At 42.9% G+C, this 57,671-nt stretch carries 47 protein-coding genes (1 of these 47 running past the window's edge); 27 read left to right on the top strand and 20 right to left on the bottom strand.

Going from position 1 to position 57,671, the window contains the following annotated elements; genetic code table 11:
• Nucleotides 1–1,056 carry the start of a PAS domain S-box protein gene (locus ND16A_RS20045; protein ID WP_052072777.1) on the bottom strand. Its footprint begins 4,092 nt before the window's first position, so only the first 1,056 of its 5,148 coding nucleotides appear in the window; its start codon is at nt 1,054–1,056; its stop codon lies off the left edge, out of view.
• A gap of 322 nt (nt 1,057–1,378) precedes the next feature.
• Entirely contained in the window at nt 1,379–3,028 is a 1,650-nt protein-coding gene (gene pgi / locus ND16A_RS18005) for a glucose-6-phosphate isomerase (RefSeq protein ID WP_033075807.1), read from the bottom strand.
• Nucleotides 3,029–3,474: 446 nt separating this feature from the next.
• Here pgi and mraZ point away from each other — a divergent pair, with 446 nt between their 5' ends.
• The 16 genes from mraZ to lpxC all read left to right on the top strand — a co-directional run bounded on the left by mraZ (nt 3,475) and on the right by lpxC (nt 21,809).
• A complete protein-coding gene (gene mraZ / locus ND16A_RS18010) occupies nt 3,475–3,933 on the top strand; it encodes a division/cell wall cluster transcriptional repressor MraZ (RefSeq protein WP_033075806.1) in 459 nt (152 codons plus the stop codon).
• 4 nt (nt 3,934–3,937) lie between these two features.
• Complete coding sequence (gene rsmH / locus ND16A_RS18015; protein WP_033075805.1) at nt 3,938–4,882, top strand: 16S rRNA (cytosine(1402)-N(4))-methyltransferase RsmH; 945 nt, start codon at nt 3,938–3,940, stop codon at nt 4,880–4,882.
• A 28-nt stretch (nt 4,883–4,910) separates the two neighbouring features.
• Nucleotides 4,911–5,225 (top strand): cell division protein FtsL, encoded by a 315-nt coding sequence (gene ftsL, locus ND16A_RS18020; RefSeq protein WP_235281922.1) that lies wholly within the window; start codon nt 4,911–4,913, stop codon nt 5,223–5,225.
• The gene (locus tag ND16A_RS18025) at nt 5,222–6,997 is read left to right on the top strand and encodes a peptidoglycan D,D-transpeptidase FtsI family protein (RefSeq protein ID WP_033075804.1); all 1,776 of its coding nucleotides are present in this window, start codon (nt 5,222–5,224) and stop codon (nt 6,995–6,997) included. The genes ftsL and ND16A_RS18025 overlap by 4 nt, the downstream gene beginning before the upstream one ends.
• Nucleotides 6,987–8,537, top strand: coding sequence for a UDP-N-acetylmuramoyl-L-alanyl-D-glutamate--2,6-diaminopimelate ligase (locus ND16A_RS18030; RefSeq protein WP_033075803.1), 1,551 nt, complete (start codon nt 6,987–6,989; stop codon nt 8,535–8,537). Before ND16A_RS18025 ends, ND16A_RS18030 begins: the two co-directional genes overlap by 11 nt.
• Nucleotides 8,534–9,964: a UDP-N-acetylmuramoyl-tripeptide--D-alanyl-D-alanine ligase gene (locus ND16A_RS18035; protein ID WP_052072775.1), complete on the top strand. Its 1,431-nt coding sequence runs from the start codon at nt 8,534–8,536 to the stop codon at nt 9,962–9,964. The genes ND16A_RS18030 and ND16A_RS18035 overlap by 4 nt, the downstream gene beginning before the upstream one ends.
• Nucleotides 9,958–11,037 carry a phospho-N-acetylmuramoyl-pentapeptide-transferase gene (gene mraY / locus ND16A_RS18040; protein WP_033075802.1) on the top strand — a complete coding sequence of 360 codons (1,080 nt, stop codon included), beginning with the start codon at nt 9,958–9,960 and terminating at the stop codon, nt 11,035–11,037. The genes ND16A_RS18035 and mraY overlap by 7 nt, the downstream gene beginning before the upstream one ends.
• Before the next feature lie 74 nt (nt 11,038–11,111).
• Nucleotides 11,112–12,446, top strand: coding sequence for a UDP-N-acetylmuramoyl-L-alanine--D-glutamate ligase (murD, locus tag ND16A_RS18045; RefSeq protein WP_052072774.1), 1,335 nt, complete (start codon nt 11,112–11,114; stop codon nt 12,444–12,446).
• Nucleotides 12,446–13,648 (top strand): cell division protein FtsW, encoded by a 1,203-nt coding sequence (gene ftsW, locus ND16A_RS18050; protein ID WP_052072773.1) that lies wholly within the window; start codon nt 12,446–12,448, stop codon nt 13,646–13,648. The genes murD and ftsW overlap by 1 nt, the downstream gene beginning before the upstream one ends.
• Entirely contained in the window at nt 13,648–14,724 is a 1,077-nt protein-coding gene (gene murG, locus ND16A_RS18055; protein ID WP_033075801.1) for an undecaprenyldiphospho-muramoylpentapeptide beta-N-acetylglucosaminyltransferase, read from the top strand. The genes ftsW and murG overlap by 1 nt, the downstream gene beginning before the upstream one ends.
• Nucleotides 14,724–16,178, top strand: coding sequence for a UDP-N-acetylmuramate--L-alanine ligase (gene murC / locus ND16A_RS18060; RefSeq protein WP_052072781.1), 1,455 nt, complete (start codon nt 14,724–14,726; stop codon nt 16,176–16,178). Before murG ends, murC begins: the two co-directional genes overlap by 1 nt.
• Nucleotides 16,171–17,127 carry a D-alanine--D-alanine ligase gene (locus tag ND16A_RS18065; RefSeq protein WP_052072772.1) on the top strand — a complete coding sequence of 319 codons (957 nt, stop codon included), beginning with the start codon at nt 16,171–16,173 and terminating at the stop codon, nt 17,125–17,127. Before murC ends, ND16A_RS18065 begins: the two co-directional genes overlap by 8 nt.
• Nucleotides 17,128–17,160: 33 nt before the next feature.
• Nucleotides 17,161–17,985, top strand: a complete 825-nt coding sequence (locus tag ND16A_RS18070) for a cell division protein FtsQ/DivIB (RefSeq protein ID WP_052072771.1) — start codon at nt 17,161–17,163, stop codon at nt 17,983–17,985.
• Complete coding sequence (gene ftsA / locus ND16A_RS18075; protein WP_033075800.1) at nt 17,978–19,213, top strand: cell division protein FtsA; 1,236 nt, start codon at nt 17,978–17,980, stop codon at nt 19,211–19,213. The genes ND16A_RS18070 and ftsA overlap by 8 nt, the downstream gene beginning before the upstream one ends.
• A gap of 183 nt (nt 19,214–19,396) precedes the next feature.
• A complete protein-coding gene (gene ftsZ / locus ND16A_RS18080; RefSeq protein ID WP_033075799.1) occupies nt 19,397–20,560 on the top strand; it encodes a cell division protein FtsZ in 1,164 nt (387 codons plus the stop codon).
• Between the two features lie 337 nt (nt 20,561–20,897).
• On the top strand, nt 20,898–21,809 hold the full coding sequence (lpxC, locus tag ND16A_RS18085) for a UDP-3-O-acyl-N-acetylglucosamine deacetylase (protein WP_033075798.1): 912 nt from the start codon (nt 20,898–20,900) through the stop codon (nt 21,807–21,809).
• Between the two features lie 207 nt (nt 21,810–22,016).
• Here lpxC and ND16A_RS18090 read toward each other — a convergent pair whose 3' ends face one another.
• The gene (locus tag ND16A_RS18090; RefSeq protein ID WP_033075797.1) at nt 22,017–22,478 is read right to left on the bottom strand and encodes a DUF721 domain-containing protein; all 462 of its coding nucleotides are present in this window, start codon (nt 22,476–22,478) and stop codon (nt 22,017–22,019) included.
• 54 nt (nt 22,479–22,532) lie between these two features.
• Here ND16A_RS18090 and ND16A_RS18095 point away from each other — a divergent pair, with 54 nt between their 5' ends.
• The 3 genes from ND16A_RS18095 (at nt 22,533) to mutT (ending at nt 27,009) form a co-directional block, all read left to right on the top strand.
• Nucleotides 22,533–23,423: a M23 family metallopeptidase gene (locus tag ND16A_RS18095; RefSeq protein ID WP_033075796.1), complete on the top strand. Its 891-nt coding sequence runs from the start codon at nt 22,533–22,535 to the stop codon at nt 23,421–23,423.
• 89 nt (nt 23,424–23,512) lie between these two features.
• Nucleotides 23,513–26,194, top strand: a complete 2,682-nt coding sequence (secA, locus tag ND16A_RS18100) for a preprotein translocase subunit SecA (protein ID WP_033075836.1) — start codon at nt 23,513–23,515, stop codon at nt 26,192–26,194.
• 419 nt (nt 26,195–26,613) lie between these two features.
• Complete coding sequence (mutT, locus tag ND16A_RS18105) at nt 26,614–27,009, top strand: 8-oxo-dGTP diphosphatase MutT (RefSeq protein WP_033075795.1); 396 nt, start codon at nt 26,614–26,616, stop codon at nt 27,007–27,009.
• Between the two features lie 303 nt (nt 27,010–27,312).
• On the opposite strand, the gene ND16A_RS18110 is transcribed toward mutT, so the two are convergent.
• Together ND16A_RS18110 and yacG are read right to left on the bottom strand one after the other, a co-directional pair.
• Complete coding sequence (locus tag ND16A_RS18110) at nt 27,313–27,849, bottom strand: DUF3465 domain-containing protein (RefSeq protein ID WP_033075794.1); 537 nt, start codon at nt 27,847–27,849, stop codon at nt 27,313–27,315.
• Between the two features lie 120 nt (nt 27,850–27,969).
• Nucleotides 27,970–28,200 (bottom strand): DNA gyrase inhibitor YacG, encoded by a 231-nt coding sequence (gene yacG / locus ND16A_RS18115; protein ID WP_033075835.1) that lies wholly within the window; start codon nt 28,198–28,200, stop codon nt 27,970–27,972.
• A gap of 142 nt (nt 28,201–28,342) precedes the next feature.
• Between yacG and ND16A_RS18120 the strand changes: the two genes are divergently transcribed.
• Nucleotides 28,343–30,304: an LTA synthase family protein gene (locus tag ND16A_RS18120; RefSeq protein WP_033075793.1), complete on the top strand. Its 1,962-nt coding sequence runs from the start codon at nt 28,343–28,345 to the stop codon at nt 30,302–30,304.
• 24 nt (nt 30,305–30,328) lie between these two features.
• On the opposite strand, the gene zapD is transcribed toward ND16A_RS18120, so the two are convergent.
• From zapD to ND16A_RS18165, 9 genes are all read right to left on the bottom strand, one after another.
• A complete protein-coding gene (gene zapD, locus ND16A_RS18125) occupies nt 30,329–31,075 on the bottom strand; it encodes a cell division protein ZapD (protein ID WP_033075834.1) in 747 nt (248 codons plus the stop codon).
• A gap of 129 nt (nt 31,076–31,204) precedes the next feature.
• Nucleotides 31,205–31,813, bottom strand: a complete 609-nt coding sequence (coaE, locus tag ND16A_RS18130; RefSeq protein WP_033075792.1) for a dephospho-CoA kinase — start codon at nt 31,811–31,813, stop codon at nt 31,205–31,207.
• A 140-nt stretch (nt 31,814–31,953) separates the two neighbouring features.
• Nucleotides 31,954–32,841, bottom strand: a complete 888-nt coding sequence (locus tag ND16A_RS18135; protein WP_033075791.1) for a prepilin peptidase — start codon at nt 32,839–32,841, stop codon at nt 31,954–31,956.
• A gap of 109 nt (nt 32,842–32,950) precedes the next feature.
• A complete protein-coding gene (locus tag ND16A_RS18140; protein ID WP_033075790.1) occupies nt 32,951–34,198 on the bottom strand; it encodes a type II secretion system F family protein in 1,248 nt (415 codons plus the stop codon).
• Nucleotides 34,199–34,243: 45 nt separating this feature from the next.
• Nucleotides 34,244–35,947 (bottom strand): type IV-A pilus assembly ATPase PilB, encoded by a 1,704-nt coding sequence (gene pilB, locus ND16A_RS18145; RefSeq protein WP_443080257.1) that lies wholly within the window; start codon nt 35,945–35,947, stop codon nt 34,244–34,246.
• A gap of 75 nt (nt 35,948–36,022) precedes the next feature.
• Nucleotides 36,023–36,436: a pilin gene (locus tag ND16A_RS18150; protein ID WP_033075788.1), complete on the bottom strand. Its 414-nt coding sequence runs from the start codon at nt 36,434–36,436 to the stop codon at nt 36,023–36,025.
• 55 nt (nt 36,437–36,491) lie between these two features.
• A complete protein-coding gene (locus tag ND16A_RS18155; protein ID WP_033075787.1) occupies nt 36,492–36,932 on the bottom strand; it encodes a pilin in 441 nt (146 codons plus the stop codon).
• Between the two features lie 349 nt (nt 36,933–37,281).
• A complete protein-coding gene (nadC, locus tag ND16A_RS18160) occupies nt 37,282–38,175 on the bottom strand; it encodes a carboxylating nicotinate-nucleotide diphosphorylase (protein ID WP_033075786.1) in 894 nt (297 codons plus the stop codon).
• A gap of 152 nt (nt 38,176–38,327) precedes the next feature.
• Entirely contained in the window at nt 38,328–38,849 is a 522-nt protein-coding gene (locus tag ND16A_RS18165) for a retropepsin-like aspartic protease family protein (RefSeq protein ID WP_033075785.1), read from the bottom strand.
• 51 nt (nt 38,850–38,900) lie between these two features.
• On the opposite strand from ND16A_RS18165, the gene ampD reads away from it, so the two are divergent.
• The 6 genes from ampD (at nt 38,901) to lpdA (ending at nt 47,882) form a co-directional block, all read left to right on the top strand.
• The gene (ampD, locus tag ND16A_RS18170) at nt 38,901–39,494 is read left to right on the top strand and encodes a 1,6-anhydro-N-acetylmuramyl-L-alanine amidase AmpD (protein ID WP_081945409.1); all 594 of its coding nucleotides are present in this window, start codon (nt 38,901–38,903) and stop codon (nt 39,492–39,494) included.
• Nucleotides 39,495–39,626: 132 nt separating this feature from the next.
• Nucleotides 39,627–40,472 (top strand): beta-lactamase regulator AmpE, encoded by an 846-nt coding sequence (ampE, locus tag ND16A_RS18175; protein ID WP_033075784.1) that lies wholly within the window; start codon nt 39,627–39,629, stop codon nt 40,470–40,472.
• Between the two features lie 344 nt (nt 40,473–40,816).
• Entirely contained in the window at nt 40,817–41,590 is a 774-nt protein-coding gene (gene pdhR, locus ND16A_RS18180) for a pyruvate dehydrogenase complex transcriptional repressor PdhR (protein ID WP_033075783.1), read from the top strand.
• 159 nt (nt 41,591–41,749) lie between these two features.
• Entirely contained in the window at nt 41,750–44,422 is a 2,673-nt protein-coding gene (aceE, locus tag ND16A_RS18185) for a pyruvate dehydrogenase (acetyl-transferring), homodimeric type (RefSeq protein ID WP_033075782.1), read from the top strand.
• 21 nt (nt 44,423–44,443) lie between these two features.
• Entirely contained in the window at nt 44,444–46,114 is a 1,671-nt protein-coding gene (gene aceF, locus ND16A_RS18190) for a dihydrolipoyllysine-residue acetyltransferase (RefSeq protein ID WP_033075781.1), read from the top strand.
• A gap of 334 nt (nt 46,115–46,448) precedes the next feature.
• Nucleotides 46,449–47,882, top strand: coding sequence for a dihydrolipoyl dehydrogenase (gene lpdA / locus ND16A_RS18195; RefSeq protein WP_033075780.1), 1,434 nt, complete (start codon nt 46,449–46,451; stop codon nt 47,880–47,882).
• A gap of 405 nt (nt 47,883–48,287) precedes the next feature.
• Here the strand turns inward: lpdA and ND16A_RS18200 are convergent, their stop codons facing one another.
• The 5 genes from ND16A_RS18200 to ND16A_RS18220 all read right to left on the bottom strand — a co-directional run bounded on the left by ND16A_RS18200 (nt 48,288) and on the right by ND16A_RS18220 (nt 53,646).
• The gene (locus ND16A_RS18200; RefSeq protein WP_033075779.1) at nt 48,288–49,112 is read right to left on the bottom strand and encodes a glycerophosphodiester phosphodiesterase family protein; all 825 of its coding nucleotides are present in this window, start codon (nt 49,110–49,112) and stop codon (nt 48,288–48,290) included.
• A gap of 529 nt (nt 49,113–49,641) precedes the next feature.
• Nucleotides 49,642–50,691, bottom strand: coding sequence for a DUF2955 domain-containing protein (locus tag ND16A_RS18205; protein WP_033075778.1), 1,050 nt, complete (start codon nt 50,689–50,691; stop codon nt 49,642–49,644).
• 3 nt (nt 50,692–50,694) lie between these two features.
• Nucleotides 50,695–51,822, bottom strand: coding sequence for an HlyD family secretion protein (locus ND16A_RS18210; RefSeq protein WP_033075777.1), 1,128 nt, complete (start codon nt 51,820–51,822; stop codon nt 50,695–50,697).
• Between the two features lie 17 nt (nt 51,823–51,839).
• Nucleotides 51,840–52,952, bottom strand: coding sequence for an AI-2E family transporter (locus tag ND16A_RS18215; RefSeq protein ID WP_033075776.1), 1,113 nt, complete (start codon nt 52,950–52,952; stop codon nt 51,840–51,842).
• Nucleotides 52,945–53,646, bottom strand: coding sequence for a potassium channel family protein (locus ND16A_RS18220; protein ID WP_235281926.1), 702 nt, complete (start codon nt 53,644–53,646; stop codon nt 52,945–52,947). Before ND16A_RS18220 ends, ND16A_RS18215 begins: the two co-directional genes overlap by 8 nt.
• Before the next feature lie 341 nt (nt 53,647–53,987).
• Here ND16A_RS18220 and acnB point away from each other — a divergent pair, with 341 nt between their 5' ends.
• Nucleotides 53,988–56,585: a bifunctional aconitate hydratase 2/2-methylisocitrate dehydratase gene (acnB, locus tag ND16A_RS18225; RefSeq protein WP_033075775.1), complete on the top strand. Its 2,598-nt coding sequence runs from the start codon at nt 53,988–53,990 to the stop codon at nt 56,583–56,585.
• A 47-nt stretch (nt 56,586–56,632) separates the two neighbouring features.
• On the opposite strand, the gene ND16A_RS18230 is transcribed toward acnB, so the two are convergent.
• Nucleotides 56,633–57,382, bottom strand: a complete 750-nt coding sequence (locus ND16A_RS18230; RefSeq protein WP_152593768.1) for a hypothetical protein — start codon at nt 57,380–57,382, stop codon at nt 56,633–56,635.
• Nucleotides 57,383–57,671: the final 289 nt, after the last annotated feature.

The raw sequence follows: 57,671 nt of genomic DNA, 5'->3' as shown, positions 1-57,671 counted from the left end.
GTCATTCCAGCGCCAGGCGCCAAGCACCTTTTGGCCGCGATAATCGCGATAGCCATCCATACTGGCACCATCTTGATTTTGGCTCAATTGTGCGGCACTTAATATCAGTGGCAATTCGCTACTGGATGCGACATATGGTTTTTTCGGAGTTAATAAATAGCCAGGATCACGCAGACTGATATTTAAAATACTCGACTGACCTCCAGTTAACAGACCCACAGCAGCAAGGTCTTTTTCAAAACGGCTGCTGGAGATTAATAAGCCATTTACGTCAGTGAAGTAAGTCTCGCCGCTCAAGCCAACACGACCGGCTTTGGCAATATTAAATAATTCCTTAAATGGGTCGATACGTATGGTGATGGCGGCAAAGATTTCGCCGTTACTGTTTTTCATCGGGGCGGCAATAAACATGGTGGTATTATGCGCACCTAAGCCTTTTTGTACTTGATACAGCGGGACGTCACTTCTGATTGGTGGTATCAGCACGGTTTCACCAGCAAACACCCGGTCTAATAACTTTGGCCGTTGCTGTTGAATGATATTTATCTGTCCCAAATTTGTATCGCGCCAAGACGCATAGTTGTATCTGTCTTTGGAGATAATGAAAAAACCAATATTGCGATATTCAGCGGGCAATTCGTTAAAATAATCACGCAGTCTGATCAGGTAAGGGTTGGCTTTTATCCGCTCCTTCGGCAGTTGTACCAATTGCTCGGCTTGCTTAATGTTTTCATCATCTTCTGACAACAAATGGATAGAGGCCACCCGCGCCTCATACCAGGTATTCAATGACGATTCTGCCGCTTCTACGACGGTAATTAAGGATTCTCTCGCCTGGGCGTTTATTTGTTGTTTTATCTGCGTTAAGCCATAGTAAATGATCACCGAAATGATGATCAAAAATAAGCCGATGGCGCCCACAGCAAGTCGTTTCGATTCTGAGTTTTGTAAGATGTCGGTTAGGCTTTTTTGCGTCTGAGTACGAATTTTATTAAGCACAACAGCCAATAAGGTAACAAGTAAAACAACGATGGCAATGACATATTCGTTATACATAATGTTTACTTTAGAAATCTTTAACTAATTTTCAATTAATTTAATCATAGCAGTAAGATAGATACCCGTGCCACCTCAAGGAGCATGAAATATGCAGCTTGAGATGACACGGGTATAAACCCGTCATCATTCAAAGTGCAGGGGATATTAAATCAAAGTCAAACGGATAATTTTTAAGCCGACTGCCGTTATGCTTAACGGTGTATTTTATGGGGCATTTTGTCGGGAGGGACGAGATTTGGAGCTAGGAGTTGTTGACTTTTCGAGTGCAAAATATGCCACGAAAAGTCAACCGTGAAAAATCAACCGTCGCTATGGTTGACTATTTTTTTGCTTTTATAGACTTGTAGTATTTAATCAACTCGGTGGTTGAGCTGTCATGAATTTGAGCGGACTCTTCGCCACTAAGCTCTTGTTGAATTTTATTGGCCAGGCCTTTGCCTAATTCCACCCCCCACTGATCAAACGAACAAATCTGCAGCAAAATGCCCTGACTGAAAATTTTATGTTCATATAAAGCAATTAAACTGCCCAAAGACTTCGGCGATATTTGATCGAGTAATATGGTATTGGTGGGGCGGTTGCCCTTGTGCACTTTATGTGGTGCGACTTTATCAATATATTCCGCGGTACGACCTTTCGCTTTTAAATCTTCTCGTACTTGCTGCTCATCAACCCCGCCCATTAACGCCTCGGTTTGGGCAAAAAAATTGGCCATTAAGGTGTCGTGATGGCCTTGCACTGGCGTAACCGATTGTACCGAACCAATAAAGTCGGCAGGTACCACATTGTTACTTTGGTGCAGATACTGATAAAACGCGTGTTGGCCATTAATGCCAATTTCACCCCAAATAGACGGCACTGTCGGATAATCCACGTCTTCACCTTGCCAGTTCACCGATTTGCCATTACTTTCCATTTCGGCTTGTTGTAAATAGGCGGTAAGTTTATGCAAAGGCTGGTCATAGGGCAGTATCGCTTGTGATTGTGAGCCTAAAAAGGTGCAGTTCCACAGACTCAATAACGCCATAATTACTGGCGCATTCTGTTCTAACGGGGCATTTTTGAAATGCTGATCCATTTCGTGTGCGCCTTCGAGTAGCTCAATGAATTTATCAAAGCCCAAATCAATTGCTATCGGTAAGCCAATGGCCGACCACAATGAAAAACGACCGCCGACCCAATCCCACATATCAAAAATGTTTTGCTGCTCGATGCCAAATGCACTGGCATTTTCTTTATTGGCCGACACGGCGACAAAATGCTTTGCCACCGCATTTTGATCAAAGGCAGAGGTGACTAACCACTTCATTGCGGTCTGCGCATTGGTCATGGTTTCGGTGGTGGTGAAGGTTTTACTGGAAATAATAAATAAGGTTTTTTCTGGATCGAGCGGGCGCAAGACATCAGCAATTTGAGTACCATCGACATTGGATACATAATGAACACTGACACTTTGGTCGCTATAGTGTTTTAACGCTTCGGTAACCATTTGCGGGCCAAGGTTTGAACCACCGACACCAATATTGACCACATCGGTGATGCGTTTACCCGAATATCCTTTCCATTGACCGGTGCGTACCTTGTCGGTAAATGATTTGATCTGAGTGAGTGCCTGATTCACTTTGTCGCTGAGGTTTTCACCATCGAGGGTAAACGCCTTAGTGGTGCGATCTCGCAACGCTACATGAAGTACACTTCTGTCTTCGGTGGTGTTGATTCGTTCTCCGGCAAACATTTTTTCGCGCCATTGTTCCAGTTCGCAATCGCGGGCTAAGCCAAATAACCCTTGCATGGTATCAGCGGTGATCAGGTTTTTTGAGTAATCAAATAAAAATGCCGGCAGTTTTAATGAAAATTCGTTAAAACGGTTATCATTGTCGCTAAACAGCGTTCTCATGTGCTGTTGCTTCATTTGTTTGGCGTGAGCTTGTAAATATTTCCAACTTGCCAGAGACGTTCTTGCCGACATTGTTCATATCCTTACGTGGTTGTTTCTAGGTTAGCTTAATTATTATGTGAATTTTACTGAGTTACAACATGAGTTTTCACTGAATTTAGAGTATATTCTTCTATATAAAATCAATTTATCATAGCGTCGATTGAGATTTGCACATTCAGCATAACCCATAAGTGCACATCCTAGCCACATGGTCATTAATTTTCACCAAATAAAAATAATTTTTGGGATGAAATAGGCTGCACACTCCACAAAGTTCCACATTATAAAGAACTTACAACGAAGCCTTATTTTTTAAGGGCGGATCGAGCGGTTTGATTGATTTTTCTTTACTTGACAACGGTTGACTATTATCACTAAACTGTACATAAGTGGGAAAAAGTGGAGAAATGTGGATCTTTTGACTGTCGTTTAAAAAATAAACAGTTAAAGTCGAGCCACAAAGAATAACAAAAACTATGTTTAGAGGCGCAAACAACCTTACCTTAGACAGCAAGAATCGGATCACGATACCAACCAGGTACCGTGAGACTTTGTTTGCCGATTTCGATGGTAAAATGGTTTGCACTTTGCACACGGAAAGTCGTTGTTTACTCTTGTACCCGTTACCCGAATGGGAAGAATTAGAACTAAAGTTGAGTCGTTTGTCTGACATGAACCCGAGCGAGCGGATAATCAAACGTATCTTGCTGGGGAATGCCACCGAATGTGAACTCGACAAAAATGGCCGTTTGTTATTAAACGGCGTTCTTCGTCAACACGCCAACCTGGATAAAAATATCATGCTGGTTGGATTATTTAATAAGTTTGAAATTTGGAACGAGGCCGATTGGCAGGCACAGATGCAACAAGGCATCAGTGCTAACCAAAATGGCAAAATTGAACCAACCGAACGTTTACTCGATTTATCACTGTAACCTTATGACGACAGAATTTTCACACATATCGGTACTTCTGCAAGAAGCCGTTGACGGACTAGAGATTAAGGCCGATGGCACATACATCGACTGTACTTTTGGTCGCGGTGGCCACTCGAACTTAATTTTGAATACTTTAGGCGACAACGGTCGCTTAATCGCCGTTGATCGGGACCCGACGGCAATCGAGTCTGCGCAAAGGTTCGCTGATGACCCTCGTTTTTCTATCGTCCACAATGGTTTTGCCAATCTCGCCGAAATCGCCAACGATCTGAATGTCACCGATAAGGTAGATGGCATCTTACTCGATCTTGGGGTGTCATCGCCGCAACTGGACGATGCCAGTCGTGGATTCAGCTTTATGAAAGATGGCCCGCTGGATATGCGCATGGATACCAGTAAAGGGCAAACGGCGGCCCAGTGGTTAATGGCTGCCGATGTAGAAGACATTACCTGGGTGTTGCGAACCTTCGGTGAAGAAAAGCACGCCTGGCGTATCGCCAATGCCATTGTTGATGCTCGCGCAGAAGAAGAGTTAACCAGCACAGGTCAGTTAGCAAAAATTATTAAAACTGCCGCACCGCAACGCGAAATTAAAAAGCATCCTGCTACGCGCAGTTTTCAAGCCATTCGCATGTACATTAATTCAGAGCTTGAACAGATTGAACAGGCATTGGTGGCGGCATTAGACGTATTAAAAGAAGATGGTCGTTTAGTCGTTATTAGTTTTCATTCATTAGAAGATAGATTAGTAAAACAGTTTATGAGAAAGCATAGCCAGGGTAAAAAAGTACCGCGTGGCATGCCAATTACAGAAGCCGAGATCCAAAAGGGCAAGAAGCTTGCTCTGGTAGGTAAAAAGCTAAAACCGAGTACAACAGAAGTAACAGAAAATGTACGTTCGCGTAGTTCAGTATTACGGGTAGCGCTGCGTTTAGCCAAGGATTAGCCATGTTAGTGTTTGACAGGAATTAACAGTGGCATTGGGTAAGTTTGTATTAACCCAAGAAATTTGGCAAGACATACGTCGATTTAGCGGTACCTATATATTAGTCATATTGGTGCTGCTTTCGGCGTTTTCGGTGATTTTTATGACTCACCTAAACCGGCAAACGACGATAGAAGTTGAACGCTTGTATAGCAAAAAAGATCGGTTAGATATTGAGTGGCGTAATTTACAGTTAGAACAAAACTCTTTAGCCGAACACAGTGAAATAGAAAACAAGGCCGATAAAATACTGCATATGCACAGGCCGAAACCAACAAAGGAAATAATAATAAAGATACCATGACGGTTAAAAAAGCTAAGCGCAATCAAGATAACTTCAAACCGGCCACCATCACCTGGCGGTTTTATGTTGTCTTGGGTTTGATTTGCTTGGTCTATTCCGGACTGGTTGCCCGCGCCGCATATATTCAGGTATTTGAGCCGGAATTGCTTATTAGCCGGGGTGAGAACCGCACCATTCGCAATACACTGAACGATTCCCATCGCGGTGCCATAGTCGACCGCAACGGCATTGAACTGGCCATTTCTGTACCCGTACATGCCATTTTTGCCGATCCCAGAATTGTTATCGAACGCAACGGTTTGCAGATGAAGCGTCACTGGCAAGCCCTGGCACAAGTGTTGGGCAAAGATGCTGAAAAATTAAAAGCCCGGATTGGCACCGACCCGAAAAAACGCTTTGTTTATCTTGCCAGGCAAGTGTCACCGACGATCACCGATTTTATTCGAGAATTGAAAATCCCGGGTATCTCGCTCCGTAAAGAATCAAAACGTTTTTATCCGGCAGGTGAAATTAGCTCGCACCTTATTGGTTTTACTAACGTTGACGATCAAGGCATTGAAGGCTTGGAACGCTTATATAATGACCAGTTAACCGGTACCGATGGCACGAAAAAATATGTGAAAGATGCCAAAGGCAACAAGATTGAAATTTTAGAAAATAAAGACGCTACCTTGCCACAAGACATTGTGCTTTCTATCGATCAGCGCATTCAGGCTCTGGCCTATAGTGAATTGAAAGCGGCGATAAAGTCGTTTAAAGCGAGCTCAGGCTCCATAGTGGTGGTGGATGTAAAAACCGGTGAAATTCTGGCGATGGTCAATGGCCCGTCATATAATCCGAATAACCGCAAAGGTACGGCAACACATCGTTTTCGCAATCGGGCAATCACCGATATTTTGGAACCGGGTTCGACGATGAAGCCTTTAACGGTATTAACTGCGCTTGAGTTTGGCACGGCCAATGTGGATAGCATCATTAATACCGCTCCAGGTTCTATGCGTATTAAAGGTGGACGAGTTTCAGATACTCGCAATAATGGCAAACTCAGCCTGACTGAGATACTAAAAAAATCATCGAACATGGGAACTACAAAACTTGCCCTCGATGTGCCAAAAGATTTTTTATTAGGTAAGTTTTTTGAAATGGGGTTCTCAGAAGATACCGGTACTGGCTTAGTGGGTGAAAGCTCAGGGATGTTATCCGATCGAAACCGTTGGTCTGAATACGAATTAGCGACACTTTCCTGGGGCTATGGATTAGCGATAAGCCCGCTACAACTTGCTCGTTTTTACGCGACTCTTGGCAATGGCGGAAAAAAATTACCATTATCAGTGCTTAAAGACCCGGTATTTAATGAGGGCGAGCAGGTAGTTGATGCAAAAAATTCTAAAGCCGTATTGAAGATGCTGGAACAAGTTGTTAGTGGTGAAGGTGGCGGTGGCTACCGGGCAAAAGTTGAAGGTTATCGGGTAGCTGGCAAAACCGGTACGGTAATAAAAACAGTTGCTGGTGGTGGCTATGGTAACGATTATGTAGGCATTTTTGCCGGTGTTGCGCCGGTATCAAACCCACGTCTTGCCATCGTAGTTGTTATCAATGATCCAGCTGGCGACTTATATCACGGCGGTGAAGTTGCCGCCCCGGTCTTTTCTCGGGTGATGGGGGGCGCTTTACAATACTTAAATATTGCCCCGGATGATGAAACAAAAATCACTCGCTGGAGTGAGGGCTTTGCTGACCGCAACGCGCTAACAGGAGCGAATGATGCCTAAGCTCGATGCGACTTTTTCCACCAAAGATTTTTCAATCGCCAAGGCGCTGGCGCATTTTGCTATTGAAATTAGCGAAATTGCACATAGCCAATACTTAATTAATGATTCACGCTTTGTTACTGAAAATGATATTTTCGCCGCAGTGATTGGCACCCATCAAGACGGCAGCGCTTATATTCACAATGCCGTAGCACAAGGGGCTTGTTTAGTGATTGCCCAATGTGCGACGAAAGCGGAACATGGCAGTGCCTACACCGTTAGTCAGCTGGGTAATGAAGTACTGGTAATAAACTTTTATCAGTTGGATAAGCACTTGGTAAATGTTAGTGCTTACTATTACAATAACCCGCATGAAGCGGTAGAGTTAATTGGCGTTACCGGTACCAATGGCAAAACCAGTTGTTGTCAGTTAATCGCACAATTATTAACAGCAAATAATACTAAAACCGCTATTATAGGTACCTTGGGCGCCGGTACACTCGATAACCTTGAAAATATCAACAATACCACCCCAGGGCCAACGAAATTGTTGCAATTGTTGGCGCAATTTAAACATCAACATGTTAGGCAAGTAGCAATGGAAGTATCATCGCATGCGCTGAGCCAGAATCGGCTTGATGTAAACATGATCGATATCGCGGTGTTTACCAATTTATCACGTGATCATCTCGATTATCATGGCGATATGAGTAGCTATGCCAATGCCAAAAAGCAACTGTTTTTAGGCAAGCCGGAACAAACCTGGGTGCTAAATGCCGATGATCAGATTTGCCAATCCTGGTTACAGCAATTGCCGGCGAGCAATGAACGGGTACTGTATAGCGTCGATAGCAATAATGCTGAGTTACTGAAAAATCAGCAATATCTGCTGGCCGAAAATATTGTCTGTCATAACCGTGGGGTGAAGTTCGAGTTACGCTCTAGCTGGGGACATTGCCAAATACAGAGCTCGCTGTTAGGCGAGTTTAACGTTGCCAATTTATTGGCGGCGATGGCGGTATTACTAATACAAGGGGTGCCATTAGAAAATATTGCCAGGGTTACTCAGCAATTGCTGCCAGTGACGGGGCGGATGGAAACATTTACCGCATCGGATAAACCGACTGCTGTGGTTGATTATGCTCATACCCCCGATGGTTTAGAACAGGCATTGCTCTCAGCAAGAGCACATTGCCCGGGTGAGTTATGGGTAGTATTTGGTTGTGGCGGAGACAGAGACAAGGGCAAGCGCGCGATAATGGGCAGTATTGCTCAGCGCTATGCCGATCACATTGTGCTGACTAATGATAACCCGCGCAGTGAAGAAGCTGAACATATTACCAGTGATATCCAGCAAGGTATCAGTGTGACAGAAAAAGTAGAAGTGATCATCGACAGAGAGCAAGCGGTAATTTCCGCATTAAGCCGGGCAAAAGCAAACGATATGGTGCTTTGCGCAGGCAAAGGCCATGAAGATTATTTAATTATTGGCGAACAAACCATCGCTTATCATGAGCGCGAAGTGGTACGCCAATTTTATCAGGGAGGGACAAAACAATGATCCCATTATCCTTAACGGAACTGGCAAAAGTTGTCGATGGACAAGTGCGCAACTGCGTGCCAACGGACTGCGCCGATACTCTTATAATTACCAGTGTTTGCACCGATTCCAGGCAATTGGCAAAAGACGATTTATTCATCGCCTTAAAAGGACCGAATTTCGATGGTCATCGCTTTGTTGAACAGGCGGCAAGCATCGGCTGTACTGCCGCTTTAGTCGAAAGTGAACAGCAGCTTAGCGGCCAGCGACTGCCGCAAATTGTGGTCAATGATTGCTACCAGGCGATGGGAAAATTGGCGGCATACGTGAAAGCGACATTAAATCCAAAAACGGTCGCCATTACCGGCAGCAGCGGTAAAACCACGGTCAAAGAAATGGTCGCGGCTATTTTATCCCGCTTAGGAACCGTACTGGCGACAAAAGGCAATTTTAATAATGAAATTGGTGTACCGTTAACATTATTGCGGTTAGAACCCCAGCACGAATTTGCCGTCATTGAACTTGGCGCCAATCATATCGGTGAAATTGCCTACACCACGGGGTTGACCAAGCCGGATGTGGCGGTGATTAATAATATCGCCGCCGCGCATTTGGAAGGGTTTGGCGATATGTGTGGTGTTGCCCGGGCGAAAGGCGAAATTTTCGAAGGGCTCGGTCCAAATGGCGTGGCTTTATATAACCAGGATACCCCATATGCCCATAAGTGGCAGTGGCGTTTAGAAAACAAAACGGTGCGCAAGTTTTCTTGTGAAAATACGGCCGATGTCTATTGCACCAATATACGGATGAATGGCAAAGGTTGCAGCAGTTTTACCTTAAATACCGATCTGGGAAACATTGATATCGATGTGCCGGTACCGGGTAAGCACAACGTCTGTAATGCGGTCGCCGCGGCAACAATTGCGTTAGAATTTGGCGCCAGCCTAACCGATATTCAAGCGGGGCTTAGCGGTATGTCGCCGGTAAAAGGCCGTTTGAACCTGATTCACTTAGTCAATGATTTTACCTTAATTGATGATAGCTATAATGCCAATGTTGAATCAACCAAGGCGGCAGTGGAGCTATTGGCCAGTTATCCGGGGCGTAGCATTCTGGTGTTAGGTGATATGGCTGAGCTCGGTGAAGAGGCCAGAGCGTACCATCAGGAAATTGGCGAACATGCCCTACACCACCAGGTTGATAATTTATTAACGCTAGGCGTGTTAAGTCAGAGTACCTCGGCAGTATTTGAGCAAGATGGCCGTCATTTTTCGTCGCGGGACTTATTAGTCGAACATTTAGCAAACCTGCTAAAGGATGAACAGCAACCAATAACCGTGCTAGTGAAAGGTTCGCGTAGTGCGCGGATGGAATTAGTGGTTAATGACATCAAAGGTTGGCGTGAAAATGCTAATCTGCAAAATAATAATGAGGGATCGAAATGCTAGTTTGGCTCGGCCAATATCTTACAGAGTTCTATTCAGGGTTTAATGTATTTCAATACGTAACCTTTAGGGCCATTGTCGCGACATTAACGGCGCTGGTTGCGTCATTATATTTGGGGCCTAAATTAATCCGTTATTTGCAGAATATGCAAATTGGCCAAACCATTCGTGATGATGGGCCAGAGAGCCATTTATCGAAATCCGGCACGCCAACGATGGGCGGGATCTTGATCTTAGGCACCATTTTATTGAGCATTCTATTATGGACAGATTTAACCAACAGTTACGTCCAAATCGTGATTTTTGTCACCGTAAGTTTTGGTTTAATTGGTTTCGTTGATGATTACCGTAAAGTCATTCGTAAAGATGCTAAGGGCTTGATCGCCCGCTGGAAATACTTCTGGCAAACCGTTGCTGGGTTAGGTACGGCAATTTACCTGTATTGGATTTCTGCACCGGGCGAGACCACGCTGTTGATCCCGTTTATTAAAGAAGTGATGCCACAACTGGGCTTATTTTATATCGTGGTGACCTATTTCGTTATTGTCGGCACGTCTAATGCGGTAAACCTGACGGACGGCCTGGACGGCTTAGCCATAGTGCCAACCATATTAGTGGCTGGCGCCTTTGCCATATTTGCTTACGTTACCGGTAATAGCAATTTCTCTGCCTACTTGAATTTACCTCATATTCGCGAGGTGAGCGAGTTAGTGGTGGTTTGTACCGCCATTGTCGGTGCCGGGCTTGGCTTTTTATGGTTTAACACCTACCCGGCGCAAGTGTTTATGGGGGACGTTGGTTCATTAGCATTAGGCGCCTTATTAGGGGTTATTGCGGTGCTGGTAAAACAAGAATTGGTGCTATTTATTATGGGCGGGATCTTTGTTGTAGAAACCCTGTCGGTGATATTACAGGTAGGCTCCTATAAATTACGGGCAAAACGCGTATTCAGAATGGCGCCGATACATCATCACTACGAACTAAAAGGTTGGCCAGAGCCAAGAGTTATCGTGCGCTTCTGGATAATTTCTGTGGTGCTGGTATTAGTTGGCTTGGCAACGCTGAAACTACGTTAACACTAGATTAAAACACGGTCAGCAATTAGAGCTGCGAATATTTACCTCGACAGGACCAGGAAAAGAAACGGGCAATGAGAACATTGGAATTACTGCAGAATAAACAAATATTAGTGCTGGGATTAGGCGCCACAGGGTTATCTTGTGCGCGCTTTTTAACGTCGCAAAAATTTGACTTTATTGTTAATGATTCCCGTGTCAATCCTCCAGGCGTGCAGCGCTTAACCGAGCTTAATCCGCAGGCACAATTAATTACTGGTCGTTGGGATATTCAAGCCATTGCCGCTGCCGATGTTATTATTGCCAGCCCAGGTGTCGATATCAACATTAGCGATATCAGTGACAACCGAAAGGCGGGCAGCGAGTTAATTGGTGATGTCGAATTGTTTTGCCAGTTATCAGCAAGTAAAATAATTGCCGTTACCGGCTCTAATGGTAAATCTACGGTGGTCAGCTTATTGGCCCACATTGCCCAGTATTGCCAGATAGATGCGGCGCTTGCCGGTAACATTGGGGTGCCTGCACTAGACATTGTTGATGAAGATAAAGACTTTGTCATTCTTGAGCTATCGAGTTTTCAGCTAGAAACCATGGCATCAATGCAGGCTGTTGCCGGTACCGTGTTAAACATCAGTGATGATCATTTAGACCGACATCAAACCATGGAAAATTACCGCGAGATAAAGCACAAGATATTCAGCATGAGCAAACGCCGTGTTGTTAATCGCGAAGAAGCGATATCACAACCTAATGATTTTTCATCCGCAGATATCAGCTTTGGCCCTGGTGTTCCTGCGCCAGGGCAATTTGGCATCCGCGAAACTAAAGGTATTCGTTATTTAGCCTATGGCGATAGCAACTTAATTGCTTGTGATCATCTGCCCATTGTTGGCCAACACAATGAACTCAATTGTTTAGCCGCACTGGCCTTGGGCCATTGTGCTCACTGGCCATTGCATAACATGGTACAAAGCCTGGTATCTTTTGAGGGACTCGATCACCGTTGTAAACAAGTAGCCAGTTTTGATGGCATCAAATGGGTAAATGACTCGAAAGCCACCAATATAGGTGCCACGCTAGCGGCAATTGCCGGCTTGGCCAATGGCAACCATAAATTAATTTTGATCGCTGGTGGCGATGGTAAAGGTGCAGATTTCAATGAATTAAAGCCGGCGCTGAGCCAGGTTGATCAGTTGATAACCCTCGGTAAAGACGGGCATCAAATCGCGGCACTAACAGCAAACGCCATTGAAGTTGAAACATTGCAGCAAGCCGTACAGGCAAGTCGAAAATTAGCTCGGCCTGGCGATATGGTTTTATTATCGCCGGCCTGTGCGAGCATAGATATGTTCAATAACTACATGCAGCGTGGCGATATGTTTATTGCCGCGGTAAGGGAGATGAGTTAATGGCTATGTCTATGCCAGCAATCAGACTGCCTGAACTGCCTGCTTGGTTAAGCGATAACCGCAGCAGTAATGCGCCGGTCACTTTCGATAGAGGCTTTATCATCATTGCCCTGACGATGTATTTAGTCGGCTTGATCATGGTGGCCAGTTCGTCGATGCCAATTGGTGAAAAGCTATTTAATAACCCGTTCCACTTTGTTATTCGTCATGCCATTTATATCGGCTTAAGCTTGTTTATCGCCGCGATCGCCTTGCGGGTAGAGATGCAAATGTGGCACAAATCCAGCTGGGTGTTATTGTTGCTGGCGATGTTTTTGTTAGTGGCGGTGTTGCTCATTGGCCGCAGTGTTAATGGTTCGACTCGCTGGATCATGGTGGGGCCAATCAATATTCAGGCAGCAGAGCCGGCAAAGTTATTTTTCTTCTGTTATTTATCGGCTTATCTGGTTCGCCGTCGTGATGAAGTGATGGATAACTTTAAAGGCTTTTTTAAACCATTATTAGTGTTATTTTTGCTGGCAGTTTTGTTATTATTAGAGCCAGATTTGGGCACGGTAATCGTGATGGGGGCAACAGCCCTTGGATTACTGTTTTTAGCCGGCGCAAAACTGTGGCAGTTTATCGCCATTGTTGGCGTGGTGTTAAGTGCTTTTGTGATGTTGGTGATCTATGAACCCTACCGCTTACGCCGGGTAACGTCATTTTTAGATCCCTGGCAAGACCAGTTTGGTAGTGGTTATCAGTTAACGCAATCGTTAATGGCCTATGGTCGTGGTGAATTTTTTGGCCAGGGCCTGGGTAATAGCATCCAAAAACTCGATTACTTACCGGAAGCGCATACTGACTTTGTCATGGCTGTGGTCGGCGAAGAGTTCGGCTTTTTAGGCATTTTTTGTTTATTGGCATTGTGCTTAACCTTGGTCATTAAAGCCTTGTTGCTGGGCCGACGGGCTTTAGAAAAAGAAAAATATTTTGAAGGCTTCTTCGCCTATGCCATCGGCATTTGGCTGAGTTTTCAAACTGCGGTAAATGTTGGCGCCAGTGCCGGAGTGTTTCCGACCAAAGGCTTAACCATGCCGTTGATTAGTTATGGCGGCAGTTCAATGATTGTCATGACCTTAGCGATAGTGATATTAATTCGTATCGATCATGAATTACGGTTGCAGTCAATTCAGGCAACCGCAACAGGAGGGCGTAAGTAGTGTCGAAACGTCCTACGATATTAGTGATGGCAGGTGGTACTGGTGGGCATATTTTCCCAGGGCTAGCTGTTGCCGAAAATTTAAGAGCACAAGGTTGGCATGTCCATTGGTTGGGCACGAGTGACCGAATGGAAGCGACAGTAATCCCGGCACACGATATTGATATTTCATTTATCAATATTTCCGGTTTGCGCGGCAAAGGCATGAAATCATGGATAAGCATGCCATTTAAAGTGGTGCAATCGATTTGGCAATCGTTAAAGGTGATTAAACACGTGCAACCCGACGTAGTACTGGGTATGGGCGGCTATGCCAGTGCTCCTGGCGGTTTGGCTGCCTGGTGTAAACGAATTCCGTTGGTGTTGCATGAACAAAATGCCGTTGCCGGTATGTCGAATCGTTATTTGGCAAAAATTGCCAGCCGGGTATTAAGCGCATTTCCGCAGGCCTTTAGCCGCGACATCGAAAGTGAAGTGGTTGGCAATCCGGTACGCAGTGCGATAGTTAAATTAAATGTCACGGCGTCGCGTTCCATTAATAAAAAAGTTTTGGTGGTTGGCGGCAGTTTAGGCGCCAAGGTACTCAATGAAACCGTGCCGCAAGCGATCAGTCAGATTAAATTGCAGGATATTGATGTTTGGCATCAAACTGGCAGTGGTAATAGCGACAATATTCAGGCGCTTTATCACCAATATGGGGTGAATCCAGAAAAGGTAAAAGTGACTGACTTCATCAGTGATATGGCCAGTGCTTATGATTGGGCCGACTTGGTGATTTGTCGAGCCGGCGCATTAACCGTTTCGGAGCTGGCGATGGCGGCTAAACCCGCTATTTTTGTGCCTTTGCCGCACGCGGTTGATGATCATCAAACTAAAAATGCCGAGTTTTTGGTGCGCCAGGGGGGCGCGACATTATTGCCGCAACCGCAGTTAAATGCGACATCACTGGCGCAAAAATTGAACATGCTGTTTAGCTCTGAGTCGGCGCTACGAAATATGGCGAAAGCCAGTAAATTGGCCGCAACACCTAATGCTACCGAAACTGTGGCCAATATATGCAAAGCATTGGTGAAATAATGAAAGATATGAAAATGAAGATTCCAGAAATGCGTCGGGTAAAAGTTATCCATTTTGTTGGTATCGGCGGAGCCGGTATGGGTGGCATAGCCGAAGTATTATTAAACGAAGGCTATGAAGTCACTGGCTCAGATATCAGTGTTAACCCTGTGGTTAATCGCCTGACTAAATTGGGTGCGAAAATCACCATCGGCCATAAACCTGAAAATGTGCAGAATGCCAGTGTCATCGTGGTATCAACCGCCATCAATAAGAAAAATGTCGAGTTGTTAACCGCTCAGAAGCAGCGTATTCCGGTGGTACGCCGAGCAGAAATGCTGGCCGAACTGATGCGCTTTCGCCATGGCATCGCCATTGCCGGCACTCATGGTAAAACCACCACCACCAGTTTGATCGCCAGCATTATGGCGGAAGGTGAGCTCGACCCTACGTTTGTCATTGGTGGTTTGTTAAACAGTGCTGGTACCAATGCCAGGTTGGGCAAAAGTCGCTATTTAGTGGCCGAAGCCGACGAAAGTGATGCTTCTTTTTTGCATTTGCAACCTATGGTGTCGGTGATCACCAATATTGATGCCGATCATATGGAAACTTATGACGGTGATTTTGAAAAATTAAAAGACACGTATATCGAATTTTTACATAATTTGCCATTTTATGGTTTAGCGGTGATGTGTATCGATAATGATGTGGTACGCGAACTTCTGCCGAGGGTCGGTCGTCAAACCATCACCTACGGTTTTAGCTTCGATGCCGATGTACGCGCCACGGATTATCAGCAAAAAGGCCAGGTGAGCTCCTTCAAAGTACATCGCGTAGGCAAGGAGGTTTTACAAATTAGTTTAAACTTGCCGGGTTTGCATAATGTATTGAACTCTCTGGCGGCAATTGCTGTTGCCACCGATGAAGGGGTAAGCGATAAGGCAATTGTTGCCTCATTAAGTAAATTTGAAGGCATCGGCCGTCGTTTTGAGCAGCTCACCACGCTAACGCCGCAACAAGGTGATATTACGGTGATTGATGATTATGGTCATCATCCTTCAGAAGTTGCCGCTACGATAAAAGCGATGCGCAATGGCTGGCCCGGACGCCGGTTGGTGATGATGTTTCAACCACACCGATATTCTCGTACCCGTGATTTGTTTGAAGACTTTGTGGAAGTGTTAAGCGCAGTGGATTCATTGGTATTGCTCGATGTGTATGCTGCCGGTGAAGATCCGATCACCAATGCCGATTCTAAGGCTCTGGCGCGCAGTATTCGTTTACGTGGTTCGGTAGAGCCGATTTATGTCAGCACAACTGAACAATTGCCCGACATTATGGCCTCCATCCTAAATGATGGTGATATGTTGATCACCCAGGGGGCCGGCAATATTGGTGCAATTGCCCGAGAAATGGTGAGTGCTAAAAAACTGAACCTTCGTAAAGGCAAAAGCAAAGGCAGTGACAATGGTTAAACCATTATTAGACCTTAAAACGTTGCAACAAGAAAACATTGCGGTGTTATTTGGTGGTGACTCTGCCGAACGAGAAATCTCACTGAAATCCGGTGCGGCGATAACCGAAGGTCTGATAAATTCTGGCTTTCAGGTAACGGCTATTGATACCCAGGGCTTTGATTTAGCCAATTTGCAAACGCAAAAAATTGATCGGGTATTTATCGCCTTGCATGGTCGTGGTGGCGAAGATGGCTGTATTCAAGGGGCACTCGAGTATTTAAATATTCCCTATACTGGCTCGGGAGTGTTGGGCTCGGCGCTATCTATGGATAAAGTCAGAAGCAAGCAAATATTTAAGGCAACCGGCTTGCCAACGGCCGATTTTGCCGTCGTCAATCAAGCTGACTATGAAAGCGATACCGCCGAAGGAGTATTGGCGCAACTTGGCAGCAAAGTGATGGTAAAACCGGCGAAAGAAGGTTCAAGCATCGGCATGGCCATCGCCAGCAGCATTGATGAATTAAATGCTGCTTTGCAACATGCGTTTAAATATGATCAACAAATATTGGTGGAAGCCTGGTTAAGTGGTGCAGAGTTTACCGTCTCGGTGTTGGGTAATGAAGCATTGCCAGCAATCTCTATGGTAACGCCCAATGAGTTTTATGATTATCAGGCAAAATATCAAAGCAACTGTACTCAATATCATTGCCCGTGCGGGTTAGATAAAGCGCGTGAAGAGGAATTGCAAACTATCGCGTTAAAAGCATTTAACGCCACCGGCGCGCAAGGTTGGGGCCGGGTGGATCTGATGCAAGACAGCAATGGCAAGTTTCAGTTATTGGAAGTCAATACGGTGCCGGGGATGACAGTAACCTCACTGGTACCCAAGGCGGCAAAAGCTGCCGGGATTGGTTTTGAGCAATTAGTCACTCGAGTGCTGCAATTAAGTGGCGCAGATAAGTTTTAGAAACTTTAACAAGGTTGAAGGTAAACATACGCGGTGAGTAAAAAACAACAGCTTGAGTTGAATCGCATAACGGCATTAAAAGATGCCCCCCTGACCTTTTGGTCCGGGTTTGGCTTTTTCATTCTGGTGGTGTTATTGCTGATCACTGCCAGTTGGAAATTAGCCAGCAAGATGATGGCGGATGAAGCGTCACCCGTTTCAGCTTTAGTGATTAAAGGCAATATTGTGTTTACCAGCAATGAAGAAATAGTAAACACGTTAAAGCAGGGCGAGCTGGATAATTTTTTTCAGTTGGATGTGGATCAGGTGCAAGGCGATTTAGAGAAATTGCCTTGGGTGTATTCGGCATCTGTACGCAAACAATGGCCAAATGAAGTGCGAGTTTATGTCAATGATCAAGTTCCGGTAGCGCAATGGAATGAGGATTTTTTTATCAACGAACACGGGGTGATTTTTCAGGCGGACAAAACCCGGCTGATTAGCAAGTTACCGAAACTTTTTGGCCCGGAAGGCAGCGAAGTGTTGGCGCTGCAAAATTATCGTAATTTGAATAACCTGTTAACGTTTATTCAAGTAAGTATTGACGAACTGGTACTGACCGAACGTCACGCGTGGCAATTAACCTTAGCCGATGGGGTGTTGTTAGAGCTGGGTCGCGAAGACCGGGTGACAAGAGTGCAGCGCTTTATGGATGCCTACGCGCAAATTAAAGTGTATGCAAAAAAAGACATGCAAGTTGACTATGTTGATTTGCGTTATGATACCGGCATGGCCGTTGGCTGGAAGCCGGTGCTAACCGATATGATAAATCATAAACAACAGCAACAAGAACAAAAAGAGCAAACAGATAATGCCTAAAGTAGCAGAAAGAAATTTGGTTGTCGGCCTGGATATCGGTACCTCGAAAATTGTCGCGGTAGTCGGTGAGGTGACTCATGATGAGCAGTTAAGCATCATCGGGGTGGGCCATCATGCTGCACGAGGCATGGACAAAGGTGGGGTGAATGACCTTAACCTGGTAATTCAATCAATTCAACGCGCCGTTAACGAAGCCGAATTGATGGCTGATTGTCGCATTGGCTCGGTTTATTTAGGCATCTCAGGCAAGCATATCAGTTGTCAAAATGAAAACGGCATGGTACCGATTAATGACCATGAAGTGATGCAGGAAGATGTCGAAAATGTTATCCATACCGCACGCTCAGTGCCGATGTCGGCTGAACGTCGTATGCTGCATGTGTTGCCTCAGGAATACAGTGTCGATGTACAAGAGGGGATCAAAAGCCCCATCGGTATGTCTGGCGTACGCATGGAAGCAAAAGTGCATATTGTCACTTGTGCCAATGACATGGCGAAAAATATCGTCAAATGTGTTGAACGTTGTGAATTATCGGCTGATCAACTGATTTTTTCGGCTCTAGCCTCAAGTTATGCGGTATTAACCGACGATGAAAAAGAGCTGGGTGTTTGTGTGGTGGATATGGGGGCAGGTACCATGGATATCTCCATTTTTACTGGTGGCGCATTACGTCATAGCTCGGTGATCCCGGTAGGTGGTAATCAGGTTACCAGTGACATTGCCAAAATATTTAGAACGCCACTTAGCCATGCCGAAGACATTAAAGTGCAATACGCTTGTGCGTTACGTCAAATGGTGAGCATGGAAGAAAATATTGAAGTACCGAGTGTTGGCGGTCGACCGGCAAGAAGCATGTCGCGTCATACCTTAGCCGAGGTGGTTGAACCACGCTATCACGAACTGTTTGAACTCATTCAGGAAGAGATCAAAGACAGTGGTCTTGAAGATCAAATAGCCGCCGGTATCGTTTTAACCGGTGGTACGGCGAAGATGGAAGGGGTGAACGAGTTTGCCGAAGAGGTATTCCAGATGCCGGTACGCATTGGCAGCCCGTTAAATATACAGGGCCTTACCGATTACGTTAATGATCCAAGTTATTGCACAGTCATCGGACTGTTGCATTACGGCTTGCAGGCAAGCAATCAGGGCAATAGCGATGCCACTTCAGGTGACGGTGTAGTCAGTGCGTTATCGCGGCTGAAAAACTGGTTTAAAGGACAATTTTAATAGAACTGCTGCGCATTTCTATAATAGATCTGCTACGCATGTCTATATGAGCCACTTCGTGGCGTTGTTTGTGGGTACTCCCCGCAGCTGGTGACGCAATGTGAGATTTATGGCGAAGTTAAATATTTAGAATATAAACAATTTTTTTGGTGGAACAAAAAACAATAGAACGGAGAGAGAAATATGTTTGAATTAATGGAAGACCACAACGAAGAAGCGGTGATTAAAGTCATCGGTGTTGGTGGCGGTGGCGGTAACGCCGTTGAACACATGGTTTCACAAACCATTGAGGGAGTAGAGTTTATTACTGCCAATACCGACTCACAAGCACTGCGCAATTCATCGGCAACGGTGACGTTGCAAATGGGCTGTGACGTGACCAAAGGGCTTGGTGCTGGCGCCAATCCGGAAATTGGTCGCCGGAGTGCCGAAGAAGATAGAGAGACGATACGTCAGACTTTGCAAGGCTCTGACATGATCTTTATCGCTGCCGGCATGGGTGGAGGCACCGGTACCGGTGCGGCACCGGTCGTGGCCGAAATAGCGAAAGAAATGGGCATTTTAACGGTCGCTGTCGTGACAAAACCGTTTCCGTTTGAAGGTAAAAAACGAATGAACTACGCCGATCAGGGCATCGAGTTCTTGTCACAAAATGTTGATTCGTTAATTACCATTCCGAATGAGAAGTTATTAAAAGTATTAGGCCCGGGAACGAGTTTGCTGGATGCGTTTAAAGCGGCAAATAATGTGTTACTCGGCGCGGTACAGGGTATTGCCGAGCTTATTACTCGTCCGGGTTTAATCAACGTCGATTTTGCCGATGTGCGTACCGTAATGTCCGAAATGGGCACGGCGATGATGGGCTCAGGCCAGGCATCTGGTGAAGACAGAGCAGAAGAAGCGGCGGAAGCGGCAATTTCTAGCCCACTGTTAGAAGATGTTGATTTGGCCGGTGCTCGTGGCATCCTGGTAAATATTACTGCCGGTATGGACATTTCAATTGATGAGTTTGAAACCGTTGGTAATGCGGTGAAAGCCTTTGCCTCAGAAAATGCGACTGTGGTGGTTGGTGCGGTAATAGACCCTGAAATGACTGAAGATTTACGGGTAACCGTTGTTGCTACCGGTATTGGCCAACAGAAACCAGAAATTTCAATTGTGCCGCCGATGCAAAAGCCAGAGCCTATGGTAGTAAATGCCAGCTATGCACCAAGTGCCGAGCCTGAAGTTGCTAATAATGCGTATGCAGACAGTAATGTGCAAACGCAAACGCAAACGCAAACAGCGCCAGCGGTTGAAACCGATTATTTAGACATCCCGGCGTTTTTACGAAAGCAGGCTGACTAATAGCAGGTCGATATAAAAATTGCAGGTCGAATTTTCATCGGTGCATTTCATCATCCGTTCAGCTGATATTCAGCTTGATGGTGAAATAATGCTTATAATGTTTTGTGCTAGCAGTTGCCACATTGGCATTTACTGGAACGGCATTAACTAATCGATAAAAAAACGACAGTAGTTACATATAGTTACACTAATTTACAGTTGGTAATTATGTGTAAGCAAATATTAGGCCAGTGAGCTTATGTTTTGACTGCAAACGGATATTTTGCTATATTATGCGTCCGCTTTTAACAAGAGTTTTAAAAGCGACGGGTATGAACGCAAGTTTTAAAGGCGAATTATGATTAAACAACGTACGATCAAACAAAGCATTAATGCTACAGGTGTTGGTTTACACAAAGGTGAAAAGGTGCAGATCACTCTCCGTCCTGCACCAACAAACACGGGTGTAATATTCCGTCGTGTAGATTTAAACCCAGTAGTTGATATTCCGGCAACCCCGGAAGCTGTTGGTGAAACTACGTTGTGTACATGTTTGGTAAACGAGCAAGGTGTTCAAATTTCCACCGTTGAACATTTACTTGCTGCGGTTTCAGGGTTAGGCATAGATAATATCATTGTTGAAATAGACTCTCCTGAAATTCCGATCATGGATGGTAGTGCGTTACCATTTGTCTACCTGCTCCAGTCGGTTGGCATTGAAGAACAACAGTGTGCGAAGAAATTTTTGCGCATTACCAAAACCATACGTGTTGAAGAAGGTGACAAGTGGGCAGAATTACGCCCACATGAAGGTTTCAAAGTAAACTTTGCCATCGATTTTGATCACCCGGTAATCGCCAATACCACGCAAAATATGACGCTAGATCTCACCAGTAGCTCATTTATCAAAGAAATCAGCCGCGCTCGTACCTTTGGTTTCATGAAAGACATCGAGTTTTTACGCTCGCACAACCTGGCCCTGGGTGGCAGCCTGGAAAACGCCATTGTACTTGATGAATATCGTATGCTTAACAGTGATGAACTGCGTTATGATGACGAGTTTGTCAAACACAAAGTTCTCGATGCCATCGGTGATTTATACATGGGCAGCGCAAGTATTTTGGGTGAACTCAATGCTTATAAATCAGGTCACGGATTAAACAACATGCTGCTACGCGAAGTATTTAAGCAAGTTGAATGCTGGGAATGGGCAACCTATGAAGACGAAAGACCATCGCCAATCGCGTATCAAGATGCGGTATTAGCGTAAAGCAAAAAAGACTCATTAGAAACCGGGACGAATATCCCGGTTTTTTTATGTCTTTTTTTAGGTACAGGGTACAGGGTACAAGGTACAGGCAGATTTGTTGACGGATGAAAAGTGAAATTAAATTATCGGATAATACAAATATTACTTGTTATTTAAGCTAGCGTGTCGCTTAAACTGTACTGCTTGTACCTTGTACCTTGTACCCTTTTACTCGTTCACATGCTTAGCCAAACGGCGCAACACTTCCTTTAACCCCGGCGGCGCATTCTCGGCGACTTCATTAATTTGATCGGCAGTTTTTTGCGACATATGTTTCTTGGTTTTTACTGCTACTGTCTTCTCAACTTTACGAATGTTGCCGTGCGGATTCACTTTTATTTCAATTCTAGTGAAAATTCCCTGGGTTTGCATTGCCAGCTGTTGTGCTATATTGTTACGCTCAAACTGTAGACGTTGACCCCAAACGGGGGATTTAGCTTCAATTATTACTAAATCTGCTCTACAATTTGCTAATTGCCAAGCATTTTCTGGAAGATCGGGACAAGTTTGTCGTACAATGTCAGCCAGAATGTTAATTGATTGCGCTTTAGTCGAAAAGTCGGCCATGTTGCCACTTGCTTTTTTAAGCAAGGAATTTAAATCTTGTGGGTCTTTGACAATGCGCTTCATCGTATTTGTTCGCCTTGCAGTGAAATTTGACTAAAACAATAATATAAGTATTAAATGAGTTTAACACTATTATACCGCGGACAGAATGTCCGTTTTTCATTAAAATTAAGTAAACCCAGATGGCTTGCTATTGTCGGCGGCTTTGCCGTGGTCTCTGGTTTAGTGATGCATTCGGCGTTAAAGCCCGACGTTGTGCCGGCACACTTGCAAACCGTTAAACAAAAACCGGAATCAACTATCGCCAATGATCAACAAGTGATCGCCTTAAGTGTAAAAATTGCGGAAATGCAGTCCCATATATTACGCTTAAATGCCTTAGGTGAAAGGCTGGCCGATGAAGCCGACATTCCAATGAATGAATTTAATATGGCGGCATTCCCGCCAACCGGTGGACCAGCACAAACAGTGGCTCTGAAGAGTGAATTTTCACTTAGCGATTTAGAGAAACAATTATTGGATTTGAGTATTAACGTTGAGCAAAAAGAAAATCAGCTTAACCTACTTGAATCTTTTGCATTGGGTCACCATATCGAAAGTACGAGTTATTTATCCGGACGTCCAATTGGCAAAGGCTGGCTGTCGTCATATTACGGAGTTCGTAAAGACCCATTTAATGGCAAACCTACCATGCATAAAGGCGTAGACTTTGCCGGTAAAGAAAATGACCAGGTATTTTCTACGGGTTCTGGCGTTGTTAGCTATGCTGGCGAGCGTTGGGGCTATGGTAATTTAGTAGAAATTGATCACGGCACTGGCTATAAAACCCGATATGCGCACAATAAATCGCATCTGGTAAAAATTGGTGACGTAGTTACAAAAGGGCAAGCAATTGCTTTAATGGGTAGTACCGGCCGTTCCACTGGCCCACACGTGCATTACGAAATCCTGCGTAACGATAAACAAATAAATCCAACTAAATACGTTTATCGTAAACCTAAAACTTAGGGTTTAATTCCTCGTAAAAATTTTTGAATCAGTCTTTGGCTGATGGTTTTTTTTCGCCAGATAATTTTGGCAACAATGGTCTAAATAAAATGTTTGTAAAATTAATGACAAAGCTTTTTGGTTCTCGTAATGATCGATTACTAAAACAAATGAATAAAGAAGTACAAAAAATCAATGCGCTAGAACAAGTAACCCAAGCGTATAACGATGACGAATTAAAAGGCAAAACTGCCGAATTCAAAGAGCGAATCACTAATGGAGAAGCATTAGAGAACATTTTACCTGAAGCCTTTGCGGTAGTACGTGAAGCCAGTATCCGTGTATTTGGCATGCGCCATTTCGACGTGCAAATGATTGGCGGCATGGTGTTACATCAAGGTAAAATCGCCGAAATGCGTACCGGTGAAGGTAAAACCCTTACCGCTACCTTGCCTGCCTATTTAAATGGCTTAACCGATAATGGTGTGCACATCATTACCGTCAACGATTATCTGGCCAAACGTGATGCTGACTGGGCCCGCCCACTTTTTGAATTTTTAGGGATGACGGTTGGTTGTAATATTGCCAACATCAGCCAGGAAGAAAAACAAGCGGCCTATGATGCCGATATTACTTACGGTACCAATAACGAATTTGGTTTCGATTACCTGCGTGACAACATGGCGTTCTCACCGCAGCAGCGTGTGCAAAAAGCGTTAAACTTTGCCGTCATCGATGAGGTCGATTCAATTTTAATCGATGAAGCGCGTACGCCATTGGTGATTTCTGGCCAGGCCGAAGACAGCTCAGAGTTATACCGTCAAATTGATACCTTAGTGCCAACTCTGGTATTACAAGATGTTGAAGACGAAGAAGGCGTAGAAAGCAGCGGTGATTACACCTTAGATGAAAAATCAAAACAGGTATATTTAACCGAGCGTGGTCAGGTACAGGTAGAACAAATTCTGCAAGAGCGCGGTTTACTGGCAGAGCACGATTCATTATACAGCGCCGCAAGCATTGCCTTATTGCACCATGTAATGGCGGCACTTCGCGCCCATAAATTATTCCAAAAAGACGTAGATTACATTGTTAAAGACGATGAAATTGTTATCGTTGATGAACACACCGGTCGTACCATGGAAGGCCGTCGCTGGTCAGAAGGGTTACACCAGGCGATTGAAGCGAAAGAAAACGTTAACATTCAAAATGAGAACCAGACGTTAGCCTCCATCACCTTTCAAAACTTCTTCCGTTTGTATAACAAACTGTCGGGGATGACAGGTACTGCCGATACCGAAGCATTCGAATTTAACCATATCTATGGTTTAGAGACGGTAGTAATACCAACCAACCGTGACATGATCCGTAAAGACATGGCCGATCTGATTTATCTCACCGCCGATGAAAAATACGAAGCCATCATCACTGACATTAAAGATTGTGCAGAGCGTGGCCAACCAGTATTAGTCGGTACCATTAGCATTGAAACGTCTGAGTTTTTAGCCAAAATTTTAAAGAAAGCGAAAATTAAACACAAAGTATTGAATGCAAAATTCCATGCCGAAGAAGCGGAAATTGTTGCCAATGCTGGTTGTGTTGGTGCGGTAACCATTGCCACTAACATGGCCGGTCGTGGTACCGATATCGTCTTGGGTGGTAATTTATCAGCAAACATCGACGGGTTGAAAGATCAAAGTGAAGAGAGCATTGCAAAAGCCACAGCAGCATGGCAAGAACAGCACAATAAAGTTCTAGAACTTGGTGGCTTGCACATAGTAGCCACAGAGCGTCATGAATCAAGACGTATCGATAATCAATTACGCGGCCGTTCTGGTCGTCAGGGTGATCCTGGTTCAACCCGTTTCTATCTTTCGATGGAAGATGGCTTAATGCGTATTTTTGCCTCTGAGCGAATTGCTAACATGATGCGTAAATTGGGCATGGAACATGGTGAAGCGATTGAACACCCTTGGGTAACCAAATCGATTGAAAACGCACAACGTAAAGTAGAAGGCCGTAACTTTGACATTCGTAAGCAATTACTTGAATACGATGATGTTGCCAATGACCAACGTAAAGTCATTTACGAGCAACGTAACGAACTTCTCGATGAAGGGGATATCGGTGAAACTGTTGAAGCCATTCGTCTGGACGTAGTCAATGGCATCATCGATGGCCATATTCCACCACAATCTTTGGAAGAAATGTGGGATGTACAAGGACTTGAAGATCGACTTAAAGGTGATTTGACTATCGACTTGGCACTTACCACCTGGTTAGCTGAAGACGACAAGTTGCACGAAGATTCATTACGTGAACGTATCATCAAAGAAGTTGAGCAAGCATACACCGAAAAAGAAACCCAAGTAGGCCCGGACGTATTACGTCAATTTGAAAAAGCGGTAATGTTGCAAACCTTGGATGGCCTGTGGAAAGAGCACTTAGCGGCAATGGATCATCTTCGCCAGGGGATTCACCTGCGTGGTTACGCGCAAAAGAACCCGAAACAAGAATACAAAAAAGAGTCGTTTGAATTATTCTCAACCATGTTGGATAACTTAAAATATGACGTGGTTAGCGTCCTGTCTAAAGTTCGTATTCAGCAAGAGTCAGACGTAGAGGCGGTTGAAGAGCAGCATCGCAAAGCCGATGAAGCACCAAAGCAATACACGCATCAAGCCAGTGGCCAGGCCACTGAGCAAAATGAAGTACCACGTGTTGGCCGCAACAACCCTTGTCCATGTGGCTCGGGCAAAAAATACAAACAGTGTCATGGGCAGCTGAGTTAGGCGACGCTGATAGCAGGATCTTTAAACCCGGAGTTGTTACGCAGCTTCGGGTTTTATTTTTTTAGGTGCGGGGTACAGGGTACAAGCAGCATGTTTGAATACACCAGCATAAGTTGAAATTATGAAGTTGGTGAAAGGTACAGGATACAAGGTACATGCAGCGTGTTTGAATAAATGAGCAATAGTATTAAGCAAGCATTTGATTAAAGCATCGGGCTGCGAACTACGGGCAGCATGTTTGAATGCACCAACTGTTAGTTGAAATTATGAAGTTGGTACAAGCTGCATGTTTGATTACACCTAGTATAGTGGAAAATAGGACGTCGGTGTAAGGTACAAGCGAAGCGCTAAGAACTAAGAACTATAAGGGCGGGGTCTCGCTTTTGCTAGTTCTTATAAATCAATTAAACAGGATAACAATGATAAAGCGAATTCATGTGGCCGTTGGGGTGATATACCGACAAGGGCAGTTTTTTCTCACCAAACGACTTGAACATAGCCACCAAGGCGGTAAATGGGAATTCCCAGGGGGTAAGGTGGAAAATAATGAAACTGTGCATCAAGCGCTGCATAGAGAGCTTAACGAAGAAATTGCCATTGATACTCTTGCCATGCAGCCATTAATTACCATCAGTCACGATTACAGTGACAAACAAGTGTTACTGGAAGTGTTTCTTGTCGATCAATTCCTCGGTGAGCCAACGGCACAAGAAGGTCAGCAGCAGGGCTGGTTTAACCCAGATGAATTAACCGGTATCGATTTCCCCAAGGCCAACACCCCAATCGTCGAAAAAATATTGGCAATGAACCTATAAATTGGTTGGCGGGGTTTCAACCTCGCATGATTGGCGGGGTTTTAACCTCGCATGGTTGGCGGGGTTTTAACCTCGCATGGTTGGCGGGGTTTCAACCTCGCATGGTTGGCGGGGTTTCAACCTCGCATGGTTGGCGGGGTTTCAACCTCGCATGATTGGCGGGGTTTCAACCTCGCATGGTTGGCGGGGTTTTAACCTCGCATGATTGGCGGGGTGCTAACCTCGCATGATTGGCGGGGTGCTAACCTCGCATTAATTAGCGGAGTTTCAACCTAGCTTTGCTTGGATTTCAACCTAGCTTAATTACTGGTACTTAAGCCCGGCATAGCGCAAATAACCATCAGGATGAGAGCCATCAGGATCATGGTGAGTCCAATGCACCACACCGCCTTTATCATTCCACTCATAAACCCCATAAAACTCAATGTCATCGCCTTTGCGCAGCGACTTTACCCTGTCGGCAATATTGATATTATGAGCGATCAACAGTGATTGATTATTGCCAAGCTTGAGAATAAAGCGCTGATGGCGACTGCCCCTATTGTCATCAGGCAACATTTTAATGACTTTACCAGAACCCAAGACCTGGATGTTTGATAATTGATTTTGGTAAGCAAAGGCTATTTTCTCTAGCCCCGAATAGGTATCAATATCCACATTTGGGTTAACTTCATGATCAAGAGAGACAAAGGCTTGTTCCAGCAGAACATCAGAAGAAGTATCTTCAGTAAACGCGATAACTTTTTCGGGTGGGGCAGATAAGTTATTATCGTCAGCATCTCGTTTTAAATAAACAAGGCCGACAATAACTACTAATAAAGCAATAAATAAATTTCTCATGATCGCTGAAATCGGTTCACCAATGGTTAATATCCAGTATGCCTTAACCCATTCTTTTTACGCAAGGCTGAAACTGAGTTATGCTTAACCTTTTGTAAGATGTGTCTATTTTAGTGGTTGCTATTCCGATTCGACAAAAAATTTATTGTTCTGCAAAAACTGATCTTCAAGGGCATCTAACATTTCTTCCGACAACTCCTGCACACCTTGTGGCCCTTGCGAAATCTTATGATTCTCTTCTGCCCAGTCGCCTAAATCAATTAACTTACAGCGTTCACTGCAAAACGGTCGAAATTCGTTATCTGTGCTCCAAACAATTTGTTTTTTACAATTCGGGCAATTTACTTTCATCAGGCTTTTCTTAAAATGATTTATTTCGGCTATGATAGCATAAATCATGGGGCCGTAACCTTGGTTCAATGAATTTAGTTATACGTAAATCTCTCTTTCTGCTATATTAAATTATTAACAATAACGATAAAAAGCAACTACTTTGCACTCAACAAAAAAGATCATTTATTTTTCACTTTTTCTTGCCTTTTTGCCATTATGTTTTGCTCATTATTTAGGTTTTCATAGCGATTTTTTCGCCATTATCGATTCGCTAGTTTTATCTTTAGTGTTATCGGCAATGTTTCTCTTACTGATCGTTACAATCAAGCAGAAGTCCGCTTTATTCGTGACATTAATCACGGCTTTAACCATTATATTATTAAAAGTTTCTGAAGAATATTATATTTATTTTGATAGTTTCTTGACTTACAGAACACTGTATCTATTTGACGAATTTATGCTTTCGTTTAAAAATTTCTTAGACGGCTTTTTGATTTTTAGCTTTATCGCCATCGCCATCGCTACTGTTTTATTTATGCGAAATTTTTTAGCGAGCAGTATGAACCTGCAATACAAGGTCATTTATTCTTTTTTAGCTGTGATTTTCAGCTGCGTGTTTTTCCTTAGTGAGTTTCATCAAGAAAGAGGAACCATATTAAACCCTTTCCAACAAAGTAACTTTGGTAAATTGTACTTAAAAGATGAAAATCCTTTGATGCACTTTTACCGAAGTTTTGTGAACAGAAATGTCGATTCTAGAGAGGCTGAAGAGTACTTATTAGGAAAAGCTATCAAAACCGGAAAAGTTGATACTATTCCTGATAAATATGATTTCAAAAAATTTTCCGGCTTACTACCTAACTACAAAAATTATCGCCATTCGTTATCAACTCTAGAGCCATTTAAGTTTGTACCGAATGAAACCAGCAATGAGAAAAGTGAACTTAAAAAAAATGTAATTATAATCGTGATGGAAAGCATAAGAGATTTTGAAACCGGAAATTTCGACCCTGCTACCTCGTTGACACCTAATTTAGATAAAATTGCTAAGTTAGGTTTAAGCTTTAAAAATGTATTCGCTACTAGCAGGTATACGGTTAAATCTGAGCAGGCAATACTATGTGGTCTTATCGATTATAACAAAGAAATATCTTATTCAACTTTATACGGTGAATTTAATGGAGAATGCTTACCTAAAATTCTCAACGAACATGGTTTTCAGTCTTACTTTTTTCACGGTAATGATAAAGAGTTTTACAACCGGGGTGTTTACCACAAGAGTTTAGGCTTCAAGAATATAATTGCTAAAGAAGATTTTAATAAAGACAATATATCTGAATCCGATGTTATTGGTTGGGGAGTAAAGGATACTGTAGTTTTTGACAAGGCTTTGCAATTATTATCAGAACAACAACAGCCATTTTTTGCGGAAATATTGACTGTTACCAACCACCAGCCCTTTGATTGGGATTATCAAGGGTTTAAGTTCGATGCAAATGTCGAATATGAAGGGGAGGATAGATATAAAAATTATCGCAAGGGGATTTCATACTCCGACTTCGCATTGGGAGAGTTTTGGAAAAAATTTATCAACAGTCCTTTAGCAAAAGATACCATTCTAGTGATCACCGGGGATCATGGTGTCCCCTATTTTCCGGATACAAATTTATCAGCAGAGGAAAAATTTGAAATTTTATTTAGAACGCCGTTAGTTGTATACAGTGAAGGATTGCAAGGGGTCGATGTAAATTTGCTACAAGAATATAGTCATTTGGATATCGCTCCCACTATATTATCTATGTTAGCAATAAAAAGTGAAGTTGCTTTTATCGGCCGCCCAATAATGGGTGTTGATAAAACTGAAGCTATCCGGCCGATATTTAATATTGATTTTGATAATTACGCTTTTCGTTATGGCGGAACCACCTGTTTGCCCATAGTTAACTATTGTGATTCTTCATCAGGCGTATCATGTTTTCATGATGAAAGGTTTTCTTGTAAATTGTCTCATCCCAAACATCAAGATTTAATTGAACAATCAAATTACATGATGAACTTCATCTCGTTAAGTAAGAATACCGGGTATTTTAAAACGTCTAATTTAAAAAATAATGTGAATTAAGTGGTGATATCTAGTTCAGCTTAGTTAACATTTAGCGAGTTTAAAGCGAATATTTTGCGATATGTACTGCTGACCCTTTTCATTACACAATTCCATAAAACGGATGGAGTAACGATATCGGTTACCACTAACCGAAGGAAAAAAATCGACACTTTCGGGAAGCTTCATTCTTAACAGCATTAAGCCTTCGCCATTGTCCTGGTAAAAGCTATTGTTGGCCTCAATTTCTTCAAAGTCAGCTTTTTGACGAATAAATTTCAATATCAACAGCAATGCTTGCTCTATGTTACTCAGCGAAGATAACCATTTATCGACATCTTGTTGAATAAAAATAGGGGGTTGATTAAGCCAATACACTAAAGCAGGTAAATCGAAACCACAATAGGCACCTTGCAAAGTAAAGCGCTTACGCATGCCGTCTAAAAATTTATCGTCTTTTAGTATAAACCAGAGCTGTTGCTTAGAGCGTAAGTTTGTCGCTAAGGATTTAGTTTGTTCAAGGTTTAACTGCAGAGCTTTTGAATTAACTTCGGGATATTTTGACCAAAGAATCAAGTTTTGCTCAAGCTTCTCCAGATCTTTAATGACATCGCCACGTACATCACTGCGTTCCAGCGCATCTAAAGTGGCAAATAGTGCATTGAAAAACAGGGTGTGATTTGCGGTAAACTCTTGCGCCAGACAAGACCGCACCTGAACAAATAATTGCTCAAGTTTCAGATAGTTGCGTATCCGCTCATTAAGTGGATGTTCGTAAAGAATGTCGGCCATGTTTTTAAAATTATTAGATGTTCTTTTTATATTAACCATAGATTTAATTAAAGGCTAATGTTTTTTGGTTTGGCACGACTTGAATCTATCAAGAGAAGCCTAAAACGGTATAAATCTCACCTATAAAAGCTATTTCTCAATAACTAGCTTTAAAAAAATACGGTGTAATGACTCAACTTGCTGTTTCAACTCGTTGGTGGAACAAACATCATTATCAATAATAAAATCCGCATGAGCCAACCTGTCTTCACGGGATACTTGTGCCGCAAGAATATTTTGCACTTGCTCTTTACTATTGCTATCACGAGCAACGGTTCTGGCGATTTGCGTCTCAGGTTTTACATCTATTACTAACACTTTTTCAACGCTTTTATTTAAGCCATTTTCAATCAACAAGGGGGCAACTATAAAACAATAGGCGCTTTTTGCGGCCACACACTGTCCATTCATTGTTTCACGAATCAATGGATGCAAAAGCCTATTTAACCAGGTTTTATCTTGTTTATTGGCAAAAACTCGATGGCGCAATTTAGCGCGATCTAAATGACCATTTTCAAGAATGTAATCGCTACCAAAATGTTCGCTAATTTTTGCCAAAGCACTTGTACCCGGAGCCACCACTTCACGAGCAACAATATCGGCATCAATAATATCGATGCCGTATTGTGCAAATAAATCGGCAACGGTAGTTTTACCACTACCAATACCGCCGGTTAAACCTATAACTAATTTTGACATTTATTACCACGTTGGCGAGGTTTTAACCTCGAATCGTTGGCGGGGTTTTTAACCTCGCATCGTTGGCAGGGTTTCAACCTCGCGTAGAATCCTCTAATGCGAGACTGAAGTCCCGCCAACCAGAGTTCTACGAACTTTTTCTAAGCAAGCATTGCCAAATACCACTGCCAGATGCCTTCGCCCCAAAGTGCTGTTATCCAGCCGGCGACGGCTAAATAGGGGCCAAAAGGGATCGGTTTAGAACCTTGATGATTTTTAAACATCATCAAGCTAATACCGACAATAGCACCGACTAACGATGCCATCAAAATAAGCAGGGGTAATAATTCCCAGCCAAACCAAGCACCAAAAACGGCAAACAGTTTAAAATCGCCATAGCCCATACCGTCCTTGCCGGTGATGAGTTTAAATAACCAAAAAATAGACCACAAACTCATGTAACCCATGATGGCGCCAATTACGGCTTGTTCAATTGAAATAAATACACCATTTAAACCCAATATCAAACCAAGCCAAACCAGTGGTAAGGTGATTTGATCGGGTAAAATCATCTTATCGGCATCAATCATAGTTAAAGTGATCAGAGACCAGGTAAGCAAAAGCATAAATAGTGTTTGCCAGCTAACCCCAAAGTGCATAGCTATGACTAATGAAGCTATTCCGGTTAAGGTTTCAATAATAGGGTAACGTGCCGAAATTGGATTCGCACAAGCAGAACATTTACCCTTCAACAATATCCAGGAAATTACCGGGATGTTTTCCCAAACCTTAATCTTATGACCGCATTTGGGGCAGGTGGATGCTGGCTTTGACAGGGTTAAAGGCGACTCTGCCTTTTTATCTTCTACAGGTTTTAGCTCATCCGCTAGCAGTTCACGGCATTCACAAAACCACTCGTTCTCGAGCATTTTCGGCAATCGATAAATGACCACATTTAAAAAACTGCCTATGATTAAACCCAGTATGGTGATGGTTATGTAAAAAAAGACGGGGGAGTGTTGCAATAGTGCGATTACATCAGAAAACACAGATAAACCTTTTTGTTATTATTATTTATAATATAAACCGAAATCTACAAAAGACTTCGGCTTATAATTTTACTTAGAACTTAGAACTTAGAACTTAGAACTTAGAACTTTAAACGATCATACCAATTTGGAAAATTGGCAAGTACATGGCAATGATCAAGCCTCCAATTACCACGCCTAAAACGGCCATGATCATTGGCTCTAGTAGTGCCGTGAGGCCATCAACGGCATCATCGACTTCTTGCTCATAAACGGTGGCCACTTTTGCCAACATATCGTCTAATGCCCCCGATTCTTCGCCTATGGTGACCATTTGAATCACCATGTCGGGAAATATCGTAGAATTGCGCATCGCCATATTCATTTGCATGCCAGAAGATACCTCGGTGCGAATTTCATTAATGGCATTTCGATAAACCGCATTACCGGATGCGCCAGCTGCAGAATCAAGCGCGTCAATAAGCGGTACGCCGGCAGCAAAAGTAGTGGATAGAGTTCTGGCAAAGCGGGCAACGGCGGCTTTATCAAGCAGCGCTCCAATCACCGGTATTTTTAAAATCGACACATCGACTTTATCCCTAAAATCCTGACTGTTTAAATGGGCTTTTTTAAATAAGAAGCCTGCTCCGAATATAGCAGCTAACGCGATATACCAATAAGCGATCATAAAATCGGAAATGCCGACGACAAATAGAGTAAAGGCGGGTAACTCTGCATCAAAGCTGGCAAAAATGTCGACGAAAGTTGGCACCACAAAGATTAACAGGATCGATGTAACAATACTTGCAACCACTAAAACAGCAATTGGGTAGGTCATCGCTTTTTTAATTTTAGATTTTAGTACCTCCGCTTTTTCTTTATAGATGGCGATTCGGTCAAAAATTGTTTCGAGTGCGCCTGATTGTTCACCGGATTTCACCAAGTCACAGTAAAGGTCATCAAAATATCTTGGGTGCTCGCGCAAACAATCGGAAAACGGCAAACCCGATTGCACTTGATTGCCGATATCGCTTAATAACTTGCGGATATTGCCATTGTTATTGCCTTTCCCTATCATTTCAATGGATTGTACTAAAGGCACGCCAGCATTCAACATAGTGGCAATTTGTCGGGTGATCACGGCAATATCTTTTGGTAGAATCGCTTTATCACCACTCATGCCAAACATTGGCTTGGGCTTTTTCTTGGTTCGTAGTGGAGTTATGCCTTGCTTTCGTAATTGCGCTTTTAACTCCATTATATTAACCGCAGAAAGCTCACCTTTTATCTTTTTACCTTTACGGTTAACACCTTGCCAGGTAAAAGTTTCTAAAGGTTTAGGTTTCACCTGTTTGCTTTGAGCATTCGCAATAGCCATAAACGTCCTATATATTCTTATTATTCAAGTTAACAATTTGTCACTTTAGGCAGTAACTCGGCTGACTTCCGATAAACTGGTGACTCCAGATTTGGCTTTCAGTAACGCCGATTGTCGCAAATTTTTATAACCTTCAGTTTGTGCCTGTTTGGCGATGTCTAGTGAGGTGCCACCATCCATTATAATAGTAGCAGTGTCTTGGCTAATTTTCATTACTTCATAAATACCAACCCTGCCTTTGTAGCCCTTGGTGCATTCGTCGCAACCTACGGCTTTATAAATGGTCAAATTAGCCACTTCATTTTCGGCAAAACCGAATTCGAGTAATGCGTGCTCACTTATATCATCTTCTTCTTTGCAGTGATTACATAAACGTCGGGCCAGTCGTTGGGCAATAATTAGCGTCACTGAGCTTGCCACGTTATATGAGGGGACCCCCATATTCAGCAGTCGGGTAAGAGTTTCCGCGGCAGAGTTGGTGTGCAAAGTTGATAGCACCAAGTGACCTGTTTGCGCCGCCTTAATCGCAATTTCTGCGGTTTCTAAGTCTCGTATTTCACCCACCATAACAATATCGGGATCTTGCCGTAAAAACGATTTTAACGCGCTGGAGAAATCCAGTCCGGCTTTGTTGTTGATTTGTACCTGATTTACCCCTTCCAGGTTGATTTCTACCGGATCTTCGGCGGTGGAAATATTTCGTTCTTCAGTGTTTAAAATATTTAAGCCGGTATATAAAGAAACTGTTTTACCAGAGCCGGTCGGGCCGGTTACCAAAATCATTCCTTGCGGTTTCGATAGTGCATCTAAATACAGAGATTTTTGCTCATCTTCATAACCCAAGATATCAATGCCCAATTTGGCACTGGAAGAGTCGAGAATACGCATTACCACTTTCTCGCCCCACATAGTAGGTAAGGTGGATACTCGAAAGTCGATAGATTTTTTCTTCGACACCGCTAACTTTATTCGTCCATCTTGTGGGACTCTTCGCTCAGCAATGTCCAGTTTTGACATTACTTTTAACCTTGCTGTCATTCTGCTTGAAAGGTTAACTGGCGGGCTAGCCACTTCGGTTAATATGCCATCGACACGAAATCGAATTCTGAATATATGTTCAAACGGCTCAAAGTGTAAATCGGACGCGCCTTTTTTAATTGCATCGAGTAATATCTTATTGATATACACCACTATTGGCGCGTCGTCGGCACCGCCAGATGAGTCTTCTTCCTTTTTCTCGTCCTCTACATCAATATTGCCAAGTTCTTCACTATCTAAATCGGTGATATCTAATACCGAGTTTTCATCTTCAAGCAACTTTTCGATGGTTTCACGTAACGATTTTTCATCGGCGATCACCAGTTCGGTGCTATAGCCAGTATTAAATTGAAATTCTTCTATGGCATCTATATTGGTGGGATCGGATACGGCCACATGCAAAATTCCCCCTCGTAAATACAAGGGCAGAGCATTATGCTTACTGATTAATTTTTCGTTGCGCAGACCTTCAGGCAAAATGTTCAGATCGATTTGGTTAAGATCAACATAAGCAAAACCAAAACTTTTCGACAGCGTTTGAGCGATCACATTGGGTGAGGTGTTTTCTTTGTTTACCAGGTAACTTATGATCGATGTTTTTTGCCGCTGACTCTCGGAAAATATACTGCCAGCCTGATCTGACGCGACGATTTCGTTGCGTACCAGAGCAGATAGTAGACTTGATTGTCGATGAATTCCTTTCATTTTTATTCTTTTATTATTACAAAGGCTATTAATAGTTTAGTTAAAATGGTCGAAAAGCTCAATATTATCATGCTTTTGTTTTTAACAAAGTCTAGATATTTTACAGCCGCTGGCGTCGTCATCCCAGACTAGAGAATCTTTTGAATCAACGTTACCGGTTAAAATATAGGTATCTAAGTTAGTTATATTACCGATATTCTTAGGGGTTGTTTTAACCACTATCTTAGAACTGGTACCAGTAATAGCTATAGTCGATATAAATTCATTGTGCATCCATTTAGAATTTACATTTAGCTTTGAGCAATCAGGAAGGGATTTAGCTTGAACACAAATATCTATTGATGTTCTAACAGGGGCTGCGGCACTAACTACCGTAGCGAACTTAGCCTTGTCACTATAATGGATGTAGCTAGGAAATGCTATTGAAGCAAGCACACTCAATATCGTTACGACAATGAGCAATTCGATTAATGTAAAACCGTTGAGATTTTTCATTGGGCGATTTTTGAGAAAAAAGCTCCTTATAATAAGGAGCTTTTATTAGAACTTATTAACAAAGACCCGCGGCTTTACAGCCACCGCTTGATGCCCATGTAAGTCCACCAGTAGTAGAATCAATGGTACCAGTAAGTACGTAGGTATGAGATGAAGTGATATCAGAATTGACATTACCATTATCTGGTGTAGCAGTGATGGTGATTGCAGTTGCTGAGCCGGCAATTGCTACACCGTTTACTAATGGAGCTGAAGCCCAGTTTGCATTTTCAGCTAGAGTAGAACATCCACCAGTAGCAGTTACGGCATTAGTTTGCACACATAACTCAACCGCAGTTTTTGCTGGAGTGACAGACAATACAACTTCAGAGAAAGCGGCTCTATCCGAGTAAGTTTTGTATGCAGGTAAAGCAACGGCGGCAAGAATACCGATGATCGCAACCACGATCATTAGTTCGATTAGGGTAAAACCCTGGTTTGATTTGATGTTTTTCATTGTGTTATATCCATTAAATATTTAATTGTTATTATGGGGGCTAAAATTAATATGGACCATTTTTGCGGTTCTGTAAAACTTTTTTTTAAAATTAGTGGCAGAATGGTCAGAAAAACTGCATATATTGGCTGTGTGGTTGATTTTTAGGCGAATTGTTGCAGGGCAGAAGGGGAGCATTAATAAATCTGCACTAGGAAAAAGAGCTAGGAACGAGGAACTTGGAACGAGGAACTAAGGGGCTATCAGCTATTTTGTGATAGGGAGCAGAGAAATATATCGGCGATGTTTTATTAAAACTTAGGCAGTGAGCACTGCCTAAGTTTGTTCATTTGTTTTCTAATATCGAGTGTTAGGCAAACCGCATCGATAAGTCTATCGCTTTCACGTTTTTGGTTAATGCGCCTACCGAGATGAAGTCTACTTTGGCTTTGGTGTACTCTTTTAAAATCTCTATGGTCATGTTGCCAGAAACTTCTAACTTGGCTTTGCCTCGGGTTAACTCTACCGCGGTTTCTATCATTTCGGTGCTGAAATTATCTAACATGATGATGTCGGCGCCAGCGCGGATTGCTTGCTCTAATTCCGCTAAGCTTTCCACTTCCACTTCTACAGTTTTACCCGGGTGGTTTTGTTTTGCCGTGGCCACCGCATTATCAATTCCGCCACAGGCATTGACGTGATTTTCTTTGATTAAGAACGCATCAAACAGGCCAATTCTGTGGTTGTGGCCACCACCGCAAGTAACGGCGTATTTTTGTGCGCTTCTTAAGCCCGGTAAGGTTTTACGAGTATCAAGTAGTTTGGTTTTACTGCCCTCTAACTCTTTTACGTATTGGCTGGTCAGCGTTGCAGTTCCTGACAAGCTTTGTAAAAAGTTTAAGGCGGTGCGCTCGCCAGTCAATAGCAGGCGGGCGTTACCGGTTAATTCGAATAACGTGGTGTTGGCTCTCACTGCCTGACCGTCGTTAACAAACCAGGTGATTTGGGTGTGTTCATTGCTTGATGCATCGAGTTGCTTAAACACTTCATTTACCCAGGCCACGCCCGAAATTACGCAATCTTCTCGGCAAATAACCGTGGCAACGGCTTTACTATCTGCCGGAATTAATGACGCGGTAATATCGTCTGCAGCAATCGGTGTTTGACCAGGTTTTGCTCCCAAGTCTTCAGCCAATGCCCAGGTTACTGTGGTTTCAATGTCGAGTTGTAGCTCAGGACTTATTTGAAGGTCAAGGTTGTGCATGTGTTGCTCTCTGCTTAGTTAATATATTGTGTTGATAACTTATTTTCTGGTGACATTGTGCAGTTTAAACCGCACATATGCTTTAATGTAACCGCGTTTAGGTACGTTCACCCTAAGGTTGTATGTATTCGACCTTAGCGCAGCACTGTTAATTAGCGCAGCTCCGTTAAATAAAGGTATTTGCCTGATTGGCGAAAGTCTACTTGCTTTAACGCACTCATGCCTAACAGGATCTCATTCGTGTCCATGCCCGGGTTGATGCTAGCGTCGACATTATAAAGGATAATATTACCAATACTCAATTGATCTATTGTGGTTTGGTATACCTTTACCCGACCATTAGCGGTTTCGGCATAATGGCTGCCCAAATTAGGCAGGTTGAGATTATCGGCGATTTTGGCCGGGATCGATACATTGGTAGCACCAGTATCGAGGAGAAACACCACACTTTCATTATTGATGGTACCCGCCGATACATAGTGGCCCCATTTATTACGCTTTAGGGTGACTTGTGCTAAGCCTTCGCTGTTTAATGCAATGGTTGGTGTCTGATTCGGGTTGCTTTGTCTATTTAATGTGCCCTGAAAGACCCACACTAATAACCCAAAGAAAAGGATCCAGGCGATCCACATGAAAGTTTTACCTATTTTTTTACTGTCATCTATCGGTTGCATAGTGCTAATCTTTTACTAACTTAGTTTTAAAAGAGGTCTGATATCATTAGTATGGAGACAAAATTTGCAATCAACAATGGCTGGCTCGAAGTTTCTGCTAAATTTTCAACGCCTGCTATCAGCCATTTACCTTCGCCACACTGTGATAACAGGGAGTGTGACGACATCAGTTTGTTGGTAATTCACAACATATCCTTGCCACCGGGTAAGTTCGGCTCTGATCATATTTCCGATTTATTTATGGGCTGTTTAAACCCTGATGAAGATGATTACTTTAAAGATATTTACCAAATGCGAGTGTCGGCTCACTGCTTAATTCGTCGTGACGGCGCAATCATTCAGTATGTGCCTTTTACCAAGCGTGCCTGGCATGCGGGGGTATCTTGTTTTGCCGGGCGCGAAAAATGTAATGATTTTTCTATTGGTATTGAAATGGAAGGGACCGACGATATTGCTTATACCGATGTTCAATATCAAACCTTACAATTACTCAGTATTGCTATTGTTACTACTTACCCCGACATTGATGTCGACAAAATTGCCGGCCATTGCGATATTGCGCCGGGCAGAAAAACCGATCCGGGTGAGAGTTTTGATTGGTATCGGTTTAAAAACGGCTTAACTAATACATTGATTAAACCCTGATATAAACCCTGAAATAAGAGGCGAATGGCGCTGTGTTATTAATTTTCTCGCATTCTTTACTGGCAAAAACAAGGGGGTAAGAGTAAAATTTTAGTATTAAACAAGAATAATTTAAGTAGTACAGGATAATCAATGAGTCTTATTAGTTTGTTAATTGCTTTGGCAGCAGAGCGAGTGTTACGATCTAAGCATTGGCATTTTAATTTTTATTATGCCCCCTATCTCAAGTTTGCCCGCGGTTTTGTTTCTAAAGGCGAGATCAGTAAAAGCAGCCTAAATGTCATAGTGTTAGCACTTATACCCGCCATTTTGGTTTGGGGGCTGATAGCGCTTGCTGATAATCTGTTAATTGAATTTGTCATTTCAGCCGTCGTGCTTATTGTTTGTCTTGGCTGTTCAACCGCCAGAGAATCTTATAAAAACTTTTTAAATGCGGCGATGCGTGGCGATGAAGTTGCGGTTTCTCATCATCAAATGGAATTGCAACAAAATCAGGATTTCGACGGGGAAAGTTTTGGTCAAACCTTAGTCTGGTTAAATTATCAATATTACATGGCAATAATGTTAGTGTTTGTTTTTGCCGGCATTGGTGGCGTGGTGTTTTACCGGTTGTTGGTAGCAATCGCCAATAATATCAAGAATGAACAAGGTGAAGCATTTTTACCGGAAGCTGCGGTAAATCATGGAAAAAATATTCTCTTCTATATAGATATCATTCCATCGCGTGTTGCCGCTTTTGGTTACATGTTAGTTGGCCATTTTTCCAAAGCGTCAACAATCTGGCTGGAGGGGTTACTTAATTTTCAACTCTCCCCGCGAAAATACCTTTGTACTGTGGCGAAAACGTCAGAAGAGTATGTCGTTAACAATGACGATCTTACTGCCGAGCCAACGTTGCTCGTGCGTTTAGCGAAACGTAATGTTTTATTATTGCTCGCCGCAACTGCATTTATGACTATCGCCGGTGTCTTGCACTGATCGCATAAACACAAAATATCGAATAGCCGCAACAAGTTTATCTGTTGCGGCTTTTTTTTGCTAAAAGAAAACTTCCCAGTCAACAAAGCGTTGAAAAATTCAATTGTCAAATTGGTCTTACCATTAAGGTTTTTGTCTATATTTTTGCCAGTTTGAATAATTCAAACTGAGAGCAACCCGCCTAAATATTTTACATTCTGAAAGAAGTCTGTTACTTTAGATGCATACATTTTGCTTATTGGTAAGACCAATTTATCAGTGTGTTGAGGGTTGAATTTAAGCGATAAGTTTGATTTTGATTTTCTTGTTTGACTAATTTTCATCAGGGGTTGTGATTAAAAACAATGGTTTATCAGAAGATACAACAGCCTAAATTGTCGGATGTGATCTTGAATCAGCTGGAAGAGATGATTTTAGAAGGCAGCTTACAACCCGGACAAAAGCTACCGGCAGAGCGGGAATTGGCGCTGCAATTTGCCGTGTCACGACCATCGCTCAGGGAAGCAATGCAAAAACTTGAAGCCAAAGGTTTGATCTACCGTCGCCAGGGTGGCGGAACTTTTGTTTGTGATAATTTATTATCCGGTCTGGCAGATCCATTATTCGATTTAATGGCGAATAAAGCGGAAGCACAATACGATTTATTAGAGTTTCGTCATGGCATCCAGGGAATGGCCGCTTATTATGCGGCGATGCGTGGCACCAAAAAAGACTTTGAACATATTGCCGAAAAATTTGAGGCAATCACGGTAGCGCAAATTGAAAATACCACGATTAGTGAAAATTACCGTGGCGAAGCGGAAACGGTATTCGAATTTTATCTGGCCATATGTGTCGCTTCCCATAATGCCGTAATTATGCATTTAGCCCGAGCCATGGGTGAATTGCTGATCGATAACATTGAAAAAAATCTGCAAGTGCTGGCCAAACGCCCGGACGTACCTGGTCGCATAGCCCATTATCGCAAGCGGTTAATGGAAAGCATTATCAGTGGTGAACCCAATAAAGCCTGGGGCGCAAGCCATAAAAATCTGGCTTATATCGAAGAAGTGATGCTCAACCTTGGTGAAGAAAACAGCCGGGTAACCCGTTCACTGCGACGGTTAAAAACCAATTAATGAGCAGTGAACACTGATGAGTTGAAATTATTGCTTGCTTCGCTATTTAATACACGGCGAATCAACAAAAAAATACTGAAGGTAGTGAGATTTTTGAACTATCTTTAATGCATTAAAATTTAAAATACATTATTTACTAAGCGGAGATGAAAAATCGTTATGACTGATACAATCAATCACGATATTGATCCAATTGAGACACAAGAATGGGTAGAATCGCTAGAAGCGGTCCTTGAGCAAGAAGGCCCGGAACGTGCCCATCAATTATTAGAAACCTTAATCGACAGAGCTCGTCGTGGCGGTACGCATTTACCATTTGATGCCAAAACGGCCTATGTGAATACTATCCCGGTAAACCAAGAACCGCATATGCCAGCCGACTTAACCATAGAAGCCCGTATTCGTGCCGCTATTCGTTGGAATGCTTTGGTATTGGTGTTACGCGCTTCGAAAAAAGATTTAGAGCTTGGTGGCCATATTGGTTCATTCGCTTCATCGGCTATGCTGTATGATGTTGGCTTTAACCATTTCTTCAAAGCGTCTTCTGAAAAAGACGGTGGTGATTTTATTTTTGCCCAAGGGCATATTTCTCCTGGCATCTATTCACGTGCTTTTATGGAAGGACGTTTAACCGAAGAGCAAATGAACAATTTCCGTCAAGAATGTGACGGCAATGGTTTATCTTCGTACCCGCACCCACATTTAATGCCTGATTTCTGGCAGTTCCCAACCGTATCTATGGGCTTGGGTCCATTACAGGCTATCTATACGGCGCGTTTTTTAAAATACTTAACTGACCGTGGTATTAAAGATTGTTCAGGCCAACGGGTTTACTGTTTCTTAGGTGACGGCGAAACCGATGAGCCAGAATCATTAGGTGCCATTGGTTTAGCATCGCGCGAAAACCTGGATAACTTAACGTTCGTGATCAACTGTAATTTACAGCGTCTTGATGGGCCGGTACGTGGTAACGGCAAGATCATCCAGGAGCTTGAAGGCACATTCCGCGGCGCCGGCTGGGAAGTGGTTAAAGTTATTTGGGGCAGTTACTGGGATTCATTAATTGCCCGTGATACATCCGGCAAGTTATTGCAGCTAATGAACGAAACGGTTGATGGCGAATACCAAAACTGTAAAGCCAAAGGCGGCAAGTACACTCGTGAAAATTTCTTCAACAAGTACCCGGAAACTGCCGCATTAGTTGCCAATATGTCAGACGAAGACATTTACCGTTTAAACCGTGGTGGTCATGACCCGATTAAAGTTTACTCGGCGTATAAAAAAGCGATGGAAACCAAAGGTCGTCCAACGGTAATTCTGGCGAAAACCGTAAAAGGTTTTGGTTTAGGCGCATCGGGTGAAGCATTAAACATTGCTCATAACGTTAAAAAAATGGATGTAGAGTCGATTAAGCATTACCGCGACCGTTTTAACATTCCGGTAAAAGATGAAGACATCGCCGATTTACCATATTACAAATTCCCGGAAGACTCAGCTGAATACAAATACATGCAAGAGCGTCGTGCTGCTTTAGGCGGTTCATTACCTGCACGTAGAGAGCAACCAGAAGAAGCATTGGAAATTCCACAACTGAAAATTTTTGATGCCATCTTAAAAGGTTCAGGTGAGCGTGAAGTATCATCAACCATGACTTTTGTCCGTGTGTTGAACAGCTTATTAAAAGATAAGAAAATTGGTAAGCGTATCGTTCCTATCATTCCTGATGAAGCCCGTACCTTTGGTATGGAAGGCTTATTCCGTCAAGTGGGTATTTACGCCAATGAAGGGCAAAAATACGTACCACAAGATGCTGACCAGGTTGCTTACTATCGTGAAGATAAAAAAGGCCAGGTACTGCAGGAAGGTATTAACGAGCTAGGCGCCATGGCTTCGTGGGTAGCTTCAGGCACGTCTTATTCAACGTGTAATGCTACTACTATTCCATTCTACGTTTACTACTCAATGTTTGGTTTCCAACGTGTTGGCGATTTAGCCTGGGCGGCAGGCGATAGCCAGGCGCGTGGTTTCTTGTTAGGCGCAACGGCGGGTAGAACTACCCTTAACGGTGAAGGCTTACAACATCAAGATGGTCATTCCCATGTACAAGCGGGTTTAATTCCGAATTGTGTCACTTACGATCCAACCTACGGCTATGAAGTTGCGGTTATCGTGCGTGAAGGTTTACGTCGTATGTACGAAGAAAACGAAAATGTGTTCTTCTACCTGACATTAATGAATGAAAATTACCAACATCCTGAAATGCCAAAAGGCAGCGAGGATGACATCATTAAAGGTATCTACAAATTAGATACGGTTAAGCCGGCGAAGAAAGCGAAAGCCAATGTTCAGTTAATGGGCTCAGGTACAATTTTATTACAAGTACGTGAAGCTGCTCGTATTCTTGCGAGCGATTTTGGTATTTCTTCTGATGTTTACTCGGTAACCAGTTACAACGAGTTAGCCCGTGAAGGCCAGGAAGTTGCCCGTTGGAACATGTTGCACCCGGAAGCGGAGCAAAAAGTACCATTTATCAGCCAGGTTATTACTAAAGATAATGGTCCTGCCATTTCTGCCACCGATTACGTGAAATCGTATTCAGATCAGTTACGTGGCTTTATTGATACCGATTATCGAGTACTAGGTACCGACGGTTTTGGCCGAAGTGACAGCCGCGCTAACTTACGTCGTCACTTTGAAGTGGATCACAATTACATTGTTGTTGCTTCTTTATACGAGTTGGCACAACGTGGTGAAATTAAAATGAGCGTTGTTACTAAAGCAATTAAAGACTTTGGTATCGATAGCGACAAGCTTAACCCGCTATACGCATAATTGGCTAGGAAGGAAATACAGATGTCTGATATTAAAAAAATTCTAGTCCCTGATGTGGGTGGCGATGAAGTAGAAGTGATTGAGCTTTGTGTTGCTGTTGGCGATACGGTTGAAGCTGAAGATGCATTGGTAAGTGTTGAAACTGACAAAGCATCAATGGATATTCCGGCACCCTTTGCCGGCACTATCACTGAAATTAAAGTTGCCGTTGGCGATAAAATTAACGAAGGCGATTTAATTGTAATGATTAACGCTGCAGGCGAAAGTGCGGAAGCAGCGCCAGTAGTTGAAACTGCAGCGCCTGTTGCAGCGCCAGTCGCCGAAGCTCCTGCAGCCGTTGAAGCTCCGGTAGCGGCTCCTGCAGCCGCTTCTGCTGCAAGTGCGGTAATCGAAGTAACAGTTCCGGATATTGGTGAAGATGGCGAAGTTGATATTATCGAAGTCTTGGTCGCTGTTGGCGACGTTATTGAAGCCGAAGATGGGTTAATCACCCTGGAAACTGATAAAGCTACTATGGATGTACCCTCTCCTGAAGCTGGTACTGTAGTCGAGGTGAAAGTTGCTGTTGGTGATAAAGTTGGCCAGGGCAGCTTAGTTATTATGCTTGAAACTGCTGGCGGCGTGGCGGTGGCAACACCGGCTGCTGTCACTGCGGCTCCTGCACCAGTAAAAGAGCAAACAGTCGTTGCCGCGCCAGCGCCAGCTCAGAAAAAAGCAGCGCCGGTACCGCATCATCCAAGTGCGGGCACTAAGCAAAGCCAAGGCCATATTTATGCGTCACCGTCAATTCGTCGTATCGCTCGCGAATTTGGCGTAGATCTCACTCTGGTTAAAGGCAGCGGCATTAAAAACCGTATCCTCAAAGAAGATGTGCAGTCATACGTTAAATATGAATTATCGCGTCCAAAAGCGACTGCCAGTTCGTCAGTATCAGGGGATGCCGGTGGTTTACAGGTTATTAGCTCGAAACCAATCGATTTCTCTAAATTTGGCGAAATTGAAACGCTACCACTAACCCGTATTCAAAAAATATCTGGTCCATTTTTGCATCGTAACTGGGTAACAATTCCACACGTTACTCAATTTGATGAAGCCGATATCACTAACGTTGAAGCGTTCCGTAAACAACAAAACGTGATTGCCGAAAAGAAAAAGCTTGGTTTTAAAATCACACCATTGGTGTTTATTTTAAAAGCTGCCGCTGACGCGTTACGCGAATTCCCGGTATTTAACTCAAGCTTGAGTGAAGATGGCGAAAGCTTGATCATGAAAAAGTACATTAACATTGGTGTGGCAGTAGATACGCCTAATGGTTTAGTGGTACCGGTGGTGAAGGATGTTGATCAAAAAGGCATTCACCAGTTATCGAAAGAGCTGTTAGAAATCAGTATGAAAGCTCGTGATGGCAAACTTACCGCCAAAGATATGCAAGGTGGTTGTTTCACCATTTCATCACTTGGTGGAATTGGCGGTACGGCGTTTACGCCAATTGTCAATGCACCAGAAGTTGCTATTTTGGGGGTTTCTAAATCTGAAATGAAACCTAAGTGGAACGGCAAAGAGTTTGAGCCTAAGTTAATGTTGCCATTATCGATGTCATACGATCATCGAGTCATTGATGGCGCACTAGCGGCACGCTTTACCGTACACTTAGCGTCGGTAATGACGGATATTCGCCAACTAATTTTATAGTTAGCGTGGTGCCACCAACAAGTCTTGTATTGTTGGTGGCAAACTCTCGGGTGGAAAAACCGGCGTTTATCGCCTAGTGTAAAGTGAGTTTTGCCGATGTGAGTGAAAACTTACAATAATTAGTCGAATATTGATCTATTTCGTATTTTAATGTTGGCGATTTTTTGTCACACACGGTAAACTTGCCCCCCGAAAATAGTGGCTAAAGAAAGTTAACAACAAGCTTCTTTAGCTGTTATACAAAATTTATATATCATGCCATTAAGGGGTGATATCAAATTGGTTAAGCAATAATAAAATTGTTAACCAACTACTTTAAAAATTTGAGGTATACATGAGTAACGATATAAAAACCCAAGTCGTTGTTTTAGGCGCAGGCCCTGGTGGCTATTCAGCAGCATTTCGTGCTGCTGATCTTGGTTTAGACGTAATACTAGTTGAGAGCCGTGCTACTTTAGGTGGTGTTTGTTTGAACGTAGGGTGTATCCCGTCAAAAGCACTACTTCATGTTGCTAAAGTCATTGATGATGCAGCCGCTATGGCGTCTCACGGTGTGACTTTTGGCGCACCAAAAATTGATTTAGACAAAATCCGCGGTTGGAAAGAAGACGTAATTGGTCAACTAACCGGTGGTTTAGCCGGTATGTCGAAAGCACGTAAAGTGAAAACGGTTACCGGTTACGGTAAATTCACTGGCAGCAATACTATTGCGGTTGAAGGTAGCGACGGTGTTACAAACATCACGTTCGATAATGCTATCATCGCTGCAGGTTCTTCAGTGGTTGATTTACCATTTATTCCAAAAGATGACCCACGTGTTATCGATTCAACGGGTGCGCTTGAGTTAGCAGACGTTCCAGCGGAAATGCTTGTTCTCGGTGGTGGTATCATCGGTTTAGAAATGGGTACTGTCTATAGCGCTTTGGGTTCAAACGTTTCTGTTGTCGAGTTTGCTGATCAGTTAGTGCCTGCAGCCGATAAAGACATTGTTAAAGTTTACAATAACTATAACAAGAAAAAATTCAACATCATGTTATCCACCAAAGTGGTTGCTGTTGAAGCCAAAGACGACGGCTTATACGTAACGTTTGAAGGCAAGAAAGCGCCTGAAGGTCAGGTTCGTTATGACAAAATCTTAGTTGCTGTTGGCCGTAAGCCAAACGGTCATTTAGTTGCCGCAGACAAAGCCGGTGTAAATGTTGACGAGCGTGGTTTCATCAACGTAACTAACGAATTACGTACTAACGTTAACCATATCTTCGCCATTGGTGATGTTGTTGGTCAACCTATGCTTGCCCATAAAGCGGTACACGAAGCACATTGTGCTGCTGAAGTTATCGCTGGTAAGAAACACGTATTCGACCCACGTTGTATTCCTTCAATCGCTTATACTGATCCGGAAATGGCTTGGGTTGGTGTTACCGAGCGTGAAGCGAAAGAGCAGGGCTTGAACATCGAAGTTGCTAACTTCCCATGGGCAGCTTCTGGTCGTGCCATTGCTTCAGCACGTACTGAAGGTAAAACTAAGATGATCTTCGAGAAAGACACCGGCCGAGTATTAGGTGGTGCTATCGTTGGTATCAATGCTGGTGAAATGTTAGGTGAAATTTGTTTAGCCGTTGAAATGGGCGCCGATGCTGAAGATATTGGTTTAACCATTCACGCTCACCCAACACTAAATGAATCTATCGGTTTAGCCGCTGAAATCTTTGAAGGTTCAATCACTGATTTACCCAATGCCAAAGCAGTGAAAAAGAAAAAGAAATAATTTTTCTTAAAAAAAATTGCATAAAAAGCCATGTCTCGACATGGACTGATAAGTAATTAGGGATCTATACGGTCCCTTTTTATTTTGTCTATTGATATCGATGCGGAAGGAAAAATAAATTACATTGTAAGCTTACTAGGTGAATGCTTTTTAACCGAAAAATTCAATAGGTTAATGTGTGTTGTGTGTTTTATTTTGATCGTGATAGGATGACCACCATTGCTCCAAAACAGTTAATGAAGGAAATGATAACCTAACGGCCATTGCCTCCCTAAAAATCGAGTAAATCGCCGATTAATAGGCTCATAATTGCCAATTTGAGCATTCAAATAGTGTATATATCTAAATTAGAAATTTCGATTTCGCTACCCTCAGCCGACTATAAAAGCTAACTTACATGCAGATTCAATTGCTTAGTGGCAAAAAATCCGTATAAATTTCTGAAATTTCAAATCTATTAATATATTTTTCTGCTTCTTGAATTGTATTTACAGTGTGAACATATGAAGGAATGTTTCTTTTTTTAAGCTCTTTCGGTAAAGTTGATTCAGCTTTCGATTTTGGCATTGTAATAGCAAAAGGGCCAGGGAACTTCTCAGTCCAGTCCAATACGTCATCATTATTTCCACGATATCTATAGAGTGTCCATATGATTTTATCAAAGCCCATTTCCTTAATTTTTTTAAAGTTAACTGGATTATAGATTTGCGGAATCACTCTCGCTTTAGCATTATCGATTGTATCCGATATGATCTTTAACGCTTCAATGTTATTTTCTTTTACATCGGTTATGATCGTGGCAGAAGGGTTCATTTTCATCCACTCGGATAGGCTATTAAGAGTACATATATTAAATTCAGAACTATTTTTTACTAGGTAATTAAATTCCTCCATTGTTACTTTTTCAAGTGTTTCAAATCCAAAAGAGCGCTTAAAGCTAAGTTTCCAATCATGGAGACAAACTAATCTATCATCTTTTGTAAACGAGAAATCAATTTCAAAATATTGAAAACCTTTATTTATATTGCTGTTTAGGGCATCAATAGAGTTTGTGTAAGTTCTGTTATTTATACCACCCCCTGCGTGAGCTATTCTGTGAGGGATAAAACCATTTGGTAAATATAATGGTTGACGGGCTTCATGAAAGGTAGTTGTTCTTTGAGATATCAAAATGCAAGCAATAAAAATAATTACAGATAAGATTCCTAATTTGACACTACTCTTGCTCATTTGATCTTCCACCAATTATTTTTTCAGCCAACGCCCATTAAAGGGCTAAATATTGCTGCCAGCATAAATTAATCCTTAAATATTGCAGTTTTCGCCAAGACTACAAAAACATATACCTTTTATTAAAAAGATAAAAACTGTGATTAAACACGGGCTGTACCTTCCTATCGGAATAAAATAAAAAGCCATCTCATTTAGTTAATGAACTTCAATAAGAACGCTGCTCTAATTCTTTCACCGAATGTGAAAGACGGGATTCTTCCATCTTACACACATTCATATTGAATGAGCTATAAGTTGCTACTTTTGTTTAACTCATCAACGACAGGATATCGCTCTAGCGGAAGTTCTCGCTCGGTGCTGAATCAATAATAATGAAGCTGAGTGAAATGTCAAATTACACAAAATAGCATAACCGTATGTAATATAAAGGGAAATAATAAATAGAACCCTGATCGTGTATCAGCCCAGTCTCCACAGACTTTCTTAATTCAGGGAGAATTACCATGGCGGGCTTAAAGCCTGTAATTTAAAGATTAGAGTTTTCGATACGCTTTAAAAATGGCGTGGCTAAATAGGTGGTAAAAATAATGTAGGCGCAAGCAGCGGCTATTTGTAAAATTCGGATGTAAAATTTTTCTCCTGCGCCGCCATCGCTCAAGCTACCGGCAGCAATCAGTATGATGATGGTCGAGTGTGCCATGGCATAAATTGGCGCAAGGGGGCGTTCAGAAAACGTTAATTTGGCAAAATAAATATTGATGCTGGCAAACAGCAGAATAAGAAAGACAAAATCCGGCACTATCACTAATAAGCTATAGGCAATGATGGCGAACAGGCCACCGAGAGAATTACCCACAAGCAGGGCTTTACTGCCCTTTAAACCCACCAGTAAATCGGGCTTTTGCGCCAAAATGGCGACAAAGATCAAGATCAGCAAAGAGCTCGTCAGGCCAAAATATAAAAAGAAGACTAATACCGGCATGATGATAATGGTGCTTAATACCGCCAGTTGAAAACGAGTTTCTACCGGCTTTAATTCTGGCTTTAATTCGGCCTTTAACTCCGCCGGTTGTTGTCCATCCACATCCCCGGCATTGTCGGGAATGACTTCGTGCATTAACATGGTGGTTAATAACGCGATAAAAAATGAGAACAAAAAGCCAGTTACCACAACATTTGCCACTTCCACATGCACAAGAGCGAGCATCGGCACTAACGTAAAACCAATCAATAACATGGTAATGACAAATTCATTGCCACCGGAGTGGCTCCAATAGGAGACTAAAAAGATCAACAAGGTGGTGATCAGAATAAACACCCCGGGGTAGGGCAGAAACATACTGGTGATTAATATACCGCTACAAAAAGCAACAACACCAACGAGCAATATTGCCACTAACACTTTAAACGGCATTTTAGGCTTTTTAGTGCCCAAAAACTTCGCCGTGAAAACCGGCGCAATAAAAGATAATGGCCAATTAAAACCGAAAGCAATGGCAATGCAAAATGTCAGGCCAACCGTTAAGCGAATGGCTCTAATAGTATTGGCACTTTGCGACTTGAGGTTAACAAGCATAAGTTAAAAAACATAGGATAGGTAAGTATTTACCCACACCCAAAGTTTGCCCAGGCTATTAAAGATGAAGTGGCTACCGGTGTAAGCAATAACATCCGCCTGCCCGCCTTCACGCAATAACTTTTTATGGTCATAATTGTCAAATTTCAGGATCACGGTAAAGCGTTGCGGGTCTTTCATCCAACCTGTGGGGTTTTCCGGGGTGGGTAGTTCTCCAGGCTTGCTTTTATCGAAACTAACACCAAAGCCAATTGAAATTACCGAACCGGAGAATACTTCGCCTGGGGCAGAGTCTAAAATGATGTCAACACTGTCATCTTTTTTCAGGTTGCCTAAACTGTTCTCTTTAAACGCGGCTTCTACCCAAACATACTGGGTGGAGATAAAGCTCATTATTTGTTGGCCCTTGGCGGCATAATAACCGACATTGACTTTGGCATAGGAGATCACGCCATCACTTGGCGCTCTCACTTTGGTACGTTCCAGGTCTAGTTTGGCTTTCGATAACTCGACTAATGCCGCTTGAATTTTAGGGTTACCCTGACCGGCTTTGCCCAGTTTTTGCTGGGCTTCTTCATAAGCCGCTTTCGCATTAATGATTTCCAGTTCAGCCTGAGTAATAACCCCTCGTGTCCGGTCTGCGTCGGAGCCCGATATAATGCCCTCTTTTTCCATTGCAAAAATGCGACTGGCATTCATTTCTTTGGTCACCAAATCGGCTTCTGCTTTATCTAGCCTGGCTTTTGCCGCGGCAACAGCGGCAGTACTGGCACCCACATCCTGGCCAGCCATTTCAAGCTTGGCCTGGGCGTCTTCCACTTTTAAATTATAATCTCTGCCATCAATTTCAAATAAAATATCGCCTTCTTTAACTCGTTTATCTCCGCCAATATAAATTTTTGATATTTGTCCTGAAACCTGCGGCACAATAGGGATGACAAATGCACGAACTCGCCCTTGATCCGAAATTGGGGTTAAGCGATCACCAATCACATACCAAAGAAAATACAATGCCGCTAAAATTAAAATGATCTTACTTAATCGTTGAGCAAAATCCGGCTTGTTATCATTTTCTACTTCTGTATTTGTCGTGTCAGCACGCGTAGCTTCATTGGTGATCTTGTCGGTCATCTTGCTATTTTCCTTTGTTACTCTTGGCTCGTTTCTTCTGCCGGATTTTCTGCTTGAGAGTCAGCAGTTTGCTCCAGCCACATGATCATCAATTGATAGCCTAATGCTAAAATTACCGCACCGGTAAATAAGCCAATAATGCCAGAGACAATCATGCCGCCAATAGCACCGAGTAAAATTACCAACATAGGTATATCGGTACCTCTGCCGAGAAATAGCGGTTTTAATACCGCATCACTACTACTGACGATGATGCTGTATACCAAAAAAATCACCGCCGGGGTGGTCTCAGCGACTGAGAAATAATAGGCGGCAATAGGCCCTAAGATAATGATTGGCGGCAGCTGGATGATGGCCACCAGCAACACTAACAACACCCATAAGCCTGCTGCTGGAATATCTGCTACCACTAACCCTATGCCGGACAATACCGCTTGGGTAAAGGCAATGCCTAAGATGCCGGCGGCAACACTACGAATGGTTGCCACAGAATTTGCAACCGCAGGTTTTCCTTTGTCGCCCATTAAACGGGTAAAAAATATCTGGCAACCGCGAGAGCAAGTCTCTGATTTTGCCATAAACATTGCTGCTATAATCACCGAGAAAATAAATTGCAGTATTACCCCGCCAGCACTGGCCGCTATCGCTAATATTTTCGATACGACGTCTTTAATTTGTTCAGAATACTTGTTGGCAAACCCTTCAAGGTTATCGGATGCGGCTAACCATGCAGGATAGATTTTTTCACCAATTAATGGCCATTCCTTCACGCTTTCCGCGGGTTCCGGGATGTTCAGCGTACCTTCTTCTAACCCCGTAGAAATCTGGCTGACCGAGTCAATCGTTGACGCTGAAAACTTATAGGTTGGGATCACTAATATGGAAATGCCAATAATGGCAAATATGCCGGCAGCTAAGCCTTTTCTATTACCACACCATGCCACCAGCTTTTTATAAAACGGGAACAGCGCTATCGCTAAAATAGCGCCCCACGCCATCGGCATGATAAATGGCTTTAAAATATCAATACACCAGGAGCCTAACAGTATAATGGCGATTATTTTTATTGCCGCATCAATCATCCTGGCAGAAAATAATTTATCGTCTGCGTTGGTTAAATTTTTACTCATGGTTATCTCCATCATTAATGGTTTTATGCTGTTTGTTTTGGCTTGTCGTCATCCTGGAACCCACCAGACTGGCGACTAAAATGGCAATGTAAAATTGCCCGGTCATGGCCTCAAAATACACCAGGAAACGGGTGATAGGCATGGTTGGCGAGATATCACCAAAGCCAAGCGTGGTTAAGGTGACAAAAGAAAAATAAATAAAATCAGGCAGTACCTCATACCACAGGTGGCTATCCGAAATGCCGTTGAACGCTTGTGTCGATGCTAAATGAATTAAGGTAAACAGTAATGACCAGATTAATCCGATCAGGATAAACAGACAAATTGCCCCCAGTATTTTATTGCCATCTATTTCACCGGTAAACAGCACTTGCCGAGCGGTTTGTTTGGCGGTGATCACAAAAAAAACCAACATTAAAAATAAGTGCGGGTAATTAAGATCTAAATTATCAAGATAGTAACTGAACAGCGAGGTGGCAATAATGGCAATCGGAAAGATAAAGCTCTTGCGAAACAGAAAACCCTCATCTCCTGCGCCCCACACGGCAACCAACAAGGTGATCACAGTAGCCGATTGCACTAATCGTTGTGCCGATGCGTCAAAAAACTGCTGTGCCAATGCTGTACCCAACAATAACAATACCAACGAACAGGTTAGATAGATAAAATTATCGTTGCGAGTCATTTTCTTCATCACTATATCTCGTATCGCGTTAAAATATTTTCCTCTATTAATGCTAGTCTATTTACAAAAAATGTTATCTTTATTATTCAATTCAATAGATTATCTTTAATTTGCAGATAATTAGCTTGGTAAGGCGGGCCACTTTAGCAGTGAATTTTTTGCATTTATATTTTATTAAAAAATACCACTATAAATATCATTTATAGTAAATATAACCCGCAACATTCGTAATGTTATTCAGTTTTAAACCGTGATCAAGTATAATCCTCGGCGACAAAAATTAACCCAAAATACAGAAACAGTACGTTTATCGTAGGGTTTATTCTGTATCCATAGATGAGGAAAGCACCGTGCTTCAAGATTATCGCAAACACGTAGAAGAGCGTGCGGCTGAAGGGATTGTTCCTAAGCCTTTAGATGCTGAGCAAGTAGCTCAATTAGTTGAATTAGTTAAAAATCCACCAGCAGGCGAAGAAGAAGTATTACTAGACCTATTAGTAAATCGTGTGCCTCCAGGTGTTGATGATGCAGCCTACGTAAAAGCCGGTTTCTTAGCTGCTATCACTAAAGGTGAAGTAAGCTCACCAATTTTATCCACTGAACGTGCGACTGAGTTACTTGGTACCATGTTAGGTGGTTATAACATTCAACCAATGATCGACTTATTAGAGTGTGACAAGCTAGGTGCAACCGCCGCCGCTGGTCTATCTAAAACATTATTAATGTTTGATGCCTTCTATGACGTAAAAGAAAAAGCAGAAGCGGGCAACGCGCAAGCGCAAGCGGTAATGCAATCTTGGGCAAACGGCGAATGGTTCACCAACCGTGATAAAGTTGCTGAGAAAATTACCGTTAAAGTTTTTAAAGTGACTGGTGAAACTAACACCGATGACTTATCGCCAGCACCAGATGCATGGTCTCGTCCTGATATCCCATTACACGCAAAAGCGATGATCAAAATTGGTCGTGATGGTATTACGCCAGATGAAGAAGGTGTTGTTGGTCCAATTAGCCAAATTGAAGACCTGCAAAAAGACGGTATCCCATTAGCATACGTTGGTGATGTTGTTGGTACCGGTTCTTCACGTAAGTCTGCTACCAACTCGGTGTTATGGTTTATGGGTGATGATATCCCATATATTCCTAACAAACGTGGTGGTGGTGTATGTTTAGGCGGTAAAATCGCTCCTATCTTCTACAACACTATGGAAGATTCTGGCGCATTACCAATTGAATTAGACGTACAAGCGATGAACATGGGCGATGTTATCGATATCTTCCCGTACGAAGGCGTAGTTAAGCGCAGTGGTACTGATGAAGTTATTTCTACGTTCGAGCTTAGCCCGGTATTATTGGACGAAGTTCGTGCCGGTGGTCGTATTCCTCTAATCATCGGTCGTGGTTTAACTGGCCGTGCTCGTGAAGCATTAGGTTTAGGCGAAACTGAATTATTCAACAAGCCAGTAGACGTTGCCGATACCGGTAAAGGCTACTCGTTAGCACAAAAAATGGTTGGTAAAGCCTGTGGCGTTGACGGTATCCGTCCTGGCCAATACTGTGAGCCGAAAATGACGACTGTTGGTTCGCAAGATACTACCGGTCCAATGACGCGTGATGAGTTAAAAGATTTAGCCTGTTTAGGTTTCTCTGCCGACTTAACGATGCAGTCTTTCTGTCACACTTCAGCGTATCCAAAACCGGTTGATGTAAACACTCATCACACCTTACCTGATTTCATCATGAACCGTGGCGGTGTATCACTTCGTCCAGGTGACGGTGTAATCCACTCTTGGTTAAACCGCATGTTATTACCAGATACTGTTGGTACTGGTGGTGATTCTCATACGCGCTTCCCATTAGGTATTTCTTTCCCGGCCGGTTCTGGTTTGGTTGCTTTTGCCGCGGCAACGGGTGTTATGCCACTTGATATGCCAGAATCTGTACTTGTTCGTTTTAAAGGTGAAATGCAACCTGGTATCACCTTACGTGATCTTGTTCATGCCATCCCATACTACGGTATCAAGCAAGGTTTATTAACGGTTGAGAAAGCCGGTAAGATCAACGAATTCTCTGGTCGCGTACTAGAGATTGAAGGTCTTAAAGGTCTTACGGTTGAGCAAGCGTTCGAATTGTCTGATGCTTCTGCTGAGCGTTCTGCGGCTGGTTGTTCAATCAAGCTTGAAGAAGATGCAGTTGCTGAATACCTTGAGTCTAACATCGTTATGCTTAAGTGGATGATCAGTGAAGGTTACGGTGACGTACGTACCATCGAACGTCGTATCCTGGGCATGCAAGAGTGGTTGGCAAACCCTTCATTAATGGAAGGTGACGCGGATGCAGAATACGCACACGTGATTGAAATCGATTTAGCTGACATCAAAGAGCCAATCGTTTGTTGTCCAAACGACCCTGATGATGCGAAATTATTATCAGAAGTTGCTGGCGCCAACGTCGATGAAGTTTTCATCGGTTCTTGTATGACTAACATCGGCCACTTCCGTGCCGCTGGTAAGTTATTAGAAGATTTTGGTGGCGTACTGAATACTCGTATGTGGGTTGCTCCGCCAACGAAAATGGACCGTGACCAACTTACTGAAGAAGGTTACTACTTCACTTACGGTAAAGCCGGTGTTCGTATTGAAACTCCAGGTTGTTCATTATGTATGGGTAACCAGGCACGTGTTGCAGAAAAGTCGACTGTACTTTCAACCTCAACGCGTAACTTCCCGAACCGTTTAGGTAATGGTGCTAACGTATACTTAACGTCTGCTGAATTAGCCGCTGTTGGTGCTATCGTTGGTCACTTGCCAACAGTTGCTGAGTACTTTGAATACGCAAGTAAAATCGATGCCACAGCAGCCGATACCTACCGCTACTTAAACTTCCACAAAATGGACAGTTACACTAAGAAAGCGAAAGAAGTTGTGATTGCACAATCTGTTGCATAACAACAGATTGTAAGGTCGAATTCATTCGACCTCTTAAAAAGGTCGCACTAGCGACCTTTTTTTTTCATTTTCTTGTTCATAAATTCCCGAAAATACTTTTCATCATCGGTTTCGCCACAATCACTAAACGAGGTGACACTGCCCAAATTCTCATCGATGTTGCTTAAGTCGGTAGTTTGCATACAGGTACCATTGCGTTTTACAAAGGTTTCATTGCCGATTTGAGTGGTCGCCTCATTGTTTAACTGCAACTCGGTTTTATGATAAACACTGGGACTCACCGGCTCAGGTAACTTTTGCATGGCAGAAAAACCACGACCATTGAGTTGTTGTTGATTAAAATCGGCAAGTACCTGTTGCTTTAGCTTTTCACCAAAATTGCTACGGCTTTTATAGGGGTTAAATGCCGCTTTGGCTTGCGGCTTTGCCGGCTCAATGGTATTTATCTGATTTGTTGATTGCGGCGTTACATCGGAAGTAATTGCTTTAGGCGTTTTAATTTCACTGTTCTTTACTCGTTCACTTACATCGTTATCTTCAATGACTTGTGTTGATTCTTGCTGCTTTGGTAACTCTGCAACGGCTTCCGGTTTCTTTTGAGACTGAATTTCAGCATCAATCGTCACCTCGTTTTTTGCTGCTGGTGGGCTCTGGTAAACATAGCTTGTTATTGGTGTGGAAGTTTTTTGGGTTATCGGTCGTTTAGGGTCTTGCAACGGGGCAAACAAAACAGCTGCCAAAATCAGCATATGAATCGCGATAGAAATCAATAACGGTGTTGTAAATCCCTTTTTCACAGTTTTTATTGTTCCAGATAGATATACCCGTCACCATTCAAGATGCCGGTTTCAGAGCGCTTGAGCGATTCCAATCCAAGGCGCATCTATACAGTAATGGTTATTCCCTTACAAATAGATGCAACGAAGAAGTGGGATTGCTCAAACGCTTCTTCGATGGGTTTAAAAGTGATTTATGCAGCGCTATGAATTTTAACAATGGAATAACCATTCTCTAAATTTAATACCTTGCCTAAATCACTTTTAATTCCCACTGAAATCCTGCACTTTGAATGGTGAAGGGTATATA

It is taken from the genome of Thalassotalea sp. ND16A (assembly GCF_000764205.1).
Lineage (GTDB): Bacteria > Pseudomonadota > Gammaproteobacteria > Enterobacterales > Alteromonadaceae > Thalassotalea_A.
The sequence above is the reverse complement of the archived record's forward strand: the minus strand, read 5'-3'. Positions and strand labels throughout refer to the sequence as shown.

Bases quoted from the DNA above. Each gene is read 5' to 3' on its own strand.
- pgi (WP_033075807.1), bottom strand. From the start codon at position 3,028: ATGTCGGCAAGAACGTCTCTGGCAAGTTGGAAATATTTACAAGCTCAC.
- mraZ (WP_033075806.1), top strand. From the start codon at position 3,475: ATGTTTAGAGGCGCAAACAACCTTACCTTAGACAGCAAGAATCGGATC.
- rsmH (WP_033075805.1), top strand. From the start codon at position 3,938: ATGACGACAGAATTTTCACACATATCGGTACTTCTGCAAGAAGCCGTT.
- ND16A_RS18025 (WP_033075804.1), top strand. From the start codon at position 5,222: ATGACGGTTAAAAAAGCTAAGCGCAATCAAGATAACTTCAAACCGGCC.
- ND16A_RS18030 (WP_033075803.1), top strand. From the start codon at position 6,987: ATGATGCCTAAGCTCGATGCGACTTTTTCCACCAAAGATTTTTCAATC.
- ND16A_RS18035 (WP_052072775.1), top strand. From the start codon at position 8,534: ATGATCCCATTATCCTTAACGGAACTGGCAAAAGTTGTCGATGGACAA.
- mraY (WP_033075802.1), top strand. From the start codon at position 9,958: ATGCTAGTTTGGCTCGGCCAATATCTTACAGAGTTCTATTCAGGGTTT.
- murD (WP_052072774.1), top strand. From the start codon at position 11,112: ATGAGAACATTGGAATTACTGCAGAATAAACAAATATTAGTGCTGGGA.
- ftsW (WP_052072773.1), top strand. From the start codon at position 12,446: ATGGCTATGTCTATGCCAGCAATCAGACTGCCTGAACTGCCTGCTTGG.
- murC (WP_052072781.1), top strand. From the start codon at position 14,724: ATGAAAGATATGAAAATGAAGATTCCAGAAATGCGTCGGGTAAAAGTT.
- ND16A_RS18065 (WP_052072772.1), top strand. From the start codon at position 16,171: ATGGTTAAACCATTATTAGACCTTAAAACGTTGCAACAAGAAAACATT.
- ftsA (WP_033075800.1), top strand. From the start codon at position 17,978: ATGCCTAAAGTAGCAGAAAGAAATTTGGTTGTCGGCCTGGATATCGGT.
- ftsZ (WP_033075799.1), top strand. From the start codon at position 19,397: ATGTTTGAATTAATGGAAGACCACAACGAAGAAGCGGTGATTAAAGTC.
- lpxC (WP_033075798.1), top strand. From the start codon at position 20,898: ATGATTAAACAACGTACGATCAAACAAAGCATTAATGCTACAGGTGTT.
- ND16A_RS18090 (WP_033075797.1), bottom strand. From the start codon at position 22,478: ATGAAGCGCATTGTCAAAGACCCACAAGATTTAAATTCCTTGCTTAAA.
- ND16A_RS18095 (WP_033075796.1), top strand. From the start codon at position 22,533: ATGAGTTTAACACTATTATACCGCGGACAGAATGTCCGTTTTTCATTA.
- secA (WP_033075836.1), top strand. From the start codon at position 23,513: ATGTTTGTAAAATTAATGACAAAGCTTTTTGGTTCTCGTAATGATCGA.
- mutT (WP_033075795.1), top strand. From the start codon at position 26,614: ATGATAAAGCGAATTCATGTGGCCGTTGGGGTGATATACCGACAAGGG.
- ND16A_RS18110 (WP_033075794.1), bottom strand. From the start codon at position 27,849: ATGAGAAATTTATTTATTGCTTTATTAGTAGTTATTGTCGGCCTTGTT.
- yacG (WP_033075835.1), bottom strand. From the start codon at position 28,200: ATGAAAGTAAATTGCCCGAATTGTAAAAAACAAATTGTTTGGAGCACA.
- zapD (WP_033075834.1), bottom strand. From the start codon at position 31,075: ATGGCCGACATTCTTTACGAACATCCACTTAATGAGCGGATACGCAAC.
- coaE (WP_033075792.1), bottom strand. From the start codon at position 31,813: ATGTCAAAATTAGTTATAGGTTTAACCGGCGGTATTGGTAGTGGTAAA.
- ND16A_RS18140 (WP_033075790.1), bottom strand. From the start codon at position 34,198: ATGGCTATTGCGAATGCTCAAAGCAAACAGGTGAAACCTAAACCTTTA.
- ND16A_RS18150 (WP_033075788.1), bottom strand. From the start codon at position 36,436: ATGAAAAATCTCAACGGTTTTACATTAATCGAATTGCTCATTGTCGTA.
- ND16A_RS18155 (WP_033075787.1), bottom strand. From the start codon at position 36,932: ATGAAAAACATCAAATCAAACCAGGGTTTTACCCTAATCGAACTAATG.
- nadC (WP_033075786.1), bottom strand. From the start codon at position 38,175: ATGCACAACCTTGACCTTCAAATAAGTCCTGAGCTACAACTCGACATT.
- ND16A_RS18165 (WP_033075785.1), bottom strand. From the start codon at position 38,849: ATGCAACCGATAGATGACAGTAAAAAAATAGGTAAAACTTTCATGTGG.
- ampD (WP_081945409.1), top strand. From the start codon at position 38,901: ATGGAGACAAAATTTGCAATCAACAATGGCTGGCTCGAAGTTTCTGCT.
- ampE (WP_033075784.1), top strand. From the start codon at position 39,627: ATGAGTCTTATTAGTTTGTTAATTGCTTTGGCAGCAGAGCGAGTGTTA.
- pdhR (WP_033075783.1), top strand. From the start codon at position 40,817: ATGGTTTATCAGAAGATACAACAGCCTAAATTGTCGGATGTGATCTTG.
- aceE (WP_033075782.1), top strand. From the start codon at position 41,750: ATGACTGATACAATCAATCACGATATTGATCCAATTGAGACACAAGAA.
- aceF (WP_033075781.1), top strand. From the start codon at position 44,444: ATGTCTGATATTAAAAAAATTCTAGTCCCTGATGTGGGTGGCGATGAA.
- lpdA (WP_033075780.1), top strand. From the start codon at position 46,449: ATGAGTAACGATATAAAAACCCAAGTCGTTGTTTTAGGCGCAGGCCCT.
- ND16A_RS18200 (WP_033075779.1), bottom strand. From the start codon at position 49,112: ATGAGCAAGAGTAGTGTCAAATTAGGAATCTTATCTGTAATTATTTTT.
- ND16A_RS18205 (WP_033075778.1), bottom strand. From the start codon at position 50,691: ATGCTTGTTAACCTCAAGTCGCAAAGTGCCAATACTATTAGAGCCATT.
- ND16A_RS18210 (WP_033075777.1), bottom strand. From the start codon at position 51,822: ATGACCGACAAGATCACCAATGAAGCTACGCGTGCTGACACGACAAAT.
- ND16A_RS18215 (WP_033075776.1), bottom strand. From the start codon at position 52,952: ATGAGTAAAAATTTAACCAACGCAGACGATAAATTATTTTCTGCCAGG.
- ND16A_RS18220 (WP_235281926.1), bottom strand. From the start codon at position 53,646: ATGAAGAAAATGACTCGCAACGATAATTTTATCTATCTAACCTGTTCG.